Raw genomic sequence first — 57,174 nt, 5'->3', positions numbered from 1 at the left:
GGCATGACCTCGCGGAAGGTGTGCGACGAACTCGGGAAACCATGTAGCAGCAGTATCGTCGGCTGCCCGATTCGCCCGGCTTCACGGAAGAATACCTCCAGGCCGTTGATGTCGGCCTGGAGGTGGCGGACCTTCTGGATCGCCTGCATCGCGTCCTCCTTTCAGCGCGGATGGCGCAGGTGGTGGTGGGTGCAGTTGAGCGCCGTTCAATGCCGTTCAGCGCAGTTCAGGGCTGTTCGGAGCACCATGCTGCTCCCAATCCGCTCCCCCGAGCCAGGCTCGCCATGGGACACCCAGGGCACCGCGATGAGTTTTGGCACGCTACAGGGCCCCGTCGGGCAACCTCTACACCGACGAGGGCAACCATTGGGACATCCTCTACCACACCTGGGGCTGTTGACGTCTGAATCACCCGCGGCCGCCGTGCCGCCGTGGCCGGGGTCGACACGACGGGGGCCGGGCGCGGCCCTTTCCGTGGCCGGCCCGGTGGCGCAGCCGGCCGCCGGCACGAGGGCGAGCAGCAGCCCGGCAAGCAGGGCGGACAGCCTCGCCGGCCCGTTGCCGGGCTGGCGAGGAGGTACGACCGTCACGGCGTCCCGCTGACGCCGCACTTGATGATCGGGCGGATGCAGTCCCCTACCCGGCGCTCCATCTCCGCCACCGGCCAGGCGTTGAAGAAGTCGCCGTGCATCGTGTAGCCGGCACCGGACGCGAGCCGGAAGCCGGCAGGGTCACCGTTCGCCGGGTACCGGATCACCTGGCGCAGCTTCGGCACGGGCACCGGGTGGCTGGCCGGGCAGTCGTTGTTCACCGGGTACGCCATGTGGCTTTGATGGTTGGCCGAGTCCAGGTTCACCCCGTCCCAGCAGCGCCACGGCGAGCACCGCGGTGCGCAGCCGCCCGCGAGCCGGTGTCGGAGACGTCGGCAGGGACATGAGGACTTCCTCCCGGCCGGGCTACTGGTAGACGCGGACGTAGTCGACGAGCATCCGCGACGGGAACGGCGTGGTGCCGTCCACCGGTCCCGGGAAGTCGCCGCCGACGGCGAGGTTGAGGATGAGGTAGAACGGGTGGTCGAAGACCCACGGCCCACGGGTCGACTCGACCGTGGCCTTGCTGGCGACGAAGACCGTCTGCCCGTCGATCTTGAAGGTGATACCGCGACTGTCCCACTCGGCGGACCAGACGTGGAAGCCGCCGGAGAGGTCCACCCCGCCCGGCGACGGGTACTTCTGGCCGTACCCGTTGCCGCCGTTGTAGGCCGGCGCATGCAGGGTCGAGTAGGCCTCCAGCGTGTTGCGGCCGAGGACCTCCATGATGTCGATCTCCCCGTTGTACGGCCACGGCCGCCCGGTGAGGAAGTCGGCGCCCATCATCCAGAACGCCGGCCAGAGCCCGTTGCCCTTCGGCACCCGGACGCGGGCCTCGATCCGGCCGTACTGCACGTTGAACTTGTTGCCGGTGTTCATCCGGTGCGAGGTGTACGAGCGGCCGTTGATGGTTTCCCGGCGGGCCTCGATGACGAGTGAGCCGGCGCCGTCCAGGCTGGCGTTGTCGTTGTTCGTGTAGTACTGGAGTTCATTGTTCTGGCCGGTGCCCGGATCGATCGTCCACTTGGCCGGGTCGGGCTTGCCGCCGACGGCGCCGTTGAACTCGTCGGCGAACACGAGCCGGGTGGCCGGGAACGTCGGGTCGGGAGGCATCGTCGGCGGCGGGGTGGGGTTGCCGCCGGTGCCGTACACCTTGAACTCCCACAGCGAGTACCCGTACTGGCTGCTGCGGGCGGTGCCGTACATCCGCACGTACCGACCGGTGCCGGTCACGTCGATGGTCTCCTTGAAGCCCTTCCCGGTGGTGGTCGAGTAGACGGTGGTCCAGGTGGACGCGTTCGGCGAGACCTGAATCTGGTACGACCTGGCGTACGCGGGATCCCACTGCAGCACGACCTGGGTCACGGTGGCGGTGGCGCCGAGGTCGACGTAGATCCAACCCGGGTCGACCCAGCCGTTGGTCGGACTCGTCGCCCAGCGGCTCGCTGGGTCGTAGTCGAACGCCTTGTCCGGCGTGCAGCCGAAGCACGCGCCGTCGTTCTGGCTGGTCGACGCGACCGCCGGCTTGGCGTACGACAGCAGCGTCGCGCCGCCGGGCGGCGGGGTCGTGGGCGGCGGGCCGGTGCTGCCGTAGACCTCGAATTCCCACAGCGACACGCCGTACTGGGTGGCGCGCTGGGTGGTGTTGACCCGGACGAAACGGCCGGTGCCGGTCACCGCAAGGTCCTGGACACCGCCCGTGCCGGCCGTGGTGGTGTGGATCGTCGTCCAGGTGTCGGTGCCGGTGGGCGATGTCTCGATGGTGAACGCGCGGGCGTAGGCGGCCTCCCAGCGCAGCACCACCCGGCTGACGGTGGCGGAGACACCCAGGTCGACCCGTAACCACTGCGGGTCGCTGAACGCGCTGGACCAGCGGGTGCCGGCGTTGCCGTCGGCGGCCGCCGAGGCGGGGAACGCCACGGACTCGGTCGACGAGGCGGTGACCGGCCGCCCCTGGGACAGCAGCGCGTCGGCGGCGGCGGCGGGCGGCGCCAGGATCGCCAGGTACGCGCCGAGCAGCAGGAGCAGTGCGCTGCCGAGGGCCGCGAGGCGGCTGCCGCGCCCCGCTCGGGACAACGGGGTGAGGGACGGGGGGAGAGTCCGATTCATCGGTACTCCTTCGGGGTGGCGGCGGCGGGACCGACAGCTCACTGCTTCGGGCCCAACTCGCAAGAGAGAGCGCTCTCCGACGTAACTCACTCTTAATCCTGCCGACCACGGATGTCAATGACATTCAATTGATCAGCATGAATATCTTGACGGCGGCGGATGGTCGGGGCGCGGGGGCCGGCCCGCTACCGGACGCGGCCGATCGTGGCCGGGCGACTCCCGCTCGACGCCGAGCACCGGCCACGATCGACGCCACCTGACCGCTACGGCTTCTTGGGGTCCTCACCGACAAACAGCACCGACCCGCGGAGGCGCGAGCCCGCAGCGTGCCCCTACCTGCAGCGTTCACCCTGCATGGCCTGTTCGAGCTCACTGACGCGCTCGTCCGATATGCACAGACCGCCAACACGCTGTGGACTCAGCTCGAGGGCCAGTCGCCCCCACCCGAAACCGCGCTGCTACACCTGTCGCTGACAACCGCCGAAGGACTGGCCACAGTCGTGGACCTCAGCAGCTACTCGCGGCGGGGTACCGCAAGCCGTAGTCAATACTCCAAGGTCTACCGGTACCGCTCCGGGTCCCGGCGATAGGTAGAGCAGGATCTGGTTCTCTGGAGACACGATCTCCATGTCCAGCTTGGACCGGGTCAACCCGGCCGCGTCGGTTGGCACCAGGAACAGCGCCGGGTCCCCCTCGTAGCCGAGGGAGGCCGCGATGTACCGCGCGATCTCGACGTCGAACCCGACGTGCTGGCCGTTCCGAACCTGGTCAGCAAAACGACATCAACGACGGCCGAACCCTCATCCGCGTCGACGACCTCGCCGACCGGACCACCAGCCGCGCGTGGCAGCAGCAAAGCTGCGGACCAGGAATACGCCCTGGCCAACGAGGTCGACCACCCCCGCAACGTCTACCTGCGCGAGGACGCCCTCACCGACCCGCTCGACGAGTGGCTGGCATCCGCGTTCAACCCGGACCACCTCGACCAAACGATCACCGCCATGTGCGACGCCCAACCAACGGACACAACGCCACAGACGGCCGCAGCGCAGGCCACGATCGCGGCCTGTGACGCAAAGCTCGCCCAGTACCGGGCCGCCCTCGACGCCGGCGCAGACCCCGCACTAGTCACCGGTGGATCACTCAAACCCAGGCCGAACGGACACGAGCCGAAGCTGATCTTCAAACGACCCAGCAGACAGAGCCACGCCGGATGAGCCGCTCCCAGATCGCCGACCTAGTCCGAGCGCTCGGCGACATCGTCGCCGTGCTCCGCGACGCCGATCCGGCCGACAAGGCCGAGGTCAATCGGCAACTCGGTCTCCGGCTGAAATACCAGCCTGAAACGCAAACGGTGCGCGCTGCAGTCGATCTCAGCGCACACCGTGGGCAAACTGTTTGTGTCCGAGGGGGGACTTGAACCCCCACACCCTATACGGGTACTAGCACCTCAAGCTAGCGCGTCTGCCATTCCGCCACCCGGACCTACACGTTCAGCCTACCTCGCCGACCAGATGATCTTTCCATCCGGTGGTCGGCACGGCGGGCCGCACGGGGAGTTACTGTACACGCCGCTCGTGGATCATGCACATCGCCTTCCGGCGCCTCTCCCCAGGCGCTTGCGCCGCTGCTCAGACCGCCTCGAACGCGCTGCTCAGGCCGCCTCGAACGGCCCCGGCGACACACCGTCGGAGCGTGTACGGGTAGCGTCCGGCGGCCCTCTGCCGGCAGCATTGCCACGTGTCCCATCCCTCCCCCTTGGCAGCCGCCCAGCACCGAGCCCTCGCCCTGCGCGCCGCGGGCGACCTCAGCGCCGCCCGGCAACTGCTCGCGGAGGCCGTCGAATCCGCTCCCCCGCCGTACGGTGACGATCATCCGGAGATGCTGCACACCGCGCATGTGCTGGCACGGCTACACCGGGAGGGGGACGATCCACTCGCCGCCCGCCGGGTGTTGGAGGAGGCGTTCGCGGCGGGCGAGCGGCGCTGGGAGCACTCCGACCCGCTGATGCTCGCGCTCGCCTTCGAGCTCGCCGAGGTGGCGGAGGAACTCGGCAACCGGCACGAGGCCCGCCGCAACTACACCCGCGTCGCCACCGCCGGACCCGCCGCGCTCGGGGAGAACCACCCGGCGGTACGCGCAGCCCGCGACTACCTCGGCCTACCCGCGTCGACGCCGGGCGAGCAGCACCCCGTACCTACGCCCGGTCCGGCCCCCGTCGCGGTGACCGAGCCGGGTGCCCGGTCGGCGCTCTCCGGCCCGACCCTGTCGCTGGCGACCCTCGCCGCGATGCGGCCCTCCGCCAGTAGCCCGCCGCCCGCCGTCTCACCCTGGGCGCCACCGCAACCGCCGGCCACGCCCCAACAAACCCCTCCAGCGGTACGCGCACCCGCCACACCCACGTCGCCCGGCAACGCCACCGCGACGCCCGTTCCAGCCCCTCGGGCGGCGCCCGCCCAGCCGGCAAACTCCTCGATCGCGCCCGTTCAACCGGCAGCTTCCTCGATCGCGCCGGCGCAACCCACGCCGACGGCCGCACCCGGACCTGCGATGCCGCCCCGCCAGCGCGCCGACGCGCCACCGCCCGGACCGTCTCGGCCGGCGGTCGGCCCGATGCCCCGACCGAGTGCCGGAAATCCGCCGACAACGCCGGCCGGGCAGCGGCCACCGGCCGGGCCCGCCGTCGCACCCCGTCAGCGGTTGGGCGACCAGGCGTCCCCACCGGTAGTCGCCGTGCCACCCCCGCCGGCAACACCGGTGGTGCCGGCACCGCGCTGGGACGACCCCACGATCCAGGTACGGCAGATCGAGCCACTCCTCGCTGAGGAGGCCGCCCGGGCCGCCGCCCGGCCAACCGGGCCGAGCGAATCGCACAACGTGTCCGCCGCCGAGGCGACACCATCGGGCAGGTCCTCTCCGACCGTTGACCGCCCAGGGCCGGCGTACCCGGTGAGCGGACCACCGGCCCAGCCCATGAACGCACCGCCCGCGACCCCGCATCCGATCTCCGCACCACCCGACCAGCCGCACCCGGTCTCCGGACCACCGGTCCAGCCGTACCCGGTCTCCGGACCACCCAGCTACGGCCTACCCGTCTCCGGACCGCCCGGGCACAGCCAGCCCGTTTCCGCACCACCCGGTTACGGCCAACCCGTCTCCGGGCCACCCGGGCACACCTACCCGGTGTCCGCGCCGCCCGATTTCGGCCCGCCTGTCTCCGGGCCGCCCTACGGACCACCGATCTCAGCGCCGCCGGTGAGCGCGCCACCCGTGCCGCCCTGGGGGTTGACCGCGCCGCCCTGGAGCAGCAGCGCCCCACCGCAGCCCCTGCCAACTCCAGGTGCCGGCCCCGCCGAGCAGACCACGACGGCTGCGCAGGCCACGACCGCTGGGCAGGCCACGACCGCTCCGCAGACCACGACGCCTGCGCAGACCACGGTGTCTGGACAGACCATGATGGACGCGGGCGGCACCGGTGCCGGTGGTGACTCCGGGCTGGGCATTCTCGACGCCCCTGTGGCGCCGAACCGGCAGGCCCGTGGCGTGCCGTCCGACCAGACCGAGGTGTTCCCGTCCGTTCCATCGCATGGTGGTCCGGCCGGGGTCGAGACCAGTCCGGGCTGGCCCGCGGCTACCCCGCCCGCCGCGACGGCGGCGCAGCCGCATCCCACGGCCGCACGGGCGAACCCCACCGCCTCCCCGGCGAACCCGAGCTTCACTCAGGCAAGCCCCGTCGCAGCGTCGGCGGCGCCGGCCTGGTCACCGGGAGTCGGCGTCGACCCGGCGCTGGCACCTCCAGCCGCACCGCCACCGGTGCAGCAGTACCACCACCAGCAGCCCCAGACGCCGTACAGCCAGGACCAGGTCCAGGCGCCGTACCCGGGTCAGCAGTACCACCCGGTGCCGGACCCGTACCGGCCGGCGTACGCCGATGAAGGTGGTGGGTCGACGGGCCGCAACCGGGCGGCGCTGATCGGCGCGGTCGTGGCGGCTGGGGTGGCCGTCGTGGCGGTGGCGGGCCTCGGTGCGGTGGTGCTGACCCGCGACGATCCGCCGCCGACCGGGAGCGCGCCGACGGCGGTGGCGCCGGCACCGACGGCGGCCGGGCTTCCACCGGGCGACCTGGAGCTGCGGGACGATTCGACCACGATCACGTTGACCTGGACGGACCCGACCGGCGGGGCGGTGCCGTTCATGGTCGCCGCCGGCCGGGCCGGGCAGGCGTTGGGTGTGATCGCGACCGTGGACCCGGGCCGGACCAGCTACACGGTCAACGGGTTGAACTCCCGAGTGGATCACTGTTTCACCGTGTTGGCGGTCTACTCCACTGACAGCTTTGCGACTTCGGGACAGGTTTGCACCGCCCGGGAGCGCACAGCCACGTCGAGCGGGGAGCCCTCCGGCCGACCGTCGCCGCGCTGAGTCGCGCCGAAACCATCGCCGAGTCGCGCTGGAACCGGGCTGAGCTGGACGTCCACAACGCACACGCTCGGTATCCACAGGGGTGACACTGCGGGTTCCCCCGCCACCACCAGCGCCATATGATGGCACCCGGCTCAGGGGAGGGGTCGCCGCGAGGCGCGCCACCTGCCACGACTCAGGGGAGGCAGCCGGCTGTGGCCAGCATCGACGACGCCGTACAGACCGCGGCCCCCCGCTCCCGGTCCCGGCTGCGCGGCGGGCTGGTGACCGTCGGCACGGTGGCGGCACTGCTGGCCGCGATGGGGCTGACCGTCCTCGGGTTGGGCGCGGCGGACAACGCGGTGGCCAACTACGACGCGAGTTCCTGGCTGTGGAGCGCGGCGCGCAGCGAGCTGGCCCGGGTCAACGGGGTCACCGCCCGGGTCGACACCCGCACCGAGATCCCCGGTGCCCGGCAACATCCGATGCAGATCACCCAGACCGACCGGCTGCTGCTCCTGCGCGACCTGCAGACAGGCCAGGTCAGCTCCCTGGACCTGGCCACCCTCCAGCTCAGCGCGACCACCCGCACCACCCCCGGCCTGGGCGTCAGCGTCGCCCTGCACGAGGACGCGGCGTTCGTCGTCGACGCCGTGCAGGGCATCGTCCGGCAACTCGACCCGCGATCGTTGACCCCGGTCGGCGAGCCGGTGCGCTATCCGCCGGGCATCACTGGCGGCACCTTCGACGGCAAGGGTCGACTCTGGATCGCGGTGCCCAGCCAGGGCACCGTCTCGGCGATCACCGCCGCCAAGCTGCCGTCCGCGCCGGCGACGGCGAGTGCCGGGCTCAGCCCGCAGCGGGTCGAGTCGTACGACGTCGCCGACGCCAGCCACGAGCTGGTGGTCTCCACCCTGGACGACGGGGTGGCGGTGCTCGACCGGACGGCCGGGAAGCTCGTGCGGGTGCAGCACGGTGAGGTCCACCCGACGCCGCTGACGCTGTCCGGCCCGGCGGCGCTGCCCGCCCGTACCAGCGGCCCACGGGTCCCGGTCACGGTGACCGCCGACCGGCGGGTGCTGCTGGTGGGTGACGGTGGGCTGGAGAGCGGGTTCACCGTGCCGGGTGAGGGGGATCGGCTCAGCCCGGCGGTGGCCTGGGCGAACCGCTTCTACTGCGCCGACGAGGCCACCGGCACCATCTACTCCTTCGACGCCGCGGGTCAGCTGGTCGAGACCATCCGCGGGCGGGCCAACGGGCCGCTGGAGCTGGAGGTCCGGGAGAACCACCTGTTCATCAACTCCCCCGACTCGGCGACCGCCCGGGTGGTGGACGACAAGCACCAGGTGCGCGAGGTCAACAAGTACGCCAACGACGTGCTCGGTGGCGACCCGCCGCCGGTTCCCCCGCCGCCGCCTCCGCCGAAGAAGCCGCGGGTGGGCAAGCCGAGCGCGCCGCGCAGCGTCACCGCCTCCGCCGGCAACGCCCAGGCGCGGGTGAGTTGGCGGCCGGCCGCCGCCAACGGCGCCGAGATCATCAAGTACGTGGTGGAGGGCGCCGACCAGCGCCTGGAGGTGGGCGCCAACCAGCGTGCGGTCGAGGTCAAGGGTCTGACCAACGGCGAGACGTACCGGTTCGCGGTGCACGCCGTCAACGCCAAGGGCGACGGCCCGCCGCGCACCAGCAACCCCGTGACGCCGACCGCCGCGGTGCCCGACCCGCCGGCGAGCGTCACCGCGCAGGAACGGCCGGACGGCACGGTCCTCGTCAAGTGGCCGGCGGCGAACGGGCAGGGCAACACCATCGCGAGGTACGCGGTGACGGCCAGTTCGGCGGGGACGAACGCGCCGGCCGGCGAGTCGACCAAGACGGAGCTGGTGGTGCCCGCCGGTGAGCTGGAGTTCGGCACCCAGTACGCGTTCACCGTGGTGGCGGTCAACAGCAAGGGCGCCGGGTCCGCGGCATCCCCGGTCAGCAACACGGTGGTGCCCTTCGCCGCGCCCGGTCGGCCGCTCGACCTGCGCGCCGGCACGGTCGCCAACCAGCCGGGCGCGGTGACGGTGCAGTGGGCGCCGGCCGAGGCCAACGGTCGGCCGGTGACGAAGTACCTGGTGGACGTCGGTGGGCGGGTCAGCGAGGTGACCGACACCCGCACGACCGTCACCGGGCTGGGCAACGGCCAGAACGTCGCGGCAAAGGTGAAGGCCGTCAACGAGGCGGGGCCGGGCCCGGAGGCCACCGCCACCGCCCGCACGGTGGCCGAGCCACGGGTCACGGTGACCGGCTCCTCGTCGACGGCCACCGGGGCGACGGTGACGTTCACCGTGGACGCCGGTGGCGGTCAGGCCACCTGCGCGCTGACCACGGCGGGCGAGCCGGCGAAGGCTGGGGCGTGCTCCAGCATCACGATGACGGGCCTGACGCCGGGCACCAACTACACGTTCACGGTGACGGCGAGCAACGCCGCCGGCAAGGGCACCGCGACGCGGGCCCAGAAGACGCAGCCGCTGTACGGGATCGCGACCTGCCGCAACGGCGCATCGGGCCCGGAGGCGAGCTACTGCACCCGGGAGATTCCCGGCGAGCGCAACGGCAACGAGATCTTCGAGGTCACCCGGCAGGACAACGACCGGCAGGCGGGCTGGGTGCCCAACGGCGAACGCTTGCAGGCGTACTGCAAGAAGTCGGGCGAAGAGGTCTACGCCTACATCTACAACAACAACAAGCGCAGCACCTGGTGGGTGCAGGTCAGCTACAAGGGAAAGAACTACATCCCCTGGGCCTGGCTCAATCTGGAGGGCGGCGACAACATCAACGTCCTGCCCACCTGCTGAGGACACCAGGCGAGGAGCACCACCGACCGTGAACACCCACGAGCCGCTCACCCAACCGGAGGTGCAGGGTTTCGCCGCCCTGGCCGCCCGGCTGGCCGAGAACGTCAACGCGGTGGTGCTCGGCAAGCCGCAGGTGGTGCGGCTGGCGCTGACCGCGCTCTTCGCCCAGGGTCATGTGCTGCTGGAGGACGTGCCCGGGGTCGGTAAGACGACCCTGGCACGCGCCATCGCCGCCACGGTGAAGGGCGAGTGGCGGCGCATCCAGTTCACGCCCGACCTGCTCCCCTCGGACGTCTCCGGCGTGACGATCTTCAACCAGGCGACCCGGGACTTCGAGTTCCACCCGGGGCCGGTCTTCGCCAACATCGTCATCGCCGACGAGATCAACCGGGCGTCGCCGAAGACCCAGTCGGCGCTGCTGGAGGTGATGGAGGAACGAACCGTCACAGTAGACGGGGTCCGGCACCCGGTGCCGTCGCCGTTCCTGGTGGTGGCCACCCAGAACCCGGTGGAGATGGACGGCACCTACCGGCTGCCCGAGGCGCAGTTGGACCGCTTCCTGGTGAAGCTCTCCGTCGGGTACCCGGACGAGGCGGTCGAGGTCGAGGTGCTGCGCGGCGCGACCGTACGGTCCCCCGAGGCGCTCGCCCCGGTCACCGACACCGCCACCGTCGGCGAGATGGTCCGGATGGCCCGCCGGGTGCACATCGCCGAGCCGCTCTACGCGTACGCGGTCCGGCTGGCCGCGGCCACCCGCACCCACCCGCAGGTGCGCGTCGGGGTCAGCCCCCGGGGCGTGATCGCGTTGACCCGTGCGGCGTGCGCCTACGCGCTGATCGACGGGCGGGGCTGGATCATGCCGGAGGATCTGAAGGCGCTCGTCGAGGCGGTGTTCGCGCACCGGCTGCTGCTCACCCCGGACGCCCAGGTGCGCGGGATGACCCCCGCGGAGGTGCTGCGCCAGGCGGTCGCCTCGGTGCCGGTGCCGCTGCCGTCGGGGCACCCCGCTCCGGTGCAGGGCTGACCGGCAGCAGCGCGATGGGGATCACCGCCCGTGGAGTCGGGCTGCTCGTCGCCGCCGTGGTGCTGCTGGGGGCGGGTTTCCGGTTCGCGTACCCCGAGTTGACGCTGCTCGGCGCGGCGGCCGGCGCGGCCGTCGGCTACGCCGCGCTGGTCGCGGTCTGGCGGCCCCGGCTGACGGTGACCCGCCGCGCGGACCCGGACCGGGTGGCGCGCGGCGAGCCGGCGAGCATGACGTTGACCGTGCGCAACACCGGGCGGCTGCGCTCGGCGAACCTGCTGGCCGAGGACCGGTGCGGGACGCGGACCGTGCCGGTGCCGGTGCTGCGCCTGCGGCCCGGCCGGGACACCGAGGTCCGCTACGACGTGCCGACCGACCGTCGTGGGGTGGTGCCGGTCGGTCCGCTGCGGGTGACCCGGCGCGACCCGCTGGGGTTGGTGGCGCTGGCCCGCCCGTACGGTGCGGCGGTGCCGGTCTGGGTGCACCCCCGCATCCACCCGCTGACGGCGGTGCCCCGGGGCGCGGGGCGCAGCCTCGACGGCCGGGTCGACGGGGTACCGCACGGGTCGATCACGTTCGACTCGCTGCGGGAGTACGTGGTCGGCGACGAACTGCGCCGGGTGCACTGGCGCACCAGCGCCCGGGTGGGTGAGCTGATGGTGCGGGAGAACGTGGACACCAGCCTGCCGCGCCTGGTCGTCCTGCTGGACAACCGCGTCGCCGCGCACCCGCAGCGGGTCGGCGGGGTGGCGGAGTCGTTCGAGTCGGCCTGTGAGGCGGCGGCGTCGATCGTCATCGCCGCGCACCGCGCCGACCTGCCGGTGCTGTTGCTGTTGGTCGCCGCCGAGCCGGCGGAGCCGACAAAGCCGGCGGAGCCCGCGCAGGTCACGACGCCCGACGGCGGGGCCGACGGCCCGCTCGGGCCGCTGGACCGGCTCGCCGCCGCCGAACTGTCCACCGACGGTGACGCGGTGCGGGCGGCCACCACCCGGTTGCGGCAGGACCGGCTCGGCGACACGCTGATCTTCCTCACCGGGCCGGGCGGCCGGGACGAGCTGGGACACGTCGGGGCGCTACGTGGGGCGTACCCGTCGGTGGTGGTCGGGGTGTTCGGCGCGGCCGAGCCGACGCCGCCGGGCACCACTGGTCTGGTGGTCGTCGACGCCGCGGACGGCGCGCAGTTCGCCGCCGAGTGGGACAGGGTACGCCGTTGGTGACGGGCGCCGTACGGGTGCTGCGGGCGGCCGTCCTTCCGCTGGCGCTCATCGGGCTGACGGCGCTCGCCGGGGTGGTACTCGGCCGGGTGTACGCCGGTGGCCTGCTGACCTGGCTGGGCATCGGCGCGGCGGCGGGTTCGGTGCTGGTCAGCGTGGCCGCCCGACGGCTGCCGTCGTGGCTGGTGGCGCCGGTGTCGGTGGCCGTGATGGCCGGCTGGACACTGTGGTCGCTGCGGCTGGCCGCCACCCGCGCGGAGGTGCCGGGCGGCCTGTTGGAGGTCACCGCGGACGCCGCCCGCAACGGCATCCCCCGACTGCTCACCGCGATGATCCCGGTGGAGCCCACACCGGACACGGTGCTGGTGCCTGTCGTCGCCGCCTGGCTGGCCGGGCTGACCGGCGCGGAGGTGGCGCTGCGCACCGGCCGGGTGCTGCTGGGTTACCTGCCGGCGGCGGGGCTCTACGCCGCCGCGCTCTACGTGGTCGGCCCGAACGCCGAACCGGCCCTGGGAACGACCCTGGTGTTCGTCGCGGTCGCGGCCCTCGGCCTGGCCACCCCCACCCAGACGGCGCCGGGCGGCGGTGACCCGACCGCCGAGCTGACCCCCCGGGTACGCGCGGCAGTGCGGCTGCGGCTGGCCACCAGCGCGGCGCTCGGGGTGGCCCTGGTGGTCGGGCTTGTCGCGTTGCTCGGCCCGCTCGTCGCCGAGCAGGTCGACGGCCGGCCGGTGGACCCCCGCCGGTACGTCGAACCGCCGCAGGTGCAGACGCTCGACGAGAACCCGTTGATCCGGATCTCCGGCTGGGCGCTGCACCCGGAGCAGAAGCTCCTCGACGTGAGCACGGACCGACCCGACGCACCACCCGAGACCGACCCGGCGGCGGACACCGCGCGCAGTGTGCGGATCCGGTTGGCGGTGCTCAGCGACTACGACGGGGTGACCTGGCGCGTCGGGGCGACGTACCGCAACGCCGGGCGGATCCTGCCGGCTGCGACTCCCGCCCGGGACAGCACGCTGCAGACGGTCCGGCAGCAGATCAGCGTGGCCGAGTTGAGCGGTCGGCTACTGCCCGCCGTATCGACGCCCCGGGAGGTCAGCGGGGCACGGGTGGCGTACGACCCGGCGAGCGGGACGCTGATCCGGCCGGAAGGGCTGACACCCGGGCTGCGGTACACGGTGACCTCCGCCGAGGAACGCCCGGACTCCAACCTGTTGGCCACCGCGAACGTACCCGCCGGCGACGAGGTGGCCCGGGTGCTGCGGGTCGCCGACGGGGTGCCCGACCCGATGCGCCGGCTGGCCACCCAACTCGCCGAGGAGAACGGCGCCCCGTACGCCCGCGCCTTGGCGATCGAGGCGTTCCTGGCCGAGCACTACCGGGTGGTGGCGGACGCCCCGAGCGGGCACGCGTACCCGAATCTGGGTTTCTTCCTGTTCGGCCCCCGCAACGGCGGCGGGCAGGAGGGCACCTCGGAGCAGTTCGCGGCGGCCTTCGCGGTCCTCGGCCGGCTCTCCGGGCTGCCGACACGGGTGGTGGTGGGCTTCCGGACCAGCGGGCAGGGGCCGGTGCTGGCCGGTGACGCGTACGCCTGGCCGGAGGTGCTCTTCGACGGGCTGGGCTGGGTGTCGTTCGACCCGCTACCCCGCCCGAACGACGAACCGAGGCCGGTGGAGGAGGACTTCCGCCCGACGCCGGAAGACCCGCCGCCGTCGGAGGCACCCGCACCGACCGCCGAGCCGAGCGCCTCACCGGAACCGGCGACCGCCGCCGACGCCCCGTCCGCCTCGGACGGGCTCTCCACGCCGGTGCTGGTCGCCGGCGGCAGCGGCGGCCTGCTGCTGGTGGTGGGAGCACTCCTGCTCGCCCTGGTGGCGATGCGCCGCTCCCTCACCCGCAGCCGGCTCGTTCGGGGCGACCCCGGCCAGCGCATCGCCGGCGCCTGGCGGGAGGTCACCGACGCGCTCCGGCTGGCCGGCAGACCGGTCGGGGACGACCTGGCCGCCACCGAGGTCGCCAGGCACGCCCGCCGAACCCTGACCGACGCCCGCATCGGCCGCAGCGGGGGTGACGTGGTCGGTGGGGCCACCGGCGGCACGGCGCAGGCAGACGCGTCCAGCCCGGCCGTCGACGAGTTGGCGGCCCTGCTCAACCAGGTGGGCTTCGCCCCCGGCGCCGCAACGCCCGACCAGGCCACCCGGGCCGCCGAGGTGGCCACCACCTACGTGGCCACCCTGCGCTCCGCGCGCCCCTGGTGGCGCCGCCTGCTCTGGTCCGTGCACCCCGCTCCCCTGCGCCGCGCCCGCCGCTCCCCCCGCTGATCAAGAGCTTTGCGTCGACTGCGGGCCCACTTCTGACCCAAACTTCTTGATCACCGGGGGCAGGATCACCGGGGACGAAACACGCTGGCGGTGTGTGTGGGCGGCGACGAGCATCAGAGCGTGGACCAGCATTCGAGTGACATCGTCGACTACTACACGCAGCGCTACCGCGAGGACCAGCGGCTCACCGGCAGGCCGCAGGCGCGACTGGAGTGGATACGCACGACGCAGCTCCTGCGGGACCTCCTGCCCGTTCCCGGTGCCCGGGTGCTGGACATCGGTGGGGGCACCGGCGAGTACGCGCGGGCCCTCGTCGTCGCCGGCTACGACGTCCGCCTCGTCGACCTGGTGCCGAGTCACGTCGCGCAGGCCGCCAGCGGGCGCCCCCCGGTCGAGGCACAGGTGGCCGACGCGCGTGCGCTTCCCGACGCCGACGGCGGGTATGACGCCGCGCTGCTGCTGGGTCCGCTGTACCACCTGGTCCGCCGCGACGACCGGCTCCAGGCCCTCCGCGAGGCGGTCCGGGTCACCCGCCCCGGCGGTCTCGTCGTGGCCGCCGTCATCTCCCGCTTCGCCGGCCCGTTGGACTTCGCAGCCACCGGACGACTCGACGAGAGGCTGCTCGACGAGGCCAGGGCGCTGCTGAGCGACGGCGTCAACGACCCGCGGATCGGTTTCACCCACGCCTACTTCCACCGGGTCGAGGAGATCACCGACGAGTGCGCAGCCGCGGGGCTGACCGACGTCGTCGTACACGGAGTGGAGGGCCCGGCCTGGACGGCGGCGGAGGCCGCGGCGAACGGGCCGGCGCAGGACGCCGTCTTCGCCGCCGCGTTGGACCTGGCCCGGCTGTACAGCAGCGAGCCGGCGCTGATCAGTTCCAGCGCCCACCTCCTGGCCGTCGGACGCGTTCCGGTGCGCTAGCGGGGTCAGGCGGTCAGCCGGCGGATGAGTTTGCGCATGCCGGCCTGCCAGCCGTCCGGGTCCTCGGCGCGGCGGCGCGCGTAGTCGGCGACCTCGGGGTGCGGCAGGATCAGGAAGCGTTCCTCGGCCAGCCCGGCGATGGCCGCGTCGGCGACCTGGTCCGGGGTGAGCACCGCACCGGAGGCGGCGACCACCCGGGCGCCCAGGTGACCGTCGGCGAGCCCGTCGGCGAGCATCGGGGTGTCCACCCCCTGCGGGCAGAGCGCGCTGACCCGGATGCCCCGGTCCCGGTAGGTGATCGCCAACCACTCGGCGAACCCCACCGAGGCGTGCTTCGTCGCGGTGTACGCGGCGTCTCCCACCGCGGTCAGCACACCCGCCGCGGAGCAGGTGTGCAGCAGGTGCCCGCCGCCCCGGGCCAGCATTCCGGGCAGCACCGCGCGGGCCGAGTAGACGTGGGCGAGCACGTTGACCCGCCACGCGCGGTCCCAGCCGGCGTCGTCGACCTCCACTCCCCCGCCGGTGGTCACCCCCGCGTTGGCGCAGAACAGGTCGATCCGGCCGTACCGCTGCTCGGTGTCGGCGACCAGCGCGCGGACCTGCTCCTCGTCGGTGACGTCGAGGGCGCGGGGGTGCGCGACCGGGCCGATGCCCTCGGCCACCGCGCGGGCCGCGTCGGCGTCCAGGTCGGCGACCACCACGGCGGCGGCCCCCTCGGCGGCGAACCGGCGCGACAGCGCCGCGCCGATGCCACCGGCCCCGCCGGTGACCACCACGACCCGGTCGGTGAGGTTCACGCGGACGCCTCCACGAGGTTGGTGCCCAACCGGGCGATGAGGTTGAGCAGCGCGGTCGCGCCGCCGGCGGTGACCTCGGGGGTAGGAAGCAGCGCGAAGACCGGCACGTCCACCCCGTTGTCGGCGTAGCGGCGCACCTCGGCGCGGCACCGCTCCGGTGAGCCGTGCAGCACCAGCGCGTCGACCACCTCGTCGGGCACCGCCGCGCTGGCGCCACGCCGGTCACCGGCGGCCCAGGCCGCCCACATGGGCGCGAGCGTCTCGTCACGGCCGAGCCAGCGGTGGAACTCCGCGTACGCCGGGACGGTGAGGTAGCTGGTGATGAGCCGACGGCCCAGCGCCCGGGCGTACGCGGCGTCCTCGGTGGGGCAGACGAAGATCCGGGCGGCGACCTCGAAACCGGCGCGGCGCTCGCCCAGCTCGGCGAGGGCACGCGGCACGTCGTCGGCGCTGAGCCAGTTGAGGATGACCCCGTCGGCCTCCGCGCCGGCCAGCCGGAGCATCCCCGGGCGCAGCGCGGCGAGCAGGATCGGTGGCGGCACCGCCGGCGGTCGTTCCAGCGTGAACCGGCGGACGGCGAACGTGTCGTAGACCTCGTCGACGGTCTCCCCGGCCAGCGCGGCGCGCAGGAAGCGCAGCACGTCGCGGGTGCGGCGGAACGGCTCGTCGAACGGCACCGCGTTCCAGTCCCGGACCAGCACAGGTGAGGACGCGCCGATGCCGAGCGAGAACCGGCCCGGCGCCGCCTCGGCCAGCGCCGCCGCGCTCATCGCCAACAGCCCGGGCCCCCGGGTGAAGACCGGCGTGATCGCGGTGCCGAGCCGCAGCCCGGGCTGCCAGGCCGCGGCGAGCGCCAGCGGGGTGAACGCGTCGGTCCCGGCGACCTCGGACGACCACACGTCGGTGAACCCGGCCCGGTCGAGGGCCGCGTAGGCCGCGTCGTGCTGCGCCAGCGCGATCCCGCCCAGCGGCACGGTCATGCCCCATCGATTCGTCACCGATCGATCGTGCCCGTTGACGCCGGCCCGAGCAAGATCCCCGGGTTGGGCAGAATCGCCGGTTTCCGGCCGTGCGCGCCGGTGGGAAGTGCTACCACTTCGAGGTGGACCGGACCGACGGCGCAGGCCGCTGACCATGGGTTCCAGGGCGGCGGGACACCTGGAGCCGATCCCTGCGGCGGTCACGCCCGGCCGGGCGACGTTCCTGGAACTCTTCTTCGACCTGGTGTTCGTCTTCGCGCTCACCCGGATCTCGGCGCGCGCGTTCGAGGACCTGACCCAGGACCCGGGCCGGGAGCACGGCTGGGGGACGGTCACCGGCGGCGGCAAGACACTGCTGTTGCTGCTCGCGCTCTGGGCGGTCTGGCAGGGCACCGCGTGGACGACCAGCCGGTACGACCCGTACCGGGTGCCGCTGCAGACCGTGGTGATCACCGCGTTGGTGTGCAGCATGGTGATGGGGGTGGCGGTCCCCCGCGCGTTCAGCGCGACCGGACTGATGTTCGCGGTGGCGTACGTCATCGCGCAGGTGACCCGGCCGGTGATCCTGTCGATCGCGCTCGGACCGCACCCGTACCGCCGGTTGAAGGTGCGCATGGCGGTGGTCTTCGCCGTCACCGGGGTGCTCTGGATCAGCGGCGCGATGCTGAGCACCAACGCGCAGGTGGTGCTCTGGTCGGCGGCGCTGGTCATCGAGTACCTGGCCGGCCGTTACGGCTGGCCGGTGCCCGGCCTGGGTCGTTCGACGGTCTCCAAGTGGGAGATCGCCGGGGAGCACCTGGCCGAGCGGTACCAGCAGTTCTTCCTCGTCGCGCTGGGCGAGACGATCCTGGTGGCGGGTTTCGCCTACAGCGCGGGGCCGTACGAGGCGGGGCACGTGTGGGCGTTCGCGCTGGCGCTGGCCACCTCGATCATGCTGTGGCGCATCTACGTGCAGCGGGCCGGCCGGATCCTGGGCGAGGCGGTGATGAAGGCCCGCCACCCCGCCACCATCGGCCGGTCGGCCGCCGACACCCACCTGCTGATGGTGATCGGTCTCGCTGCCACCGCCATCGGGTACGAGCTGATCATCAATCATCCGCTGGAGCGGATCCCGGGGCCGTGGCTGGCCATGGTGCTCGGCGGGCCGGCCCTGTTCCTGGCCGGGCGGGCCCGCCTGGAGTACGAGGTGTTCGCCCGGGTCTCCCCGTCCCGGTGGATCGCCCTCACGGTGCTGGTGGCGTCGTCGGTGCCGCTGCTGTACCTGCCCGGTGTGGTCGCGACCGCTGTCGGGGCGGTGGTGCTGGCCGCGGTCGCGGTGGCCGACGCCCGACGGGCCCACGGCGCCCCACCGGAGCCCGCCGCACCACCGTTCTGAGCCTCGCGGGCGAATGCCGCAGCGGCGCGGCCGGTTACCCTCGGCCGGTGACCTTCTCGCTCGTCGCCCGCTCCGCCGACGGCCGCCTGCACGGCGTGGCCGTCGCCAGCAAGTTCCTCGCCGCCGGGGCGCTGGTGCCGGCCGCCGCCGCCGAGGTGGGCGCGCTGGCCACCCAGGCGCACGTCAACCTCGCCTACCGCCCGCAGGGCCTCACCCTGCTGCGCACCGGGGTGGCCGCCGCCGACGTGGTGGCCGGGCTGATCGCCGCCGACCCGGAGCGGGAGCACCGCCAACTCGGCGTCGTGGGGGCCAGCGGTGCGGGCGCCACCTGGACGGGGCCGGCCTGCCATCCGTGGGCCGGCGGACGGACCGGCGACGGCTGGGCCGCCCAGGGCAACGTGCTCACCGGCCCGGAGGTCGTCGACGCCCTCGGCGAAGCCTGGCAGGCGGGAACGGCGCTGCCGTTCGCCGAGCGGCTGCTCGCCGCGCTGCGCGCCGGCGACGAGGCCGGCGGAGACCGGCGTGGCCGGCAGAGCGCCGGCCTGCTGGTGGTCGAGCGCGGCGGCGGGTACGGCGGCACCAGCGACGTGGTGGTGGACCTGCGCGTGGACGACCACCCGGACCCGGTAGCCGAGCTGGGTCGCCTGCTCGCCGTGCACACCATGCTGTTCGGCAAGCCCGACCCGGCCACCCTGCTCGACCTGAGCGGCGCGGTCGCCGCCGAGGTGGCGGCGCTGCTCGGCGCGCTGGGCCACCCGGTGCACCAGGCCGGCACGGAGGCGGCGTTGATCTCCTGGGCCGGGTTGGAGAACCTGGAGGAGCGGCTGGTGCCGGGGCGGATCGACCCGGTGGTGCTGACACACCTGCGCGGCGTCGCCCCGCACGTCCCGGCCCCACGCTCCGCGAGCTGACCCCGACCGGCGGCCCCCGGCTGCGCCGGCTGGCTCAGCCCTTGACCCGGGGCACCAGCCGGTGGACGACGCTGAGCACCAACGCCATCACCACCGCCATCGTGCCGGCGATCCCGGCGGCGCTGCCCGCGTACCCGACGAACAGGGGGCGGCGGCTCAACTCGGTTGGCCCGGTGCCGCGCAGGTCGACCAACCAGGCCAGGGCCAGCCCACAGGCGAGCAGGGCGAGCACACCGCCCACCCCGAGCACGAGCGCGGCGACCCGGTGCGCGTCACCGGGCGCGACCTCGGCCTGCTCCCGCTGGAAGACGAGCAGGACCAACCCGGCCAGCGCCGCCCAGACACCCACCACCAGATACGCGGCGACCGCGTCGCTGGGCCGGTGCCAGCCGGCGGAGAGGGTGGCCACTCCGGCTGCGGCGGCGTAGCCGGCACCGATGAAGGCACCGACGGCCCGCACCTTGCGCGGCAGCACGAGCATCAGCGCGACCGCCACCGACGCGGCCACCGTGGCGTGCCCGCTGGGCAGGCTGTTGCCCACCGCGGCGCGTTCCGGGTCGAGACCGTAGTCGGGCCGGTTCAGCCCGTACTTGAGCAGTTGGGTGGTGACGTTCGCTCCGGCGATCAGCAGGGTCGCGGTGATCGCCAGGGCGATCCGCCCCCGGATCAACGCGATGAACCCGATCATCGCGGTGGCGGCCAGCAGCGAGACCACCGACATCGCGTTGAGGATTTTATCGACCGGACCGTCGATGGTGTCCTGCCCGATCCGGTTGCCGGTGAGGGCGACCGTGTCCACCCACTGACCGATCTCGAGGTGCACGGCCACCCGCCACACGGCGAGGAAGGCAGCCGCCTGGACGAGGGCCAGTACGACCAACCAGACCGCGGTCCAACCCCGTGCCGTCGCGCGCATCCGCACACCGTAGCGGCAGGTGTCGGCGGTCCGAGCGGTGGCCCGCCGTCCGTCGCCGGTTAGGTTGTGCCAGAGGCGAGGAGGCGGTGGTGAGCGGAACACCGGAGCGCGACAGCGGCCCGGCCGAACCCGGTCCGGAGCAGCGCAAAGGCGACGACCCGGGGTCGGCAGGGCCGGCGCCAGCCGGCGCCGACACCGGTCCGGCTGGGCCGGCGCGGGCCGAGTCGCTGACGGATCTGCTGGGCGGGCGACGCGGCGCCATCGACGCCACCCTGCCGCCGCTGGCGTTCGCGGCGGGCTGGCTGCTGGGCGGCGAGTCGCTGTGGGGCGGGGTGGGCGCGGCGCTGGCCGTGGGCGCGGTGGTGGCGGGCGTACGGCTGCGTCGGGGTGACCGGCCGCGTTCGGTGCTGATCGGGCTGCTGGCCGTCTGCGTCGCGGCGTTGATCGCGGTGCGCACCGGCCGGGCCGAGAACTTCTTTCTGATCCAGGTGCTCTCCAACGCCGCGAGCGCTCTGGCGTGGACAGTCAGCATCGTGGTGCGCTGGCCGCTGCTCGGCGTGCTGGTCGGCGCGGTGCTGGGCCAACGGGCCGGGTGGCGGCGTGACCCGGCGCTGCTGCGCGGGTACGGGCGGGCCAGTTGGGTGTGGACGGCTACGTACCTGCTGCGGCTTGCCGTGTTCGTGCCGCTCTACCTGGGCGGGCAGGTGCTCGCGCTGGTGGTGGCCCGGGTGGCGCTGACCTGGCCGCTGGTCGCCGCGGCGCTGGCACTGAGCTGGGTGGTGCTGCGGCGCTCGCTGCCGGCCGGGCACCCGGGGCTGCGTCACCCGGTCACCCCGCCTCGCTGACCCGGTCGGGCGCGGCCGGGCTCCGGGCAAAAAGGCGGCCGGGCTCGGGGCAAAAAAGTGGAGAGGCCGCCACGGGGGGAGCGGCCTCTCCGGTGACGTACGTTACTCCGTCACGGACCTCGGTGTGATCCCGCGACGGCCCGAATTTCTGGGCTTTTTCGCGGTTGGCTTCAGTCCGGGCGGTGGGGTGGGCCGACCGATCCGCTGCGTCGGCCAGATGGCCGGCCCACCCCGGCCTGACCGTGGGTGTCAGGCCGTCCGCCAGCCCTGGTCCGTCGTTCCCCGGACCCGGGCCGGACCCCGGGGTGGGCGGTCCACGCCACCCACCCCGGGTCGTCTCAGCCGTTCGGGAACAGGCTGCCGTAGTCGGCGTACGCCATGGCGACGTCAGCCTGCGCCCAGAACCGGTGGTAGTTGAAGCTCGGCTCCGGGCCACCGTCCAGGTACGCCTGCACCTTGGGCCAGTCCGGGTCGTTCTTGTAGAAGGACCGGATGTCGAGGAAGCTCTTGCCGGCGGCGATGGCGTCGCCGTTCGGCATCTTCCCGGTCCAGCCCGGCGGGACGTAGAGGCCCTGCCCGGTGGACGCGTTGTAGACGTCGTCGAAGCGCCGGTAGTCGCCACGCTTCTCGGTGGTGGAGACGCCCTTGGCGTCGCTGGCGGCCGACAGCGCGTCGAGCAGACCCTTGGCGGTGTTCTTCGCCGCCACGTTGCCCGACTTGGCCGCGTACGCGATCAGGGTCCGGGCGTAGGCGGCGGCGACGCCGACGTCCTGGCCCTTGCTGATCACCTCGACGTGCAGGTTGGTGTTGGGCTGCGGGCTGGACGGGTTCCAGGTGGTCGGCTGACCGGTCCACGCCATGTCCGACGGGATCGACCAGTTGGTGCCGACGGTGGTGTTGGCGATCGCCCACGGCACCCACTTGTCCAGCAGCGCCTTGGCCTTCGCGTTGCCGGTCTGCAGGTACAGCTCGGCGATGCGCTGCATGGACCAGGCCTGCATGCCGAACCACTGGTTCGACGGCGGGTCGTTGTAGACCGGGTCGACGTCGTAGAACATCCCGTAGAAGGTGCTGGTGCCGGCCGGCGGCTGGGCGTAGCTGCCGTCCCAGCTGTTGGTCGCGCCGCCGGCGATGCCGCCCTCGGCGGACTGCAGCCAGGTGTAGAACTCCAGCTGCCGCTCGAAGCTCTTGGTCCAGTCGGCGACCGCTGTCGACGACTGCGGCTTGAGCTCCGGGGTGTTGGTCAGCGCCCAGGCCGCGAACGGGTTCTGGTAGCCGAAGTGGTTGTGGCTGGAGCCGATCCGCCAGGACCAGTTCTGGCTGGCGTCGTACGCGCCACCCCAGGCGTAGTACCAGGACAGCAGGTAGTGCGCCGAGTCCTTGCCGCTGCCGGCGGGGCAGGTGCTGGCCCCGACGCAGTTGCCGATCTTCTTGAAGTACTTGTCGAACATCGCGTACCGCAGGTAGTCGCCCATCTTGGCGGCCTTGGTGATGGTGGCCGCGACATCGGCCTGCTTGTTCTGCGCCTTGGCCCAGGTCAGCGCCCAGTACGCGGCCTGCACGGCGCGGGCGTCGGCGTCCGGGGCGTTGGTGTACTTCCACTGCTTGGCGGGGGCGCCGGTGTCCTTGACGAACAGGTCGAGGTAGCCGTACTGACCGCCGTGCTTGAAGGTGTCGCAGGACGGCTGCGGGATGGTCTCCCACACCGACTCCTGGGTGCCCCGCTGGAAGGTGTTGATGTAGGCCGGCTTGGTGGTGCCGTCACCGCAGCGGCCGAAGCCGTAGGTGTTGTCGACGTCCATCAGCCAGTGCATGCCGTAGATGTCGCCGGTGCCGTAGGTGGACTGCAACTCCGAGCGGAGCGGGTCCTGACCGACCGGGACGTTCGGGTTCAGCGCCGACGGGTACTGGCTGGGCAGGTTGTACTCCGCGGCGTACTGCGGCGTCCCCGCTGAGCCGGCGGTCGGCTGGTCGGCGTGCGTGGGGATGATGTACTTCTCCATGACCGTCCAGGCGTTGTTGAACGGGGCCCAGTTCTGGGTGACCCGCCCGTAGTTCGCCTCCAGCCAGAGCCAGAAGCTGAACGCCTCCGAGGTGGTCTCGTGACCGTGGTCGGGTGCCTCGACGATCAGCGTTTCCACCGAGTGGTACGGCACGCCCTCGGGGCTGAAGTAGCCCGAGTTCTTGATCTTGCCGTACTGGTCGAGGAACTTCGCGATGTAGGTGTTGTCGCCGCCCGGGGTGTCGTTGTCGATCTCGGTGGCGGTGACCGCCAGCGAGGCGAGACCCGTGGCGGAGGCGGTGATGGTGGCGGCGCCGCCGGCGGTGTCGGTGTCCTCCGCCGCGGCGACCGTGACGGTGACCCCGGTGTTCCAGTTGCTCGTGGTCAGCGTGGCGGTGGCCGGCGAGACCGTGACGTCGGTGTCTCCGGTGCGGGTGAGGGTGACCGGCACACTGGCCGTCGGCGCGGCGCTGAGCTTCAGGTTGAAGGTGCTGGTGCCACCCTCGGTGACGCTCACCGCGGACGGAGTGGCGATCAACGTCGGGCCGCTGGCGGTGCCGACGGTGAACGCCTTCTCGTCGACCCCGATGCCGTTGGCGTTGTCGTACGCCTTGGCCTGGACGGTGTAGCTGCCGGCCGGCAGGTCCTCCTGCGTGTAGGCGTACGGAGCGCTGGTGTCGGTGTTGATCAGCAGGCCGTTGCGGTAGAACTCGACCTTGCTGATCGTCCCGTCCGGGTCGCTGGCGGTGGCGGTCAACGGCACGTCGGCCGGCGCGGTGAACGGCCCGGCCGGCAGGCCGAGGGAGACCGTCGGCGGCTGGTTGGCCGGGGTGCCGTTGCAGGGGGTGCCGTTCAGGGTGAACGCGGTGGGCTTCGGGTTGCTCCCCGAGTGGGTGCCGTTGAAGCCGATGGTGGTGGAGGCCCCGGTGCCGAGGTTGCCGTTGTACGACTCGTTGGTCGCGGTGACCTCGCTGCCGGACTGGCTGAACTTGGCCGACCAGCCCTGGGTGACCCGCTGACCGCTGGTCGGGAAGGTCCACTTGAGCGTCCAGTTGCTGACCGGGTCGCCCAGGTTCTTGATGGTGACGTTGGCGGTGAAGCCGGTGTTCCAGTCGTTGGTCGCGTAGACCACGTCGCAGGCGGGTGCGGCCTGTGCGGCGCCGGCAGGCAGGGTCACCCCGCCGATGGCGAGCAGCGCGGCGGCGGCGAGCGCCACGCGGCGGCGTATTGCCAGTTGTCTCATGTGCGCGGTGTCTCCTCGGACCAGGCCGGGATGGTTCTCCGGCGAGGCGCCTGCCCGCGAGGGTGGTGGTCCGCGGGGATGTCGAGGCGCCGGGAAGGTGGTCTTCCCCGGGCCCGGCCGGGGGTAGGGCGGTGCGGCCCGCACGGGAGGGGGTCCCGCCGGCCGCGCTCGGGTGACCGTGACCGGAGCTGGTGCTGCCGGTTGCCCTCGGTGGACCCGCACTCACGCGATGTGGCTCGTGTCGCGTCGAATCGACAGTGTGCCATGGAAGCGCTCCCACAACAAGCGCACGGAGCGCCGGATCAGCTCCTTGTTTCGATCTCGTTTTGGGGCTTTCACAATGGCGTGACGGGCGTTACAGTCGCAACATCGGTCGATGGGAGCGCTTCCATCGACAAGGTTCCAACAAGAAGATCGCTGGGGTCGTCTCTGACGAGCCCGGGGAACCAGACCGAGGGCCGACGACGGGCCAGCCCGGACGCCGTCGTCAGCCATCGTCCCGCCACAGGGAGGGAGGTGGAACCAGAGCCACTCGCGTGGCCCGGCTCCCGCGCGACACGCACGGCAGGACCCAAATTCCGCCCGTGTGTGTGCAGTTACGGTGGGGACGGGGGTTGCCCTCCCCCGTCCCCACACTAAACCCCCGTACACGATAGGAAAAGAGGCCGACGGGACAGGCGCGCCGCGCCGCCCGGACGGCCTCGTTCGCTGCTCGGGGCCACACCCGCATCCCATCCGCCAGCGCCGGCCGTTCTGACGGCCGGCTGACCGGCCGGCAGCGCCTGCCCTATCATGGGAGCGCTCCCGAAACTTTCGGCGGTGGCCCCGTATCCATGAGGAGAATCCATGTCGATACCTATTGGGCCCGCCGGCCCGCTGCGCTTCCCGGAGAACTTCGGCTGGGGCGCGGCCACCTCCGCGTACCAGATCGAGGGCGCCGCCAAGGAGGACGGGCGCGGCGAGTCGGTCTGGGACACCTTCAGCCGCGTCCCGGGGCGCACCCGCAACGGCGACACCGGCGATGTGGCCATCGACCACTACCACCGCTACGCCGAGGACCTCGACCTCATGCGCGACCTCGGGTTGCGCAGCTACCGCTTCTCCATCTCCTGGCCCCGGATCCAGCCCGACGGCACCGGCACGCCCAACCAGCGCGGCCTCGACTTCTACCGGCGCCTCCTCGACGGCCTGCACGAGCGCGAAATCACCCCGATGGCCACCCTGTTCCACTGGGACCTCCCGCAGGCGCTCCAGGACGCCGGCGGCTGGGAGTCACGCGACACCGCCCACCGCTTCGCCGACTACGCCGATGTGGTCTTCCGCGCCCTCGGCGACCGGGTGCCGGCCTGGCTCACCATCAACGAGCCCAAGACCGTCGTGCAGAACGGCTACCTCACCGGCCACCACGCCCCCGGCCGGCAGGACCCGGACGCCGCCTACCTGGTCGCCCACCACCTGCAACTCGCCCACGGGTTCGCCGTCGGCGCGCTGCGGGCCAGCGGCAGCGACAGCCGGATCGGCCCCGCACTCAACCTGCACCCCTGCTACCCCGCCGACGACTCCCCGCAGGCTGCCGCGGCCGCCCACCTCTACGACGCCTACGAGAACCGCCTCTACCTCGACTCCCTGTTCAAGGGCAGCTACCCGGAGGACCTGCTGGCCGACCTGGGCCCGCAGAGCCGCATGGTCCAGGGCATCCGCGACGGCGACCTGAAAATCATCTCCTCGCCGGTCGACCTGCTGGCCGTGCAGTACTACACCCCGATCTACGTCACCGCCGACGGCGGCACCGCGCACCGCTGGGCGACCTCCGAGGCCGAGTGGCAGCAGATCTATCCCGAGGGGATGTACGACCTGCTGACCCGGATCACCCGCGAGTACGGCCCGATCCCGCTCACCATCACCGAGAACGGGCTGCCCACACCGGACACTCTGGACGCGGATGACACCGTCCAGGACACGGGTCGGATCAGCTTCCTGCGCGACCACCTCACCGCCGCGCACCGCGCCATCGCCGACGGGGTGCCGCTGGAGAGCTTCCACGTCTGGTCACTGCTGGATAACTTCGAGTGGGACCAGGGCTACGACCAACGATGGGGCTTGGTCTACGTGGACTACCCCACCCAGCGGCGGGTGCTCAAGAGCAGCGCCACCTGGTACCGCTCCGTCATCGCCGCCGGCGGCTTCTGAAGGCGCCGCCACCCGGACGGCCGGGCCCGGACGGCTCGGCTCGGGTGAGCCGGTGACCGTCCGGGCCTCGGCCGGCGCACTCAGCGGGGCAGCGCCTGCTGCAACTCCGCCCGCAGGGCCGGGGTGAGCATCTCCCCCGCCTGCTTGGCCAGCCGGGCCATCTCGTAGCCCACCACACCGATGTCCGCGTCACCGGCGGCCAGCGTGGCCAGAATCGAACCGTCGCGGATCTGCATCACCAGGAAGTAGCCACGGCCCATCTCGACCACCGTCTGCTTGACGACGTCGCCGTCGAACATCTGGGCCGCACCCGCGGTGATGCTCATCAGCCCGGAGGTCACCGCGGCGAGCTTGTCCGCGTTGTCACGGGGCAGGTGATCGGAGATCGCCACCAGCAGCCCGTCGGAGGAGACCACCACCGCGTGCGCCACACCCGGCACCCGCTCCGCGAACGCGCTCACCAGCCAGCTCAGGTCACGTGCCTCCTGGCTCAACGTCGTCACTGTCGTCGTCCCCCTTCGTCGTGCCCCCCGGACGGTGGCACGGGTATCTCGGTGGTGTCCTCAGCCTCGGCGCGCCGTACTCCGCTGTAGAGCCGCGAGAGCATGCCGCCGACCGCCTCCGGGTCCGGGTCGGTGCGGGTCGGTGCCGACATCGGTTGTGCCGAACGGGTGACCGCGCTCAACTGCGCCATGGGCACCCGCATTGGCAATCCCCGCTCATTGGTGCCGGCGGTCACCGGGACGGTCGGCGGCGCCGCCGGTGCGGGCACCGCCGGCCCGCTCGGGCCCTGCCGCGAATACCAGCCCCCGCCGCCACCGCGAGCAGCGTTCGGGGTCAACACGTCCTCGGCGCGCACCGGCACCGGGCGGCCCTGACGTGGCACGCCGACACCCGGCGGGCGGCCGGCCACCGGCAGATCCCGCGCCGCGGCGCCCGGCACCGGGGCGGCGGCCGGCCCGGCGGCCCCGGACTGCCCAGCCAACCCTCGCGCCGCGCTCGCCGCCAACATCCGCGCCGACGGGGGCGCGTCCAGCTCGACGTTGCCCGCCGGAGCCAGCAACACCGCGGGCAGGGCGAGTCGCGCGACCAGGCCGTCCTCGCCGCCGGTCAACCGCACGCGTACGCCCAACCGGGCCGCCAGGTGGCTGACCACGAAGAGCCCCATCCGCTCCACCGCCGCGACGTCAGCGGCCGGAGGGCTGGCCAGCACCTCGTTCGCCTGCACCAGCGCGGCCGGGCTCATGCCCAGACCACGGTCGACGATCTCGATCAGCGGAGCGCCCGCCTCGACCCGGGCGGTCACCACCACGACGGTGTCCGGGCGGGAGAAGGCGGTGGCGTTCTCCAGCAGCTCGGCCAGCAGGTGCACCAACTCGCCGACGGCGTGCCCGACCACGTGCACGTCGGCCACCGACTCGATCCGGACCCGCTGGTACTGCTCGATCTCGGCGGCGGCGGCCAGCAGCACCGCACCGAGGCCGACCGGCCGGTTCCACCGGCGGGTGGAGTCGGTGCCGGCGAGCACCAGCAGGCTCTCGTCGTTACGGCGCATCCGGGCGGCCAGGTGATCGAGCTTGAACAAATTCTCCAGCTGGTCCGGGTCGCTCTCCTCGCGCTCCAGGTCGTCCAGCAGCTCCAGCTGCCGCTCCACCAGCACCTGGCTGCGGCGGGCCAGGTTGACGAACATCGCGTTGACGTTGCGCCGCATGAGCGCCTGCTCGACGGCGACCGTGACCGCGCTGCGGTGCACCGCCACGAACGCCTCGGCCAACTCGCCGATCTCGTCGAGCGAGCGGACCACCGCCGGCGCGACGTCGATACGGGGCACCCCGCCGGTGACGGTCTTCAGCCGGTCCAGGGTGTCCGGCAACTCGACCTGGGCGATCCGCAGCGCCTGGCTGCGCAGCAACCGCATCGACCGGGCCACCGACCGCCCGATGAGCAACGAGATCAGCAGGGCGGCCAGCAGGACCGTGACGACCCCACCGACGACCAGCAGGGTCGTCCGCAGCTGATCGTCGCTGGCCTCCTCGGCCTGGCGCACGGCGTCGTCGAGCACACCCGCCTCAAGCTGGCGCAGCAGCTCCTGGCGCTGCTGGCTGGCCGACCACCACTGCTCCGACGGCAGCACCTGCGGCGACGCGCCGCCGGAGGACAGGCTTTGCTCCTCCAACCCGGTGGCGACCAGGAACATCGGTGACACCGAGGTCTCGTCGTAGCGGCGGATCTGATCGGTGGTCGCGGCCACCCGGAACGCGCCGAGCGCGGTGAGCTGCTGGCCGCGCAGGTCGGCGAGGACCACCCGGTCCTCGGTGCCGTACGCACCGGCGCGGGCGGCGGCGTAGAGCTGCGCCCGCACCCGGGAGGAGAGTTCCTTGACCCGGGCCAGCTGGACGTAGCGCAGCACCGCGTCGTTCAACGCCGGCTGGTTCTGACCCGGCGTCGGTTCGGCGAGCAGGTCCAGCAACGCCCCCACGGCCCGGTGGTAGTTGCCCAGGATGGTCTCGCTGCTCAGCACCGCCGGCGGAATCGCCGCGCGGATGTCGACCACCTGGTCGTACGCCTCAAGCGCCTCGGAGAAGGCGACCCGCCAGGACGCGTCCGCGTCGGCCAGCGGCTCGGCCGCCCGGCTCAGGTCCACGATGGCCTTGTCGGTGGACGCCTGCAACGGCTTCAGGTCGTTCGCGGCGGCCTGCCGGTCACCACCCTTACGCAACTCACCCAGCTCCCCCGCCGAGCGGTCGCGCTCCTGCTGGAGCTGATGCACCGCCGCAGTGATCTGCCGGCCGATGCCGACCTGACCGGAGAAGTCGTTCAACGCCGTCGTCCGCCCCACCAGCGTGCTGGTCTGCACCCCGGCGAGCAGGAGGAACGCCATCGACGGCACCAGCAGCACGGTGGCGAGCTTCGTGCTCATCCGCCAGTCGCGCAGCCGGAACGGAGAGCGCCGTCGATGCGGAACGACTCGGACGTCGAAGCGGCGTCGGCGATGGTTCGACACCGCGCCGTTCGCCGGGTCGGGACCTGCCGCCACCCTGCCTCCTCCGTCCTACCGCGTCCACCGCGGTCGGGGGAGCGCAGTCCATCCAACCAGGCTCGGTACCGCTGTCAACGGCCCGGGCGAGGCCGAGGTTCAGGAAGGATACTGCGGGTGGGAACGTCCTGCCGGGGTCGGTAAAACCAGCTCGTCCGTCCGGCCGATGTCGGCGAGCTCGATCGCGTCACCGAAGCGCCCCAACGCCACCAACGCGGCACCGGTGGCGCCGATCTCCGGGTTGCGTTGATGCGACACCGGTCGCGGTGCGAGCGCGGTGGCGAAGGCCTGCCGCCACCACACCGAGGCGGCCACCGCGCCGCCGCCCAGCACCACGCCTACCGGTTTGTCGATGGTGGACTCCAGCACCCCGAGATCCTCGGCGACCAGCTCACACAACCCCTGCATCAGCCCGGCCAGGATGTCCACCGAGGTGGTGCTGAAGCTCAGACCGCGCAGCTCACCGCTGCCCGCCGGCGCCAGCCCCGGCGCCCGGTCACCACCGAAGCGGGGGTCCGCCGGTCGGCCGCCGCCCGCCGGCACCAGCGCCAGCGCCGCGTCCAACTCGGCGCCCCGGGGCAACCGCAGCTCCCGGTCCGCCCAGGCGAAGAGGTTGCCTCCGTTGGCGTACGCGGCCCCGGTCACCACGTGGTCGTGGTCGACCCGGTACCGCCACAGCCGTTCGGGCAGGCGGGGCATCGGTTCGCCGGCCGGGATCCGCTGCATCAACCGTACGGCCGCGGAGGTGCCCACGGTGACGGCGGCCCGGCTCGGGTCGACGCAGCCCGAGCCGACGTTCGACGCCCCACCGTCGCCCACCGGCGGTGACCACCGGGCCTGCGCCAACTGCGGCCACCGACGGGCCAGGTCGACCCGGAGCCGGCCGTGCCAGTCCAGCTCGCTCAGCGGCGGCAGCTCCTCCGGCCGCGCCTCGGCGAGGGTCAGCGCCTCCTCGTCCCAGCGCAGGGTGCGCAGGTCCAGCAGACCGGTCCCGGAGGCCTGGGAGATCGACATGGGTGCCGTGTCGAGCAGCTCGCCCAGCACGTACTCGGGCAGACCGACGAACCGGGCGATCGGGGTGCCGGACTGCTCGCGCAACCAGGGCAACCGCATCGACCAGTACGAACGGTGCCACCAGCAGCCGGTGCGCTGGTGGAAGCCGTCCGGGTCGGCCGGCCCGGCGGTACGCCCGACCGGGGCGGGCCGGGTGTCCAGCCAGGTGACCACCGGGCCCAGGGGTGCGCCGTCACGGTCCAGCGGGAGCACCGAGTGCCACTGGGCGGAGACCGCCACCAGACCGACGTCGTGCAGGTGCCCCGAGTCGGCCAGCTCGTCCAGGCACTCGACCAGGTTCGCCAGATAGTCCCGACCGGACAGCGTGCCGGTGCCGTCGTCACCGATGGCGAGGTCGACCTTGCGGCGGGCCAGGGCGCCGGGCAGCGGCTGGGTGTCCGCGTCCAGCACCAGCCCGCGTACCGAGGAGGTGCCCAGGTCGAGCGCGAGAATGTTCATCGCCGGTCAAGTTACCCCGTGCCAGCCGGCCGACGGGCGCGTAGGGTGGATCACATGCTCGCGCAACTGACCAGTTGGTGGCCCGCCGACCCGGCGGCCATCTCCCGCGCGTAGCTCCATCCACGCGGCCGCCATCGAGGCGGTCGCCGGATCTCCCGGCCAGCGGGCCGCCCGACGGCGGCGCCCCGGCCCGACGGAGACACCCGATGACCCACCTGACCGACCTGCTCACCGCCGTCGCCCACGGCGTCGACCCCGGCCCCTTCGCGCTGCTACGCCGCGACAACGCGGCCGAACTGGACCTGTTCACCGGCCCGGTCGACACCGTCGAAGGGCTCACCGACCTTCCGCTGCCGCCCGGCCCGCCCGGGGCGCGGACGCTGGCCCTGGTGCCGTACCGGCAGATCACCGAGCGCGGCTTCGCCTGCGTCGACGACGGCGCCCCGCTGGAGTTCCTCCAGGTCCGCGAGCACCAGCGGATCACGCTGGCCGACGCCCTCGCCGCGCTGCCCGACGAACCGGTCCAGACCGGCGACGCCGGCTTCGACGTCAGCGACGAGGAGTACGCGCGGACCGTGCAGCGGGTGCTGTCCGAGGAGATCGGCCGCGGCGAGGGCGCGAACTTCGTCATCCACCGCGCCCTGCACGCCACCGTGCAGGGCCCACCGCTGGGGGCCGCGCTGGCCGCCCTGCGCCGGCTGCTGATCGCCGAACGCGGCGCGTACTGGACGTTCGTGGTGCACACCGGCACCCGGACGCTTGTCGGCGCCAGCCCGGAGCGGCACGTCAGCGTCGACGACGGCCTGGTGATGATGAACCCGATCAGCGGCACCTTCCGCTGCCCCGGTGGCGTCGCGGACCGGGCGGCCCTGCTGCGCTTCCTCGCCGATGAGAAGGAGATCGAAGAGCTGTACATGGTGCTCGACGAGGAGCTGAAGATGATGGCCACCGTCGCCGAGCACGGTGGGCAGGTGATCGGGCCGTACCTGAAGGAGATGTCGCACCTGGCGCACACCGAGTACCTGCTCGCCGGGCGGGGCACCCGCGACGTGCGGGAGGTGCTGCGCGAGACGATGTTCGCCCCCACCGTGACGGGCAGCCCGATCGAGAACGCCTGCCGGGTGATCGCCCGGCACGAGCGCCGGGGCCGGGGCTACTACGGGGGCGTGCTGGCGCTGCTCGGCCACGACGAGGCCGGCCGGCAGACCCTCGATGCGCCGATCCTGATCCGGACCGCCGAGATCTCCCCCACCGGCCGGCTGCGGGTGCCGGTCGGCGCCACTCTGGTCCGGCACTCGACGGCGGCCGGCGAGGTCGCCGAGACGCACGCCAAGGCCGCCGGGGTGCTGGCCGCGCTCGGCCTCGGCCCGGCGGCGACCGTCGGCGACCGCGGGCCGGTCACGCGGCTGGCCGACGACCCGGCGGTACGCGACGCGCTGGCCGCGCGCAACGCACCGCTGGCGCGCTTCTGGCTGGACCAGCGGTCACCGGACGCGCCCGGCCTGCCCGGGCTGGTCGGCCGCCGGGTGCTGATCGTGGACGCCGAGGACACCTTCACCGGCATGCTGGCCCACCAACTGGGCGCGTTGGGCCTGACGGTGACCACCCGGCCGTGGCACGCGAGCGGCCCGGTCGACGACTACGACCTGGTGGTGGCCGGCCCCGGACCCGGCGACCCGGGCAGCGTGGACGAGCCGAAGGTGGTGGCGCTGCGGGAGCTGCTGACCGGGCTGCTGGCCACCGGCCGTCCCACCCTCGCGGTCTGCCTCAGCCATCAGGTGCTGGCCGGGCTGCTGGGGCTGGCGTTGCACCGCCGGGAGGCGCCCTATCAGGGGTTGCAGCGGGAGGTACCGGTGTTCGGCCGGACCCGCCGGGTCGGGTTCTACTCGACGTTCACCGCCCGCGCCGAGGCCGACCTGCTGGCCACCGCGTACGGGCCGGTGGAGCTTGCCCGGGACCCGGGTGACGGCGCCGTGCACGCCCTACGGGGGCGCGGCTTCGCCGGGGTGCAGTTCCACGCCGAGTCGGTGCTCAGCCCGGACGGGCTCGCCGTGCTGAGCGAGCTGGTGACCGATCTGCTGCCCGCGTCGCGCACCGACGAGCTGTCCGCGACGCTCGGCGGCGCATAGTCGGCCCGGCCCGGGGGTAGGGCTGGGTGGACCGGTGGCGCGGACGGGCCGAGAGCCCCCGCCCGCGTCACCGGTCGCCCTCGTCCGTCAGCCGGCCAGGCCCGCCTTCAGCGCGGCACCCAGCTGCACCGCGCGCCGGGCGGTGAGCGCGCAGGCCCCGAGCGCCACGGCGTCCGGGGCGATCTCCCCGTTGTTGCTGGTGTGCGAGGCACCGTACGGGTTACCGGCGATGAACTGGCTGGTGTCGGTGTAACCGGGGGTGACCACCACACCGCCCCAGTGGTAGAAGACGTTGAAGAGCGAGGTAAGCGTGGTCTCCTGACCCCCGTGCGAGGTCGCCGTCGAGGTGAAGGCGGAGTAGACCTTGTTGGCCAGCGCGCCCTGGCTCCAGAGCGGGCCGGTGGTGTCGATGAACTGCTTCAGCTGCGCGGCGACCATGCCGTACCGGGTCGGCGCACCGAAGATCGCCACGTCGGCCCAGGCCAGGTCGTCGACCATCGCCTCGGGCACGTCCTGGGTCTCCAGGCGGTGCGCCTGCCAGCCGGAGTTGGAGCGGATCGCCTCGTCCGGCGCCAACTCGCGCACTTTGCGCAGGCGCACGTCGGCGCCGGCATCCCCGGCGGCCTCACACACGGCCTGCGCCATCTGGTAGGTGGTGCCGGTGGCGCTGTAGTAAATCACCGCTACCTTGGTCTGGGCAGCCATCAGAGTGTCCCCTTCTCGTCTCGGATCAGCTCCCGCGACTACCCGCTGCGGACGCGCTCTAACGACAGCCCGAGGCGCCCCCGCACGCCGGTCCGCCAACTCAAGTTTTCCGCAACTTCCCGGTCGTTTCGGCCCGACGCCGCACGCGGACGACGATCCTGATGCCATCGGTGCCGGCGGGATCGAGCCGCCGCCCCGCACCGGGCACCTGAACGGGGGATCGCGCTCCGCTGGCAACGGCGCTGGCGTAGCGCGATCAGGGGACGATCACGCTTCCGCGCCCCGCCTCGGTTCAGCGGACCAGGGTCGCCATCAGCCGGTCCAGCTCGGCCGCCGGGTCGACGGTGAGACCGGTGTGCACCGGCCCGGTCTGGATCATCGTGCTCCGTGGCGCGGCCAGCCAGTGGAACCGCTCACCGAGCCGCATCCGGGTAGCCGGCCCGTCACCGGAGCAGGTCCGGTCCCAGGAGTCGAGCACCGCGGCCACCGCCGGCAGGTCGACGTCCGGCGCCAGCGCGCGAACCCGGTCGGCGTCCAGGTGCGTCCGCGCGGCCAGGAAGTCGCGCTGCTGGCAGTAGAGCAACACCCCGACGTTGATCTGCTCACCGCGCTCGATACGGGGCACGAGGCGGATCAGCGCGTACTCGAAGGGTTGCCTCATGCCCCGCTCCCCGTTGGCAGCCAGTCGGCCGTGCGAGCGACGCGGCGGGACAGGTGGTCCAGGTACGCCTCGCGCGCCGCGTCGGCCGTCTCGAAGTCGGCGGCGGTCAACCACTCCCCCGGCACCTGGGCCAACACCTCGGTGAGCAGCGCCGGGGTGACCTGGGGGGCCAACTCGGCGTCGGCCTCGGCCAGCCGCGACGCGTACGGGGCCAGCACGTGATCCTCCGCGCGGTAGGCCCGGTGCACGGAGGCCTCGGCGCGCGGCCAGTTGTGGTGGAAGTACAGCGAGGCGCCGTGGTCGATCAGCCACAGCTCCCGGTGCCAGACCAGCAGGTTCGGATTGCGCCAACTCCGGTCGACGTTCTCCACGTACGCGTCGAACCAGAGCACCCGGGACGCCAGCACCGGGTCGACGGGGTGCGCCACCGGGTCGAAGCCCAGCGCCCCGGGCAGGAAGTCCATCCCGAGGTTGGCACCACCGCTGCTGCGCAGCAGCTCCTGCACCTCCTGGTCGGGCTCGGCGCGCCCGATGACCGGGTCGACGTCGAGGACCACCAGCGGCGGCACCCGCAACCCCAGCCGGCGGGCCAGCTCACCGCAGATCACCTCGGCGATGAGCGCCTTGGGCCCCTGCCCGGCACCACGGAACTTCGCCACGTAGGTGCCGAGGTCGTCGGCCTCCACCACGCCCGGCAGCGACCCACCCTCGCGCAGCGGGGTGACGTAGCGGATCGCGGTGACCTGGCGGAGCACGCCGCCCACCCTACTGGGGCCGGCCAGAACGGGTGGCGGGCCGGCCCAGACCGGTACGCGCCGGTCAGTCGAGCTTGTCGCGCAGCTTGTCGACCTGGGTCTGCAGGCGGTCCACCGCGTTCTCGTTGTTGACGAACGTGGTGATTCCGGCGGCCAGACCCAGGCCGATCAGCACGGCCAGGATGCTGAGCACCAGGCCGCCGATCGACACGCCACGACCGGTGACCCCGGGTCGGCGGGCCATCTTGAGGCCGACGATGCCGAGGATGATCCCGATGATGCCGAGCACCAGCCCCAACCAGGCGAGGATCGCCGTCAACACGCTGAACAGGCCGGCCACTCCGAACACCAGGGCGAAGGTCGCGGCGGCGCTCGTCTTCGCGCGGGTGTCCCCCCGATGGCTGCGGGACCCGGCCGGTACGCCGGCACCCCGGGCCGGCTCGCTTGCGGCAGTCATGAGATTCCCTTCCGTACACGCGGCGCGCGTACTTCCGGCGGGGCGCATTCCCCCGACGACCGTCGTTACGCCTCCCATCTGCGGAAGTGTCGGTGGTCGGCCCTAGGCTGGCCGCCCGGCCACGAAAAGGAGGGCCCGATGCCTGTCGACCTCAGCGCGGCCGACGCGTTGGCGCTGCGGATGACCAGCCTGCTGCTGCGCCCGCATCCGGGCACCCGACCCGACAGCGTCGCCGAGGTGGTCGAGTGGTTCGGCGCGATGCAGGCACAGGACCTGGCCAGCGGGTTGTGGTCGCTGGGGGCCCGGCTACCCGGCCGTAGCGTCACCGACGTGCAGGCGGCGTTGGAGCGGCGCGAGGCGCTGCGCACCTGGCCGATGCGGGGCACCGTGCACCTCGTCCCGCCCGCCGACGCCCGCTGGATGCTGGAGCTGACCGGCGTACGATCGCTGGCCGGCCTGGCGACCCGGCGGGCACAGCTCGGGCTCACCGAGGCCGACGCGGACCGGGCGGCGGACGTCCTCGGCGCCGCGTTGGCCGGCGGCGGTCGGCTCACCCGCGCGCAGTGCCTGGCCACCCTGCGGGCGGCCGGCCTGGGCACCGACGGGCAACGTGGCTACCACCTGCTGTGGTATGCGAGCGTCCGTGGCGTGACCTGCGTGGCGCCGAACATCGGCACCGACCAGACCTTCGCCCTGCTCGACGAGTGGGCGCCCGAGCCCCACCGGCTGGAACGGGACGAGGCGTTGGCCCTGCTCGCCCACCGCTACGTACGCGGGCACGGCCCGGTCACCGACCGCGAGTTCGCCGGGTGGAGCGGCCTCACCCTCACCGACGCCCGGCGCGGTCTGGCCGCCGCCGCAGCCGCGCTGAGCACGGTGCGGGTCGACGGCACACCGATGTACGTCGACGCGGCCCTGGCCGACGCGCCGCGCACCGCGCCGGAGGACGTGCTGGCGCTGCCCGGGTTCGACGAGTACCTGCTCGGCTTCCGGGACCGGACGTTGATGCTCGACCCCGCCCACCAGGCGGCCGTGGTGCCGGGCAACAACGGCATCTTCCAGGCCACCGTGGTCCGCGCCGGTCGGGTGGTGGGCGTGTGGAAGCGCAAGATCGGCCGCACCGCGGTCACCGTGACGGTCCAGCCGCTCACGGCCCTCGACGTCGCCGCCCGGGCCCGGGTGGAGCAGGCGCTCGGGCGCTACGCCGACTTCCTCGGGCTGCCGGCCCGCTTCGACTGGCTGACCTGACCGGGCCGGGTCACTCCTCGGCGGCCGGCGTCGGGTCGGCCGGTCGGGGGCGGGCGGCGCTGAGCAGGTCGACGATCCGGGTCACCCGGGGGTCCGCCTGGATCTGCGCCACGCTGGCCGGCAGCGGCAGCCGCCAGTTCGGATACTCGTCCACCGTGCCCGGCATGTTGGGTTGGCGCACCTCGCCCAGCACGTCGTAGAGGGAGACGCCGAGCAGCCGGGTCGGGCTGGCCGCGAGCGCGGCGTGCATCGCCACCACCACCTCGCCGTCGTCGGGCGTCGTCGCCGGTTCAGCCGACCCGGACCCCGCAGCCGGCTCGGGCAGCAGGTGCTCGGCGCGCAACATCGTGAGCAGCCGGTCCCGATCGGCGGCGGCACGGGCCCGCTCCACCGCCACGTCCGTGCCGAGCAGTTTCAACTCGTCGCGCACCCGCACGTGCTCACCGGTCAGGAAGCCCGGCGCGGTGGGCAGGTCGTGGGTGGAGATGGTGGCGAGGGCGTTGCGGGGCCACCGGGCCGGCGACACGAAGTCACCGGCGTCGTCACGCGCGAACCACAGCACGGTCGAGCCCAGCATGTTGCGCCCCCGCAACCCTCGGGTCACCGCCGGTTGGACCGTGCCGAGATCCTCACCGACCACCACCGCGCCGGCCCGGTGCGCCTCCAACGCGAGGATCCCGAGCATCGCCTCGGCGTCGTAGCGCACGTAGGTGCCCTCGGCCGCGCCGCCGCCCGGCGGCACCCACCACAGTCGCCACAGGCCGGCGACGTGGTCGACCCGCAGACCACCCGCGTGCCGCAGCGTGCGGCGCAGCATGTCCCGGTACGCGGCGTAGCCGGTGGCGGCGAGCCGGTCCGGGCGCCACGCGGCGAGCCCCCAGTCCTGGCCGAGCTGGTTGAAGTCGTCCGGCGGTGCGCCGACCCGCACGCCCTGGGCCAGCACGTCGGCGAGCTGCCACCCGTCCGCGCCGCCCGGGTCGATGCCGACGGCCAGGTCGTGCACGACGCCGACCGGCATCCCCGCCGAGCGGGCCGCCGCCGTGACGGCGTCGAGCTGCTCGTCGCAGAGGTGTTGCAGCCAGGCGTGGAAGCCAACCCGGTCGGCGAGCTGCCGGCGCTGCTCGGCGACCGCCGGGGAGTCAGGGTGGTGCAGCTCCGCCGGCCAGGCACGCCAGTCGTTGCCGTGCCGCTCGGCGAGCGCGCACCAGGTGGCGAAGCTGGTCAACGCCGGGTCCGCGGCGAGGTCCACCGGCTGGGCGTACGGGTGCAGCAACTCCAGCGCGCGCCGCTTGGCGGACCACACCTCGTCGTAGTCGATCAGGGAACCCCGGTCGGGCCGCAACGCGTCGACCACCGCACGCGTCGCCGGGTCCGCCGCACGGTACGCGGCGGTGTCGCTGACCCGTAGGTAGAGCGGGTTGACGAAGCGCCGGCTGGCCGGCGAATACGGTGAGGTGGCCACCGGGTGCGCCGGCCCGACCGCGTGCAGCGGGTTGAGTAGCACCAACCCCGCCCCGGTGGCACCGGCCCACCCGGTGAAGTCGGCGAGGTCACCGAGGTCGCCCATGCCCCAGGAACGCTCCGAGGTGAGCGCGTAGAGCTGGAGCATCCACCCCCACGTCCGGGGCGGCACCGGCAGCCGACGCGGCACCACCACCAGCGTCACCTCCCGGTCGGCACAGGCCAGCCGGTGCCAACCCAGCGGCAGGTCCGCTGGCAGCTCACCGTCGACCGCGCGGCGGCCACCGTCCTCCAGGGTCACCACCCCGGGGCCGGGCAGCGCCCGGGCGCGGCCGTGGGTGAGCACGACCGTCTCCGGCAGGGCGCTCCGGTCGACCGCACGGGCGGCGGCCAGCGCGTCGGCGATCGCCGCCGGGCTGGTGGCGTCCACCCCGAGCAGCCCCAGCACCCCCACCACGGTCTCCGGTGCGACCTCGACGCGGCGGTGCCGCCAATCCTCGTACCAGGTGGAAACACCGTGCGCGTTGGCCAGCGCGGCCAATCGTCGGTTCATCCCGTCCCCCGCTTCACGACGCGACCTGCGACCACCTTGCCACGCCCGCCCGAACGCCGCAGGGCGGCGGGGCGCCCCCGCCCCCTGCCGCGCCGATCTTGCACTTCCGTCCCGACACAAGGGGCATTCCACCCGTGTCGACAACCGAAACTGCAAGATCGGCGCGATCTGGCCGTCAGTCGGCGAGCGCGCCGGCGGCCCGACCCTCGTGCAGGGTCAGGTTTCGGCCGTTGGCCGGGTCGAACAGGTGGATCTTCTCCAGGTTGAACCAGACTCGGCGCGTCTGGCCCTCGGCGACCGGGGACTCGGCGGACAAGCGGGTCACCAGGTTGCCGCCGGCACCGGCGAAGTCGGCGGCGCCCGCGTCGGCGGCCAACTCCTCCAACTCGGCGGCGCTGGCCTTCTCACCCTCGACGGTGAAGTAGACGTACTTGTCCGAGCCCATCGACTCGACGATGTCCACCGGCGCCTCGAACTCCATGCCCCGCCGACGGGTGTCGTCGTCGACCAGTTCGGCGTCCTCGAAGTGCTCGGGCCGGATGCCGAGGATCAACTCGCGGGACGCGTCGGCCGACTCCAGCTCCCGGCGGACCCGGTCACCGAGCGGCACCGCGCCCAGGGCGGTGTGCAGCTCGCCGTCCTGCACCGCGGCGTGCAGGAAGTTCATCGACGGCGAGCCGATGAAACCGGCCACGAAGAGGTTGCGCGGGTGGTCGTACAGCTCCTGTGGTGGCCCGACCTGCTGCACCGCGCCCCCGCGCATGATCACCACGCGGTCGCCGAGGGTCATCGCCTCGGTCTGGTCGTGGGTGACGTAGACGGTGGTGGTGCCGAGCTGCTTCTGCAGGCGGGACACCACCGTGCGCATCTGCACCCGCAGCTTGGCGTCGAGGTTGGACAACGGCTCGTCCATCAGGAACGCCTTCGGCTGGCGGACGATCGCCCGGCCCATCGCCACCCGCTGACGCTGGCCACCGGAGAGGTTCGCCGGCTTGCGGTCCAGCAGCGAGGTCAGCTCCAGCACCTTCGCCGCCTCGTCGACCTTGCGGTCGATGGTCTCCTTGTCGAGCTTCGCCAGCCGCAACGGGAACGCCATGTTCTCCCGCACGGTCATGTTCGGGTACAGCGCGTACGACTGGAACACCATGGCGATGTCCCGGTCCCGGGGAGCCTTGTCGTTGACCCGCTGCCCGGCGATGCGTAGCTCACCGGAGCTGATGTCCTCCAGCCCGGCGATCATGTTGAGGGTGGTGGACTTCCCGCAGCCCGAGGGCCCGACCAGGATCACGAACTCGCCGTCGGCGATCTCCAGGTCGACGTCCTGCACGGCGACGGTCCCGTCCGGGAAGCTCTTGCTCACCTTGTCCAGCACGATGTCAGCCATGACTACCCACCTATCCCTTGACTGCGCCGGAGGTCAGACCGGACACGATGCGACGCTGGAAGAAGAGGACGAACAGAATGATCGGCACGGTGATCACCACGGCGGCGGCGCAGATCGCCCCGGTGGGGTCCTCGAACTGCGACGCGCCGGTGAAGAACGACAACGCGGCCGGCACCGTACGGGACCGCTCGGTCGAGGTCAGCGAGATGGCGAACAGGAAGTCGTTCCAGCAGAAGATGAAGACCAGGATCGCCGTGGTGAACAGCCCGGGCGCGGCCAGTGGCGCGATCACCCGCCGGAACGCCTGCCCCTGGGTGGCGCCGTCCATCTTCGCGGCCTTCTCCAGGTCCCACGGGATCTGCTTGAAGAACGCCGACAGCGTGTAGATCGCCAGCGGCAGCGCGAAGGTGATGTACGGCAGGATCAGCCCGAGCCAGGTGTCGAAGATCTTGAGCTGACGCTCGATCTCGAACAGCGGCGACACCAGTGACACCTGCGGGAACATCGCGATCAGCAGCGAGACGCCGACCAGCAGCTTCTTACCGGGAAAGTCCAGCCGACTGATCGCGTACGCGGCCATCGCTCCCAGCACCACCGCGATCAGCGTGGCGATCAGCGCGACGCCGATCGAGTTGACCAGCGCCCGGACGAACTGGTCGGTGTCGAAGATGGTCCGGTAGTTGTCCAGCGTCCACTCCCGGGGGATGAAGTTCCCGTCGGTGAGGGTGGCCGGCGTCTTGAACGACAGCGACGCGATCCACAGCACCGGGACCAGCGCGAAGACGACCACGAGGACGTCGAGCAGACCCCAGCGCAGCTTTGCCCTGGTAGTGGTTTCGACAGCCATGTCAGCGCCTCTCTCCGTCGTCGCTGCCCGGAGCAGCGGTGCCGAACAGCTTCACGAAGACGAAGGCGATGATCGCCACGGTGATGAAGATCAGCACCGACATCGTCGAACCGATGCCGAGGTTGAGACCCCGGATCAGGTTGTTGTAGGCGAGCATCGACACCGACGACGTCTCGTTGCCGCCAGCGGTCAACACGAAGATGTTGTCGAAGACCCGGAACGCGTCCAGGGTGCGGAACAGCAACGCGACCAGGATCGCCGGCTTCATCACCGGCAGCATCACCTTGGTGAACTTCTGCCAGGCGGTCGCGCCGTCGGTGGACGCCGCCTTGAGCAGGTCCTCCGGCACCAGCGCCAGCCCGGCCATCAGCAGCAGCGCCATGAACGGGGTCGTCTTCCAGATCTCCGCCAGCATGATGATCGCCAGGGAGCTGGCCCGTTCGGTGAGCGGTGCGCCGTCGCTGAACAGGTCGGCCAGGTAGCCGGTGCCGGGCGTCCAGGCGTACCGCCAGGAGAACGCCGCGACCACGGTGACGATCCCGTACGGGATCAGCGCCGAGGTCCGCACCAGGCCGCGGCCGACCAGGGTGCGGTGCATGATGATCGCCAGGCCCATGCCGAGCACCAGCTCGACGGCCACGGTGACCACCGTGATCAGCATGGTCACCCCGAACGCGGTCCACCAGAACTCGTTGGTGAGCACGGTGACGTAGTTCTCCAACCCGATGAACTCGCGCTGGTCGGGGAAACGCAGGTCGAAGCGCTGCAACGACAGCCAGACCGAGTAGATGATCGGGTACGCGGTCACCGCGATCATGACCAGCGCGGCCGGCGCGCAGAGCAGCAGACCGAGCTTGCGTTCGGCCTTCTTGTTCTCACTCAGTGGAGGCTTGCGACGGCCGCCACGTTGCTTCGGTACGGCGGCGGGCCGGCGGGTCTCCTCGGCGGCGACGTCGGCGCCGGTCGGCGTGGCGTTGATACTCACGGCAGGACCCCCTTGGACTGGAGGGCGTCGGCGATGGCGCCGCGCAGCTCGTCGGCGGTCTGCTGCGGACGGATCCCGGACGGCGGCGACAGGATCGCCGACATCACGGTGGAGATGCTCTGGTAGGCGGGGGTCAGCGGACGCGTCGCCGGGTCCTTCAACTCCTCCAGGATGGTGTCCTTCATCGGGTACGCCTCGGTCATCTCCGGGTCGTCGAAGACCGCCTCGATGGTCGGTGGCACGCCGTCGTTGATGGCGGAGAACTTCTGGTGCTCGGCGCTGCGGATGCACCGGGCCGCCTCGAAGGACTGCTCCGGGTGCTTCGAGTAGGAGCTGACCGCCAGGTTGACCCCGCCGATGGTGACCTTGCTGGGGGTGCCCCCGTCGATGCCGGGGATCCGAGCCCAGCCGACCTGCTTGGCCAGCTCCGGGTTCGCCTCCTGAAGGGCCGGGTAGACGAACGGCCAGTTCACCTGGAACGCGCCGGAACCGGACTGGAACTCCAGCCGAACCGGGTCCTCGGTGGCGTTGCTGAACGACGGCGAGGTCACGCCCGACGTGGCGAACTTCTTCAGCTGCTCCAACGCCCGGACCGTGCCCTCGTCCATGACGGACTTCGTACCCTCGTCGTTGAGGATCTTCCCCCCGGCGCTCTCGGCCAGGGTGTTGTAGAGGACGACCAGACCCTCGTACTGGGCGCCCATGGTGAGCACCTGGTACGGCTTGCCCTGGTCCTTGAGCTGCTGGGCCGCGCTGATCATCTGGTCCCAGGTGGTCGGCGGCTGCGGCACCAGGTCCTTGCGGTACCAGAGCAACTGGACGTTTGTGTTCTTCGGCGCCGCGTACAGCTTGTCCTCGTAGCGGGCGGTGTCCAACGGTCCGGCGAGGGTGCCCTGCTCGACCTCGGCCTTGTCCTGGCCGGTCCACTCACGGATCCAGTCGGCGCTGGCGAACTCCTGGGTCCAGGTGACGTCCAGGCCGAGCACGTCCATCCCGCTGTCCTCGGCGGCCAACCGGCGCACCATCTGCACCCGCTGGTCGTCGGCCTGCCGGGGCAGCACCCGGTAGGCGATCTCGTACCGTCCCTGGGCCTGCGCGTTGCAGTCGTCGACGACCTTCTGCAGGTTCTGTTCAGGCGGGTAGTACAGGTTGATCGTCGGTGGGCCGCCGGCGTCGTCCGCGCCGCACGCGGCCAGCGGCGCGACGAGTGCCAGCGCGGCAGCCGCCGCCCCCAGCCGAACAACCGGCCGGCGTCGGTGTCGAGCCGTTTCGGGGTCCGTCATCGCCCTCCCCCTCTCCTCGGCGAAAGACCGGGGAGGGCATCCGTGCCCCGGCGCACGGCGAGACGATTCCGAGCCGGCGAGCTGCGGAAACTCCGGCCCGGATGCTCTGTAGCGGCTACTCTGCCCCACCCGCGAAGCCACGAAACCTGGCTGTCACAACGGGAGCCGCGAGCACCGACCGGCCGCCTGCGCCCTGCACCGACGCCGCGCGCATGATCGACCCGGCTTCCTGAACCGGCCGCCCCAACAGCGCCCATGATCGACACGGTTTCCTGGAAGTCGCGCCATCACCGCGCCGGGAAGCCCTCGCCTTTCCGGAAGCGGAGTCGATCAGGAACTGGGACCGCGGTCCTCACCGGCGAGGGCCCCGGCTGGTCCGACGGGGTGCCGCTGATCCACTTCCCGAAATGAACCACGCGTCAGCTACACCAAGCAGCACTGAACATAAACTCGGAGAAGATGCCCTACCCCGGGTGTTCTCCGGCAGCGATATGCCCTGACCGGCCAGACCTCGAACCTCGCCCACGATCGGCCCTTCGATGAAGAGTAGTGACCAAAGACGATCAATCCCGAAACTGGAGATCTTGGACAGTTTCCGTTCGGGCAGAACGGAAACTGTCCAAGATCTAGCCTGACAGGTCCCGAAGCCGCCGGCAGTCAACCGAGCTGATCAAGGAAGTGGCGAAGTCATGGGCATGCTGACCCCACAGTGGCGGAAGTCGAGCCGGTCCGGCGGCAACGGCGGCTCCTGCGTCGAGGTCGCCGACAACCTGCCGAGCGTGGTGCTGGTGCGCGACACCAAGGACCGCGACGGCGGCACCCTGCACGTCGACCCGACGGCCTGGAAGTCCTTCATCGAGTACGCCAAGCAGCACTGAACGCGAACCCGGAGCAGCCCAACGATCGCGGCCGGGTCGGGTCGATCATGGGGTTATGGTGCCTGGTTTGGGATGATCGCGGACTTTGTCACCCACCACAACTCCATGATCGACGAGGCGTCGAGCGGCACTGACTCCGCCACGCGGCGCTTGTTCCACGGGCGTCCAGCTCGGACCGGGCATGCTGGAAGCATGATCGCGCGCTTCAAGGACCTCTGTCTGGACGCCACCGACCCGCTCGCGCTGGGTGCCTTCTGGGCCCGGATGCTCGACGGTGACGTGGCCGATGCCGGTGACGACGACACTCGGGTGGACCCGCGCTCGGCGCGCTCGAACGCCGAGTCGATCTGGGTGAACAAGGTGCCGGAGCCTCGGGTCGGCAAGACCCGCGTACACCTGGATCTGCGGATGGCCGGCGCGGACCCGGCGGGGTTGCTCGCGGACGGCGCCCGACTGGTCCGCGAGCCGGCCGGCGACGCCACCTGGTGGGTGCTCGACGACCCGGAGGGCAACGAGTTCTGCGCGTTCCCGGCCCGCGACGGCACCCGGCCCGGCCCGTTCGAGCTGGTCGTCGACTCGGCCGACCCGGCGGCGCAGGCGACCTGGTGGGCCGGGGTGGTCGGCGGCACCGTCGAGCACGAGCCGGCCCACGCGTCGGTGGTCGGCGCGTCCGGGTTCCCCTGGGACTACTGGGTGTTCGCCGCGGTGCCCGAACCCAAGACGGTCAAGAACCGGCTGCACTGGGACGTCGACCTGGTCGACCCGGAGCCGATGGCGCTGATCGCGGCGGGCGCGACGCTGCTGCGGGAGCCGCTCGACGAGGCGCACTGGTGGTGGGTGCTGGCCGACCCCGAGGGCAACGAGTTCTGCGCCTTCGCACCACGCCCCACCGGGTGAACGACCGACTACCCAGCGCGGGCGTCGTCGGCTAGCGTTTTCCTAGCGCCGTAGCCGGCGCGTTCGCCGCCGCCGTCGACACGCCTCCGGCCGACCCACACCTGCCCGACCGGTTGGTAATCGCGGGAACGACCCACCGCCGCTCCCCCGGTTCGGCAGGATCGTCCCAACGAGGAGGTGCCGTCGTGCAGGACACCCGCGCTCTCGCCCTGACGTTCGAGGTGAGCGGCCTGCCACCGGTCAAGACCGAAGCGTTGTCCATCTTCGCCGCCGGGCATCGGCAGGCGACGAGGGTCCGCACCCTGCTCCAGGCCGCCCTCGCCGCGGCTCAGCGCACCGGCTGGACGCCGTTGCCCGGGCCGATCGAGGTGGACCTGGTGTTGCGCTGCCCGCCCGGGCACCGGACGTCCGACGCCAGTACCCTGCTCGGCGGCATCTGCGCGGTGTTGCAGGACAAGAAGCGGGTGTCGAGCATCGGGCTCGCCCACCTCGGCGTCCTTGTGGACGTCGCTTTGTACGACGACGACCGGCAGATCCGCCGGTTGTCGTACCACGAGGAGCCGGCGGAGGACTTCTCGTACCAGGTGCGGGTCGCCGCCGTACCGACCGGGGTTTGACCGACGTCCGCGGTGGGGTATCGCGGACGCCGACGAAGGGAGCACCGATGTCGGAGCCACATGTCACGCTCGACCCCCGCGGGCTCGATCCTGTGCAGCAGAAGCTGCGCGGCCCGCTGGAGGAGCAGCTGACCTCGGCGCTTCAGGCGGCCACCGACCGGGTCCGCGGCGACTACGCGGGCGAACCGGTCGAGCAGGTCTGCCAGCGACTGTTGGAGGAGACCCGCTCCGGGTTGCACCCCGACATCGCGGCCGGGTTCAACCCGGACATGGACGAGTTCTGCCGGGTGGCGGTGGCGATCGTCCGGCGTGAGGCCGACTGAGCCGCGGCGCTTCTCAGTATCGGCTGAGCTGGGCGTACGGGCTGAGCACGATGCGTGGTGACAGTGCCGGGTCCAGCCAGTTGAGCACGTCGACCAGGTGGTCGTGTGCGAGGGAGACGCAGCCAGCGGTGGCGTTGCCGGCGCTGGTGCTGAACTGGTGCAGGAAGATCCCGCTGCCCGCGTTCGGCACCGGCTTCGACACGTTCGGCGGCATGTTGTAGGTGATCACCGCGAAATGCGTGTACGCGGGAACCTCCTGCCACAGTGCCTCGCTGGCCCCGCCCGGGTTGGTCGCACTGTGCTGGAAGGTGTTGTACAGCGCGGACGACGGATTCTCGTTCCACCAGTCACCGCTGACCAGCCGGTGGTAGGGGAACCGAACGCCCGGGTTGGCGGCGATGCCGTACATGGTGGGGCCGATCGAGTAGACCCCCGTCGGCGTGGTCGGCACACCCTCCACGTGGTTGTCGCTGAAGCCCTTCGAGCCGATCCGGGCGGGCAACTTCGCCGCGGCCGGCTGCCAGCCGTTGCGCACCCGCACGTACGCCTCCAGCGTCGCGTAGGTGGTGGTGTAGCTGGTGGCGCCCACGATGATCACTTGCTTGGTCTCCGCCGGCAGCGTCCGCAGCTCACTGGCGCGGTTGTGGAGCGGCAGCGACGACCGGGCGCCGGGCACCGGGGCGGTGCCCCAGGCCGGCCGCAGCGGCCCGCTCGCGCCGAGTGCCGGCGCGGCCGGGCTGAGCACGGCCGGGGCGGCCAGGCCTGCCGCCGTACCGAGCAGGAGAGATCTGCGCTTCATGCCGCCATCCTGACAGTCGATCGGCCGCGCGGTCTGCCCCGCTCGGCCCGGTTGAGCGATTCGCCGGCCGGGTCAGGGCCGGGTCCGCAACTACCCGGCCCTGACCCTCGGCCGTCCGACAGGGGAGCGGACAGCTTCGGCACCCCGCCGCGCGGGCGTGGCACGACGCCACGCGCGAGAACGGGGTGGGCCAGCCACTCCGTCAGCACTCAGCTCCACGGTGCTCGCCCGCCGAACGCCGACGCGCCCCGACACACCCCGAAAGGCCGTGAGCGCCGGACCAGGCTAGGCGGGCTCCGGTCGGCCGGACAAGCCGCGTCGGGCTGCCGGAGGCAGGACTGATGCCACTGTGAAAAACAGGCATCTCGGCGTAACGCCACCATGATCGCCGACGCTGTTTGCCTTCGAGACGGTCAGAAGTGCCGCAGCAGGTCCCGGAACGCGGCGAGCCGCAGCACCCCGTCGTCGGTCGGGTCCAGCTCGTCCTCCTCCAGCACCCAGGTGTTCGCGTTCGGAATGAACACCGCGTTCAACCCGGCCGCCCGCGCCGGCAGGATGTCGGACTTCGGGGAGTTGCCGATCATCCACGCGCCGGCCGGCGCGAAGCCGTGCTCCCGAGTGAGCCACCGGTACGTGTCGACGTTCTTCTCGGCGACGATGTGCGCGGCCCCGAAGTGGTGCAGCAGGCCGCAGGCGTCCAGCTTGCGCTGCTGCTCCTCCTGGTCACCCTTGGTCAGCAGCAGCAGCTCGTGCCGGCCGGCCAGCTCGTCGAGCGCGTCGGCCACCCCGGGCATCAGCTCCACCTGGTGCTCGACGAGGGCCACCGCCAGCCGGTCGATCTCCTGACGTTCGGAGTCGGTGGCCGGCCGCTCGCGCAGCCGCTCCAGGCACTCCGCCAGGCTGCGCAGGAAGACCTTGCTGCCGTACCCGTGCGCCACCGCGTTGGCCCGCTCGATGTCGTCGAGGACGGCCCGCAGCTCGGCCCGGTCCAGGGTGGGGTGGTCCAGCCAGCCCAGGAAGTCGTCGATCACCCGCTCGAAGACGACGTTGTTCTCCCACAACGTGTCGTCCGCATCGAAGATCAACACCTGTGCCTGCCGCCGCGCCGCCACGCCGACCGTCATGCCATCGCCTCCCCGCGCCCAGAGCCCGCTAAGCCGAGGGCCAGGATAGGCGCGGACAGATTTCAGATCTTCCCGATTTTCCGTGAACCGCTCGGGACGGCTCTTGAGGAGTACGGCATGGTCACCATGAAGTGGGTCACCGGCGCGGCGATGCTGGCCTGCGCCAGCGCGCTGGTGGGGTGCCAGGGCGGTGCCGACAGGGCGCCGGGCACCGCGGCGGGCACGCCGACGCCGTCAGGCACGGTGACAGGCGCGCCGACGCCCACCGCGGGGGCACCGGCCACGTCGTCGGCGGCTGCGGCCGACCCGCTGCTCTCCGGCAAGCGCGAGGTCACGATCACCCGGGTGCAGGGTTCGGGAAAGGCGCTGGAGCTCGGCGGACGGCTCGAGGAGGGCGGTGACACCGGCGGTCGCGTCCTGTTCGTACCGACGCCGATCGGCGGCGACCGGTACGTGATCAGGGCATTCGGCGTGAAGGACGGCCACCCCGCCAACGACGACCCCTCCTGCTGGCAGGTCAACGGCCTGGACATCGAGCCCGAACTGACCATCGAGTCCGTCGTCTGCGACCAGGACGACCCGATCCAGCGGTTCACCATCATCGCCAAGGGCAACGGCACGTACGCGATCGGCAGCGAGACCCGTTTCCTCCAGCACCTTCCCGGCAACGGCCTGGTCCTCAAGGAGTTGGGCAACGCCCCGCTGAACACCACGTTCCGGTTCACCGACAAGGGCCCGGCCGACCGCGAGCCCCTCAACTGACCACGATCGGGGGCGTCGGCGGCGGCGTGGTCACGGGCCACCGCAACAACCGTTGCGCGATCAGAGCCTCGCGTTCCTCCTGCCCCTCGGGTCGGAGCCGGCCACCACGGGTGAGCATCACCACGCCGTGCAACAGGCTCCAGCCCACCTCGGCGAGGGTGTCCGGGTCCCGGCCCTCGGCCAGTGGGGTCAGGGCCGCCCGCAGCTCGGCGAAGACCGCCCGCGGCGCGGCCGGCACACCATCCACGCCGAGGGCCAGGTCGGGGGTCAGCGCGAGCATCGCGTCATAGACCTCGGGATTCGTGTACGCGAAGTCGAGGTACGCGGTCGCGACCGCCGGCCAGACCCCCTCGGGGCTGCCGGCGGTCTCCGCGTGCGCCTCGGCGAGATCGGCGGCCAGGTCGGCGAAGGCGCACACCGCGACGGCGGCGATCAGCGCCTCCAGGTCGGCGAAGTGCCGGTAGATGTCACCCATGTCGATCTCGGTGCGTTCGGCGAGCCGCCGGGTGGTCACACCCGCCCAGCCCTCCGTCTCGGCCAACTCTCGCGCGACCGTGACGAGGAGGTCACGCCGGTCCTGTTCAGTGGCCTTCTCGGCAGGTCCGGGCACGCCCACGAGCGTAAGGGCGTACACCGGCCGTAGCGGCCGGGTGACGGATTGGTGACTGTTGTGGTGGGCCTGACCCCTCCCCCACGTGCCACAGCCGGCCCCTGGCTCGTTAGGCGAGGAGATCACCGCGACGGGAGGGCACGTGCTCGTTCGGCGACACCGGCGCGTGGCGAGCCGATGAGCGAGAACCACGCCGGACGACTGGTGCGCAGCGAGGCCAGCTTCCAGCGGGCGACGTTCCTGGAGCTCTTCCTCGATCTGGTCTTCGTCTTCGCCCTCACCCGGATCTCGGCGCGGGTGATCGTCGACTTCACCGACGGTCAACGCGGCGTGTACGCGGGGCTCGGTCAGGCCCTGCTGCTGTTCCTGGCCCTGTGGGCGGTCTGGTCGTTGACCGTCTGGTCCACCAGCTGGCTGGACCCGGAAGCGCCGATCGTCCAGACCGTCATCGTGATAACGATGATCGGCGCCATGACGATGGCCGTCGCGGTGCCCGACGGCTTCGGGGCCCGGGCCGGTCTCTTCGCCGTCACCTACGTCAGCCTCCAGATCGGCCGGGTGGTCTACTTCCACATCGCCGGGCACGGCCGACCCGACCCTCGACAAACCACCCGGGTCCTGGTCTGGTTCGGTCTGAGCGCGCCGCTCTGGATCATCGGCGGCCTGGCCAGCACGGGCACGGTCCGCGGGACGCTCTGGACCCTCGCAGCGCTGATCGACTACGCCGGATTTTTCCTCGGCTGGCCGACTCCGCGCATCGGCGCGCAGCGGATCGGTGGCCAAATGATCGCGGCCGAGCACCTCGCCGAGCGGTACCAACAGTTCTTCCTCATCGCGATCGGTGAGGCGGTCTTCGTCATCGGGGTGGCGTACAGCGGTAGCGGGTTTCATGCCGACCAGACGGGCGGCTTCCTTCTTGCCCTGACGACCACCGTCCTGCTCTGGCGGATCTACTTCCACATCGCGGGGAGGGTGCTGGATGCGGCCATCGGCCGCGCCCGGGACGCCGCCCGACTCGCGACCGACATGGCGTTCGCCCACACGGCCATGGTCGCGGGGGTGGTGCTGACCGGCGTCGGCTTCGAACTGTTCATCACCGAACCGCTCGGGCACCTCCCGGCGGCCTGGCTCATCGCCATCTTCGGCGGCCCCGGGCTCTTCCTCGCCGGGCGATCCACCCTCGAATACCAGGTCTTCGGCCGGGTCTCCAGGAGTCGGATTGCTGGCCTGCTCGCCCTCGGCCTGCTCACGCCGGTTGCACTACACCTCCAGCCGCTCACCGCCGGCGCGGTTGCCGCCGTGGTGCTGCTCGGCGTCGCCGGAGCGGACACGCGACGCTCCCGCCACCGGTCGACGGAGACGCCCACGCCCCCCTTCTAGATCCGCAGGACTGCTCCCTGCGGCAGGGTTGTCCCGCCACCAGGCCAGCCCCAGCCGGGCGAGGAAGCGCAGAAGCAGGCGGTCGATCAGCGGCGCAGGGCCGTTTCGCTCCGCATGTGTGACAACTTCTCGGGGTTGCGCACGGCGTAGACCCCGCTGATGAGACCGTCGTCGATACGCAGCGCGAGGACCGTGTCGACCGCGCCGTCGAGCCGCAGAACCAGCGCCGGGTGACCGTTGACCTGGGCGGGGTGCAGCGACATGGTCGCGGTCCTGCCGTGTGTGCTGCACAGCAGGCGGGCCACCTTGTCGGCCCCGGCGACAGGCCGCAGCACGGCCTGCTTGATCCCGCCGCCATCGCCGAGGAGCACGACATCCGGCGCGAGGACGTCGAGCAGGCCCTGCACGTCGCCGGTCTCGACCGCCAGCCGAAACGCGGTGAGCGCACGTCGGGTTTCGGCCGGCGAGACCATCCCGCGGGGCCGCCGCGCGGCGACATGCGCCCGCGCCCGGTGGGCGATCTGACGGACCGCGGCGGAACTCTTGTCGACCGCCTCGGCGATCTCGTCGTATCCAAGGTCGAACACCTCACGGAGTACGAACACCGCCCGCTCGGTCGGCGCCAGCGTCTCCAGCACCAGCAGCATCGCCATCGAGACGCTCTCGGCGAGTTCGACGTCGTCGGCGACGTCGGGTGCGGTCAACAACGGCTCGGGTAACCAGGAGCCGACGTAGGACTCCCTGCGCCGACCGACCGCACGCAGCCGGTTGAGCGACTGGCGGGTGGTGATCCGGACCAGGTACGCGCGCTGGTCCCGCACCGTCGAGAGATCAGCGTCCGCCCACCGCAGCCAGGTCTCCTGGAGTACGTCCTCGGCGTCGGCGGCCGAGCCCAGCATCTCGTAGGCGACGGTGAAGAGCAGGTTCCGGTGGGTGACGAACGCGTCGACAGCGGCGTCCGCTCCAGCATCCATGCGTTCTCCAGTCTCGTCGGTCACGTCCGCGTCGCCCACAGGACACCACTCCCCCGCCTTTTGTGACGCCGAGCCCCCGTGCGCCACGTCACGTGTGCCGAGCCGTCACGGCGAGCGGGCCGGCGGTGTCTGGTGGGCGACCCCGACACGAAATGGAAGACTCATGAACCTGGCACTGTGGATCGCGGCCGGACTGCTGGCCGCAGTCGCCCTGACCGGCGGCATCACCAAGACGTTCGTACCCAAGGAGAAGTTGGCCACCGCCAACGGCGGCGGGTGGACCGGCGACGCCAGCGTGGGCTTCGTCAAGACCCTCGGCGTCCTTGAGCTCCTGGCCGCGGTTGGCCTGATCCTGCCCGCCGTGCTCGACATCGCACCGGTGCTGGTGCCGGTCACCGCCGTCTGCTGGATCCTGCTGATGGTCGGCGCGATGATCACCCACCTGCGCCACGGCGAGGCGAGGTTCATCGTGCTGAATCTGGTCTACCTCGCGATGGCCGCGTTCGTGGCCTGGGGCCGCCTCGGACCCGAGCCCTTCACCGGCTGACCTGTGCCCACTCCTGCGGCTGATCGACCGCACCCCGCTATCCAGGTGGATCCGCCATGGGGCGGTCAGAAGGGTGCGGCGGCGGGGAAACCGGCGGTGAGCGCGCCGATCACCCGCTGGATCCGGTGCTCCGCTGTCGAATCGGTGTGGCCGGTCAGCGCGACGTGATGCAGCACGCCGACCACCGCCAGGGCCAGTGCCTCGGTGTCGACGCCGGCCGGCACGCGCCCACGGCTCTGCTCGGCGGCCAGGTAGCCGGCGACCGCACGTTCGACACCCCGCAGCCCCGACATCCCGGTGCCCAGGACCGCCTCGACGTTCGCCGTCAACTCTGGCCGGAACGCGGTCAGCCGGGTCAATGCCGTCAGCGTGCCCAGCGGTGTCGCCAGGACGGCCTGGCGCAGGTTGTCGGCGACCGTGCCGGACCCGGCCCGCTCCGGCAGCCCGGCCACCTCGCCGGAGATGTGGAAGACACGGTCGACCGCGAACCCGGTCAGGAAGTCGTCGAAGTTCGCGAAGTGCGCGTAGAGCAGGCCGGTCGCGACGCCGGCCTCGCGCGTGACGGCCCGGCCGGTGAGCCGGCTCGGCCCCTCCTCCACGATCAACCGCTCGACGGCAGCGAAGAGCTGCTGTCTGAGCGCTGGGATGGCGACTCCGCGCGGCATTCCTGAAGTCTAGGCGGTTCCGCCGCCGCCGTTTGCGCCGGTATGAACAGTCGCTCATACTAGTTTGAGCAGATGCTCATTCTAGGTGGCGAGGTGCGGGATGAAACGTGCGGTGATCGTGGGAGCGGGGATAGCCGGGCTGGCCACAGCCCTACGCCTCCACCAGGACGGGTGGCAGGTCATCGTGGCCGAACGCGCCCCGGCCCGGCGCAGCAGCGGCTACCTGGTGAACCTGATCGGTCCGGGCTACGACGCCGCCGAGCGCCTCGGCCTGCTCCCCGCGCTGTCCGCCGCCGACCTGGGGCTGTTCACCACAGTGCTGGTCCACGCCGACGGACGACCCAAGTTCACCGTGCCATCCGCCATCGCCGAGGCCGCACTCGGCACGCGCGCCCTCTCGGTGTTCCGCGGCGACTTGGAAGCCAGCCTCTTCGAAGCGGTGCGAGACCGGGTCGACATCCGCTTCGGCACCACCGTCACCTCCGTCGACCAGGACACCGATCACGTACGCGTGGAGTTGAGCGACGGCACCATCGAGCAGGCCGACCTGCTGGTCGGTGCCGACGGGGTGCACTCGGCCACCCGCACCGCCGTGTTCGGCCCCGACTTCCGGGTGGAGCTCCCGTACCTCGTGGCTGCCTTCCCCCTGACCCACCCGGTGCCTGGCGTGCCCGAGTCTTCGGCCACCACGTACATCGGCCCGGGCCGCACCGCGGCGATCGTCAACCTGGGCCCGGAGCGGTCGTCGGCGTTCTTCACCTGGCGCAGCGGGGATCCCGCCGCCGACCTGAGGCGCGGGCCGGTCGACGCGCTCCGGGCCGTGTTCGGAGATCTGTCGGGTGGCGTGCCCGACGCGATCGACCACCTGGAGAATGACCCGGCCAGCGCCTACTTCGACGCCATCAGCCAGGTGGTCATGCCGCGTTGGAGCACCGGCCGCGTCGTGCTGCTCGGAGACGCGGCGTGGTGCGTGACGCTCTTCGCCGGACACGGCGCGGCCCTCGCACTGGCCGGCGCCGACCACCTCGGCGCCGCCCTGCGGCGCCACGCCGACGACCTCCCGGCCGCACTTGCCGAGTGGGAGACCGGACTACGCCCGGAGGTCAGCAAACGACAGGCACTCGCCCGCCGGGGAATGGCCCAGTACGCGCCGCCCAGCCGATTCCACGTCTGGATGAGTGATCTGACCATCCGGGCGATCACCCTCCCCGGCATCAGCGGCCTCGTCCGGCGAGGTATCGAACGGGCAAACCGCTGAGCGCTGCCCGCTGCCCGCATGATCGTGCTCGATCCTGGATCGAGTGGCCTCCCGACGCGTGCGACACCACTACAACATGGATCGAGCGCGATCATGCCGGGGCGGGCAGGCTGCGGGCGCAGGGGCTGGCAGGCGCCGCACATCAGCCGTCAGTGATCGGTGCGCCTGGTCAACGGCTCACTGATCGAACAATCCCTTGATGCCATGGGTCTCGAGCAGCTCGGGCAGGGGATCCACGCCGCGTCGACGGCCGGGACGCCAGATGCGCCCCACATTGGTGGACACGTTGGGCCCCGGCACGTCATAGGGACCGCCGCGAGGGTTGACCGCCAGGGAACTCCCCCACATCCCCATATCCACCCAGCCCATGCGCTCGATCTCCTCCCAGGCGTACGAACGCCGTAAGCCTGACCGATCGCGGACCAGCAGCCCCACGTCATCAGCGAACACCGCATTTCGCAGGCGCATGAAGGCGACGATGATCGAGGCGGCGCCAAACATCAGGACGGTCCAGTTGACCAGGTCGAAGAGCACCCCAACAACGATCATCACCACCAGGACCACGGCCGGTATCGCGATGGCGGGCCAGACCCGCGACTGACCGAGAACGTGCACCTCGCCCACCGGCTCCGCCGACTCCCCCATGGCGGCCCACGATAGTGAGTGGCCGGCATGTTCGCCCTCCGCGAGTACGGCCTCGGGCCGGTCACCGCTACGGCTGGGTCACCGGCCAGCTGGTCAGCGACGTGGACGGCCCACAGTCCTGCTGATCGGCCTGGCCTCGGCAGACCTTGAGCTGGCCGGTCACCGTCGGAAGGTAGCCGTAGAAGCGGGTGGTCACCGGGGTGGTCCCGGCACCGCACCGGCTGGCGACCTGGGTCCAGGGGAACGGGAAGAAGTCACGCCGCCACTGCACCCAGACCGCGTGGCAACCGGCACCGGTCGTCTCCAGCTGTCCCTCGACCACCACGTCGGGAATGAACTGACCGCTGCGCGTCTCCAGCCAGCGTCGACCGCTCGCGGTGGCGTCGCCGTGCGATGCCGACCACGGCACCACGGTCGGCGCCGCGGCGGCCTGGGCCGGATCCGCCGCGGCCGGGGCGGCGACGCCCATCAGGGAGAGCGTGGCGATGGCCGTCACCAGGCCGGTAGGAAACTTCTGCATGGTTCCTCCTGTCGCAAGGTCTGCCTCCGAGACCGCGCCGATGCGCCCCGGTCAACCACCGGGCGCACTGATCACCGACAGCTACCCTCGGGGTGTCGTGAAGGGATCTGGGGTGGGCGGCCGCCCTGGAATCTCGGGCCAGTATCTGCACCGCTCGATCACCTGTGGCGCGACACCGGTCGTGTCTTGAGGGCTTCTTGAGGAATCGATGATGGACGGATGACCGAGCTGGATCTCCTCGTCCGACGGACCGCCGAGCGGCTGACGAGGCGCGGGGTGGGTGCGGTCGCCGCCGCGGTCACGGCCGACCGCGTGGTGGTCCACGGCGCGGGCAGCACTGGCGGCCCGGCCCCGACGGTTCCCGACGCGAGCACCGTGTTCGAGATCGGGTCGATCACCAAGATCTTCACCGCGCTCGCCCTCGCGCGCCTGTCGCTCGCCGGCACGGTCAGCCTGGACGAGCCGCTGCGGGACCTGCTTCCGCCAGGTGCGTCGGTGCCGACCTGGGCCGGCGCGGAGATCACTCTGGGCCACCTCGCCACCCACACCGCGGGGCTGCCGCGACTGCCGGCCGGCTTGCTGCGCCGCGCCCTGACGCATCCCGGCCACCCGGACCCGTACCGGGATTGCACGACGGATCGGCTACTGGCCGGCCTCGCGAGAACCCGGCTGCGGAGCCGGCCGGGCCGCCGCTTCCGGTACTCGAACCTCGGCATGGGTCTGCTGGGGCTGGCTCTCGCCCGTCGGGTGGGCACGACCTACGAGACCCTCGTGACGGATGCCGTCTGCCGCCCCCTGGCGCTCGACGACACCGGCGTGACCGTCGACGCCGACCGGCTCGCGCAGGGCCACAGCGCCCGGCGGCGACCCACCCCCCGGTGGAACCTCGCCGCCCTGGTCGGCGCGGGTGGGCTCTGCTCGACCGCCGGTGATCTGGCGCTGCTGCTCCGCGCCCATTTGCGTGACGGGGGCGAGCTGGCCGAGGCAACCGCGCTCTGCCAACGGATCGAGCACCGTGTCGACGGGTCGCGGGCGGTCCACCTGGGCTGGCTGAGCCACCGGCAGGACCTGACCACCGACGGTCCGCGGGAGTTCTGGCACAGCGGCACCACGGGCGGGTACTCCGCGTACCTCGCGTTCGACCCACAGAACCGCACCGGCGTCCTCGCACTGACCAATACCGCCCGGTCGGTCCACCGCCCGGCCGTCCATCTCCATCGTGATCTGCGGCCTGCCCCCGGGGCTGGGTGACGAGTGCACCCGGCGACGGAAAAGCCTGCGGAAGCGGTCAGCGGAAGCAATTCTTGACCGCGCCGGGAAATGCGGGAGCGCGACTCCGCACATCGAGCCGACACCTCAGCCTAGAAGGGCCGGCAGAGCCATCCGGCGACAAGGCTGCTTCTTGAGGTTTTCTTGAGCTGCCCCCATTCGGGCAGCCGGAAGCCGGATAACGTTTAGGTAACACAGCACCCTCACCGACCC

Annotated in this window: 48 protein-coding genes, 1 tRNA gene and 1 pseudogene (1 of these 50 cut by a window edge); 22 read left to right on the top strand and 28 right to left on the bottom strand. The window is 72.0% G+C overall.

The annotated features are described in order from the left end of the window. From ACIBD9_RS23950 to ACIBD9_RS23940, 3 genes and pseudogenes are all read right to left on the bottom strand, one after another. Positions 1–149: the 5' end (the start) of an alpha/beta fold hydrolase gene (locus ACIBD9_RS23950; RefSeq protein ID WP_396720988.1), read on the bottom strand. The gene continues 727 nt to the left of window position 1, outside the view; 149 of the gene's 876 nt are visible here — the first part of the coding sequence; it begins with the start codon at positions 147–149; its stop codon lies beyond the left edge, outside the window. Positions 150–586: 437 nt separating this feature from the next. After that, positions 587–892: pseudogene (locus ACIBD9_RS23945) on the bottom strand (DUF1996 domain-containing protein); the annotation flags it as partial. A gap of 64 nt (positions 893–956) precedes the next feature. Beyond that, positions 957–2,699: a discoidin domain-containing protein gene (locus ACIBD9_RS23940; RefSeq protein ID WP_396720987.1), complete on the bottom strand. Its 1,743-nt coding sequence runs from the start codon at positions 2,697–2,699 to the stop codon at positions 957–959. Positions 2,700–3,445: 746 nt separating this feature from the next. Here ACIBD9_RS23940 and ACIBD9_RS23935 point away from each other — a divergent pair. Continuing rightward, entirely contained in the window at positions 3,446–3,916 is a 471-nt protein-coding gene (locus ACIBD9_RS23935) for a hypothetical protein (protein WP_396720985.1), read from the top strand. 20 nt (positions 3,917–3,936) lie between these two features. Here ACIBD9_RS23935 and ACIBD9_RS23930 read toward each other — a convergent pair whose 3' ends face one another. Then, on the bottom strand, positions 3,937–4,083 hold the full coding sequence (locus ACIBD9_RS23930) for a hypothetical protein (RefSeq protein ID WP_396720983.1): 147 nt from the start codon (positions 4,081–4,083) through the stop codon (positions 3,937–3,939). A gap of 17 nt (positions 4,084–4,100) precedes the next feature. Then, positions 4,101–4,184, bottom strand: a tRNA-Leu gene (locus tag ACIBD9_RS23925). A gap of 255 nt (positions 4,185–4,439) precedes the next feature. Here ACIBD9_RS23925 and ACIBD9_RS23920 point away from each other — a divergent pair. The 6 genes from ACIBD9_RS23920 to ACIBD9_RS23895 all read left to right on the top strand — a co-directional run bounded on the left by ACIBD9_RS23920 (position 4,440) and on the right by ACIBD9_RS23895 (position 15,417). After that, positions 4,440–7,121: a tetratricopeptide repeat protein gene (locus ACIBD9_RS23920; RefSeq protein ID WP_396720982.1), complete on the top strand. Its 2,682-nt coding sequence runs from the start codon at positions 4,440–4,442 to the stop codon at positions 7,119–7,121. 194 nt (positions 7,122–7,315) lie between these two features. Then, on the top strand, positions 7,316–9,934 hold the full coding sequence (locus tag ACIBD9_RS23915) for a fibronectin type III domain-containing protein (RefSeq protein ID WP_396720980.1): 2,619 nt from the start codon (positions 7,316–7,318) through the stop codon (positions 9,932–9,934). Between the two features lie 28 nt (positions 9,935–9,962). After that, the gene (locus ACIBD9_RS23910; RefSeq protein ID WP_396720978.1) at positions 9,963–10,958 is read left to right on the top strand and encodes an AAA family ATPase; all 996 of its coding nucleotides are present in this window, start codon (positions 9,963–9,965) and stop codon (positions 10,956–10,958) included. A gap of 14 nt (positions 10,959–10,972) precedes the next feature. After that, positions 10,973–12,172 carry a DUF58 domain-containing protein gene (locus ACIBD9_RS23905; RefSeq protein WP_396720976.1) on the top strand — a complete coding sequence of 400 codons (1,200 nt, stop codon included), beginning with the start codon at positions 10,973–10,975 and terminating at the stop codon, positions 12,170–12,172. Next, positions 12,169–14,493 carry a DUF3488 and transglutaminase-like domain-containing protein gene (locus ACIBD9_RS23900; RefSeq protein ID WP_396720974.1) on the top strand — a complete coding sequence of 775 codons (2,325 nt, stop codon included), beginning with the start codon at positions 12,169–12,171 and terminating at the stop codon, positions 14,491–14,493. The genes ACIBD9_RS23905 and ACIBD9_RS23900 overlap by 4 nt, the downstream gene beginning before the upstream one ends. Before the next feature lie 120 nt (positions 14,494–14,613). After that, positions 14,614–15,417, top strand: a complete 804-nt coding sequence (locus ACIBD9_RS23895; RefSeq protein WP_396720973.1) for a class I SAM-dependent methyltransferase — start codon at positions 14,614–14,616, stop codon at positions 15,415–15,417. A gap of 5 nt (positions 15,418–15,422) precedes the next feature. On the opposite strand, the gene ACIBD9_RS23890 is transcribed toward ACIBD9_RS23895, so the two are convergent. Continuing rightward, positions 15,423–16,214: an SDR family oxidoreductase gene (locus ACIBD9_RS23890; RefSeq protein WP_396720971.1), complete on the bottom strand. Its 792-nt coding sequence runs from the start codon at positions 16,212–16,214 to the stop codon at positions 15,423–15,425. Further along, entirely contained in the window at positions 16,211–17,194 is a 984-nt protein-coding gene (locus tag ACIBD9_RS23885; protein WP_396721014.1) for an LLM class F420-dependent oxidoreductase, read from the bottom strand. Before ACIBD9_RS23885 ends, ACIBD9_RS23890 begins: the two co-directional genes overlap by 4 nt. Positions 17,195–17,348: 154 nt before the next feature. Between ACIBD9_RS23885 and ACIBD9_RS23880 the strand changes: the two genes are divergently transcribed. Both ACIBD9_RS23880 and ACIBD9_RS23875 read left to right on the top strand, forming a co-directional pair. Then, complete coding sequence (locus ACIBD9_RS23880; protein WP_396720969.1) at positions 17,349–18,569, top strand: low temperature requirement protein A; 1,221 nt, start codon at positions 17,349–17,351, stop codon at positions 18,567–18,569. 47 nt (positions 18,570–18,616) lie between these two features. Next, positions 18,617–19,480, top strand: coding sequence for a DUF1028 domain-containing protein (locus tag ACIBD9_RS23875; protein ID WP_396720967.1), 864 nt, complete (start codon positions 18,617–18,619; stop codon positions 19,478–19,480). Positions 19,481–19,514: 34 nt separating this feature from the next. On the opposite strand, the gene ACIBD9_RS23870 is transcribed toward ACIBD9_RS23875, so the two are convergent. Next, positions 19,515–20,402, bottom strand: a complete 888-nt coding sequence (locus tag ACIBD9_RS23870; protein WP_396720965.1) for a phosphatase PAP2 family protein — start codon at positions 20,400–20,402, stop codon at positions 19,515–19,517. A gap of 230 nt (positions 20,403–20,632) precedes the next feature. Here ACIBD9_RS23870 and ACIBD9_RS23865 point away from each other — a divergent pair, with 230 nt between their 5' ends. Beyond that, positions 20,633–21,241: a DUF3159 domain-containing protein gene (locus ACIBD9_RS23865; RefSeq protein ID WP_396721012.1), complete on the top strand. Its 609-nt coding sequence runs from the start codon at positions 20,633–20,635 to the stop codon at positions 21,239–21,241. A 338-nt stretch (positions 21,242–21,579) separates the two neighbouring features. Here the strand turns inward: ACIBD9_RS23865 and ACIBD9_RS23860 are convergent, their stop codons facing one another. Beyond that, positions 21,580–24,486 (bottom strand): glycoside hydrolase family 48 protein, encoded by a 2,907-nt coding sequence (locus tag ACIBD9_RS23860; RefSeq protein WP_396720963.1) that lies wholly within the window; start codon positions 24,484–24,486, stop codon positions 21,580–21,582. 846 nt (positions 24,487–25,332) lie between these two features. Between ACIBD9_RS23860 and ACIBD9_RS23855 the strand changes: the two genes are divergently transcribed. After that, positions 25,333–26,676, top strand: coding sequence for a GH1 family beta-glucosidase (locus ACIBD9_RS23855; RefSeq protein WP_396720962.1), 1,344 nt, complete (start codon positions 25,333–25,335; stop codon positions 26,674–26,676). 80 nt (positions 26,677–26,756) lie between these two features. On the opposite strand, the gene ACIBD9_RS23850 is transcribed toward ACIBD9_RS23855, so the two are convergent. From ACIBD9_RS23850 to ACIBD9_RS23840, 3 genes are all read right to left on the bottom strand, one after another. Continuing rightward, entirely contained in the window at positions 26,757–27,170 is a 414-nt protein-coding gene (locus ACIBD9_RS23850) for a roadblock/LC7 domain-containing protein (protein WP_203148617.1), read from the bottom strand. A 5-nt stretch (positions 27,171–27,175) separates the two neighbouring features. Then, positions 27,176–29,713, bottom strand: coding sequence for a nitrate- and nitrite sensing domain-containing protein (locus ACIBD9_RS23845; RefSeq protein ID WP_396720961.1), 2,538 nt, complete (start codon positions 29,711–29,713; stop codon positions 27,176–27,178). A 99-nt stretch (positions 29,714–29,812) separates the two neighbouring features. Beyond that, positions 29,813–31,225 carry an FGGY family carbohydrate kinase gene (locus ACIBD9_RS23840; protein WP_396720959.1) on the bottom strand — a complete coding sequence of 471 codons (1,413 nt, stop codon included), beginning with the start codon at positions 31,223–31,225 and terminating at the stop codon, positions 29,813–29,815. Between the two features lie 206 nt (positions 31,226–31,431). On the opposite strand from ACIBD9_RS23840, the gene ACIBD9_RS23835 reads away from it, so the two are divergent. Continuing rightward, positions 31,432–33,354 carry an anthranilate synthase family protein gene (locus tag ACIBD9_RS23835; RefSeq protein WP_396720958.1) on the top strand — a complete coding sequence of 641 codons (1,923 nt, stop codon included), beginning with the start codon at positions 31,432–31,434 and terminating at the stop codon, positions 33,352–33,354. Positions 33,355–33,441: 87 nt separating this feature from the next. Here the strand turns inward: ACIBD9_RS23835 and wrbA are convergent, their stop codons facing one another. The 4 genes from wrbA to ACIBD9_RS23815 form a co-directional block, all read right to left on the bottom strand. Continuing rightward, on the bottom strand, positions 33,442–34,059 hold the full coding sequence (wrbA, locus tag ACIBD9_RS23830; RefSeq protein WP_396720956.1) for an NAD(P)H:quinone oxidoreductase: 618 nt from the start codon (positions 34,057–34,059) through the stop codon (positions 33,442–33,444). 292 nt (positions 34,060–34,351) lie between these two features. Then, positions 34,352–34,720, bottom strand: coding sequence for a DUF3037 domain-containing protein (locus ACIBD9_RS23825; RefSeq protein ID WP_091404117.1), 369 nt, complete (start codon positions 34,718–34,720; stop codon positions 34,352–34,354). Continuing rightward, positions 34,717–35,475 carry a HipA family kinase gene (locus ACIBD9_RS23820; RefSeq protein ID WP_396720954.1) on the bottom strand — a complete coding sequence of 253 codons (759 nt, stop codon included), beginning with the start codon at positions 35,473–35,475 and terminating at the stop codon, positions 34,717–34,719. Before ACIBD9_RS23820 ends, ACIBD9_RS23825 begins: the two co-directional genes overlap by 4 nt. A 64-nt stretch (positions 35,476–35,539) precedes the next feature. Continuing rightward, the gene (locus ACIBD9_RS23815; RefSeq protein ID WP_396720953.1) at positions 35,540–35,932 is read right to left on the bottom strand and encodes a hypothetical protein; all 393 of its coding nucleotides are present in this window, start codon (positions 35,930–35,932) and stop codon (positions 35,540–35,542) included. 138 nt (positions 35,933–36,070) lie between these two features. Here ACIBD9_RS23815 and ACIBD9_RS23810 point away from each other — a divergent pair, with 138 nt between their 5' ends. After that, the gene (locus ACIBD9_RS23810) at positions 36,071–37,180 is read left to right on the top strand and encodes a winged helix DNA-binding domain-containing protein (RefSeq protein WP_396720952.1); all 1,110 of its coding nucleotides are present in this window, start codon (positions 36,071–36,073) and stop codon (positions 37,178–37,180) included. 10 nt (positions 37,181–37,190) lie between these two features. Here ACIBD9_RS23810 and malQ read toward each other — a convergent pair whose 3' ends face one another. The 5 genes from malQ to ACIBD9_RS23785 form a co-directional block, all read right to left on the bottom strand. Further along, the gene (malQ, locus tag ACIBD9_RS23805) at positions 37,191–39,194 is read right to left on the bottom strand and encodes a 4-alpha-glucanotransferase (RefSeq protein ID WP_396720951.1); all 2,004 of its coding nucleotides are present in this window, start codon (positions 39,192–39,194) and stop codon (positions 37,191–37,193) included. A gap of 175 nt (positions 39,195–39,369) precedes the next feature. Further along, positions 39,370–40,578, bottom strand: coding sequence for an ABC transporter ATP-binding protein (locus ACIBD9_RS23800; RefSeq protein ID WP_396720949.1), 1,209 nt, complete (start codon positions 40,576–40,578; stop codon positions 39,370–39,372). A 10-nt stretch (positions 40,579–40,588) separates the two neighbouring features. Next, positions 40,589–41,425: a carbohydrate ABC transporter permease gene (locus ACIBD9_RS23795; protein WP_350853661.1), complete on the bottom strand. Its 837-nt coding sequence runs from the start codon at positions 41,423–41,425 to the stop codon at positions 40,589–40,591. 1 nt (position 41,426) lies between these two features. Next, complete coding sequence (locus ACIBD9_RS23790; RefSeq protein ID WP_308193598.1) at positions 41,427–42,410, bottom strand: sugar ABC transporter permease; 984 nt, start codon at positions 42,408–42,410, stop codon at positions 41,427–41,429. Continuing rightward, positions 42,407–43,693: an ABC transporter substrate-binding protein gene (locus ACIBD9_RS23785; protein ID WP_396720947.1), complete on the bottom strand. Its 1,287-nt coding sequence runs from the start codon at positions 43,691–43,693 to the stop codon at positions 42,407–42,409. Before ACIBD9_RS23785 ends, ACIBD9_RS23790 begins: the two co-directional genes overlap by 4 nt. A gap of 695 nt (positions 43,694–44,388) precedes the next feature. Between ACIBD9_RS23785 and ACIBD9_RS23780 the strand changes: the two genes are divergently transcribed. From ACIBD9_RS23780 to ACIBD9_RS23765, 4 genes are all read left to right on the top strand, one after another. After that, a complete protein-coding gene (locus ACIBD9_RS23780; protein ID WP_396721010.1) occupies positions 44,389–44,571 on the top strand; it encodes a DUF397 domain-containing protein in 183 nt (60 codons plus the stop codon). Positions 44,572–44,763: 192 nt separating this feature from the next. After that, entirely contained in the window at positions 44,764–45,468 is a 705-nt protein-coding gene (locus tag ACIBD9_RS23775; RefSeq protein WP_396720945.1) for a VOC family protein, read from the top strand. A 185-nt stretch (positions 45,469–45,653) separates the two neighbouring features. Then, positions 45,654–46,085, top strand: a complete 432-nt coding sequence (locus tag ACIBD9_RS23770; RefSeq protein WP_396720943.1) for a hypothetical protein — start codon at positions 45,654–45,656, stop codon at positions 46,083–46,085. Between the two features lie 47 nt (positions 46,086–46,132). After that, positions 46,133–46,408 carry a hypothetical protein gene (locus ACIBD9_RS23765; protein WP_238657004.1) on the top strand — a complete coding sequence of 92 codons (276 nt, stop codon included), beginning with the start codon at positions 46,133–46,135 and terminating at the stop codon, positions 46,406–46,408. 13 nt (positions 46,409–46,421) lie between these two features. Here ACIBD9_RS23765 and ACIBD9_RS23760 read toward each other — a convergent pair whose 3' ends face one another. Continuing rightward, on the bottom strand, positions 46,422–47,207 hold the full coding sequence (locus ACIBD9_RS23760) for a L,D-transpeptidase family protein (RefSeq protein WP_396720942.1): 786 nt from the start codon (positions 47,205–47,207) through the stop codon (positions 46,422–46,424). 413 nt (positions 47,208–47,620) lie between these two features. Beyond that, positions 47,621–48,331: an HAD family hydrolase gene (locus tag ACIBD9_RS23755; protein WP_396720941.1), complete on the bottom strand. Its 711-nt coding sequence runs from the start codon at positions 48,329–48,331 to the stop codon at positions 47,621–47,623. 117 nt (positions 48,332–48,448) lie between these two features. On the opposite strand from ACIBD9_RS23755, the gene ACIBD9_RS23750 reads away from it, so the two are divergent. Next, on the top strand, positions 48,449–49,093 hold the full coding sequence (locus ACIBD9_RS23750; RefSeq protein ID WP_396720940.1) for a hypothetical protein: 645 nt from the start codon (positions 48,449–48,451) through the stop codon (positions 49,091–49,093). On the opposite strand, the gene ACIBD9_RS23745 is transcribed toward ACIBD9_RS23750, so the two are convergent. After that, positions 49,086–49,703, bottom strand: coding sequence for a TetR/AcrR family transcriptional regulator (locus tag ACIBD9_RS23745; protein WP_396720938.1), 618 nt, complete (start codon positions 49,701–49,703; stop codon positions 49,086–49,088). The two genes, ACIBD9_RS23750 and ACIBD9_RS23745, sit on opposite strands and share 8 nt — an antisense overlap. A 177-nt stretch (positions 49,704–49,880) precedes the next feature. Between ACIBD9_RS23745 and ACIBD9_RS23740 the strand changes: the two genes are divergently transcribed. Further along, positions 49,881–51,083: a low temperature requirement protein A gene (locus ACIBD9_RS23740; protein WP_396720937.1), complete on the top strand. Its 1,203-nt coding sequence runs from the start codon at positions 49,881–49,883 to the stop codon at positions 51,081–51,083. Between the two features lie 86 nt (positions 51,084–51,169). Here ACIBD9_RS23740 and ACIBD9_RS23735 read toward each other — a convergent pair whose 3' ends face one another. Beyond that, positions 51,170–52,057 (bottom strand): RNA polymerase sigma-70 factor, encoded by an 888-nt coding sequence (locus ACIBD9_RS23735; RefSeq protein ID WP_396720935.1) that lies wholly within the window; start codon positions 52,055–52,057, stop codon positions 51,170–51,172. A 163-nt stretch (positions 52,058–52,220) separates the two neighbouring features. Here ACIBD9_RS23735 and ACIBD9_RS23730 point away from each other — a divergent pair, with 163 nt between their 5' ends. After that, positions 52,221–52,604, top strand: coding sequence for a DoxX family protein (locus ACIBD9_RS23730; protein ID WP_396720934.1), 384 nt, complete (start codon positions 52,221–52,223; stop codon positions 52,602–52,604). Between the two features lie 65 nt (positions 52,605–52,669). Here the strand turns inward: ACIBD9_RS23730 and ACIBD9_RS23725 are convergent, their stop codons facing one another. Beyond that, positions 52,670–53,269 carry a TetR/AcrR family transcriptional regulator gene (locus ACIBD9_RS23725; RefSeq protein WP_396720932.1) on the bottom strand — a complete coding sequence of 200 codons (600 nt, stop codon included), beginning with the start codon at positions 53,267–53,269 and terminating at the stop codon, positions 52,670–52,672. 100 nt (positions 53,270–53,369) lie between these two features. Between ACIBD9_RS23725 and ACIBD9_RS23720 the strand changes: the two genes are divergently transcribed. Next, positions 53,370–54,527 (top strand): FAD-dependent oxidoreductase, encoded by a 1,158-nt coding sequence (locus ACIBD9_RS23720; protein WP_396720930.1) that lies wholly within the window; start codon positions 53,370–53,372, stop codon positions 54,525–54,527. Between the two features lie 177 nt (positions 54,528–54,704). Here the strand turns inward: ACIBD9_RS23720 and ACIBD9_RS23715 are convergent, their stop codons facing one another. Both ACIBD9_RS23715 and ACIBD9_RS23710 read right to left on the bottom strand, forming a co-directional pair. Continuing rightward, positions 54,705–55,172: a hypothetical protein gene (locus ACIBD9_RS23715; RefSeq protein ID WP_396720928.1), complete on the bottom strand. Its 468-nt coding sequence runs from the start codon at positions 55,170–55,172 to the stop codon at positions 54,705–54,707. A 67-nt stretch (positions 55,173–55,239) separates the two neighbouring features. Then, positions 55,240–55,692, bottom strand: a complete 453-nt coding sequence (locus tag ACIBD9_RS23710; RefSeq protein ID WP_396720926.1) for a hypothetical protein — start codon at positions 55,690–55,692, stop codon at positions 55,240–55,242. Between the two features lie 219 nt (positions 55,693–55,911). Between ACIBD9_RS23710 and ACIBD9_RS23705 the strand changes: the two genes are divergently transcribed. Further along, positions 55,912–56,943, top strand: a complete 1,032-nt coding sequence (locus ACIBD9_RS23705) for a serine hydrolase domain-containing protein (RefSeq protein WP_396720925.1) — start codon at positions 55,912–55,914, stop codon at positions 56,941–56,943. The last annotated feature ends 231 nt before the right edge of the window (positions 56,944–57,174 follow it).

Origin of the sequence: Micromonospora sp. NPDC050784 (genome assembly GCF_044456765.1) — a bacterium.
In the GTDB taxonomy this organism is placed as follows: domain Bacteria; phylum Actinomycetota; class Actinomycetes; order Mycobacteriales; family Micromonosporaceae; genus Micromonospora; species Micromonospora foliorum.
Note: the sequence above shows the minus strand (reverse complement) of the source record. Positions and strands in the feature narration are given on the sequence as shown.

What these genes read in the sequence shown, in the direction of transcription:
- ACIBD9_RS23720 (WP_396720930.1), top strand. Translation starts at nt 53,370, where the DNA reads ATGAAACGTGCGGTGATCGTGGGAGCGGGGATAGCCGGGCTGGCCACA.
- ACIBD9_RS23755 (WP_396720941.1), bottom strand. Translation starts at nt 48,331, where the DNA reads ATGACGGTCGGCGTGGCGGCGCGGCGGCAGGCACAGGTGTTGATCTTC.
- ACIBD9_RS23940 (WP_396720987.1), bottom strand. Translation starts at nt 2,699, where the DNA reads ATGAATCGGACTCTCCCCCCGTCCCTCACCCCGTTGTCCCGAGCGGGG.
- ACIBD9_RS23815 (WP_396720953.1), bottom strand. Translation starts at nt 35,932, where the DNA reads ATGACTGCCGCAAGCGAGCCGGCCCGGGGTGCCGGCGTACCGGCCGGG.
- ACIBD9_RS23710 (WP_396720926.1), bottom strand. Translation starts at nt 55,692, where the DNA reads ATGCAGAAGTTTCCTACCGGCCTGGTGACGGCCATCGCCACGCTCTCC.
- ACIBD9_RS23760 (WP_396720942.1), bottom strand. Translation starts at nt 47,207, where the DNA reads ATGAAGCGCAGATCTCTCCTGCTCGGTACGGCGGCAGGCCTGGCCGCC.
- ACIBD9_RS23735 (WP_396720935.1), bottom strand. Translation starts at nt 52,057, where the DNA reads ATGGATGCTGGAGCGGACGCCGCTGTCGACGCGTTCGTCACCCACCGG.
- ACIBD9_RS23780 (WP_396721010.1), top strand. Translation starts at nt 44,389, where the DNA reads ATGCTGACCCCACAGTGGCGGAAGTCGAGCCGGTCCGGCGGCAACGGC.
- ACIBD9_RS23885 (WP_396721014.1), bottom strand. Translation starts at nt 17,194, where the DNA reads ATGACCGTGCCGCTGGGCGGGATCGCGCTGGCGCAGCACGACGCGGCC.
- ACIBD9_RS23880 (WP_396720969.1), top strand. Translation starts at nt 17,349, where the DNA reads ATGGGTTCCAGGGCGGCGGGACACCTGGAGCCGATCCCTGCGGCGGTC.
- ACIBD9_RS23835 (WP_396720958.1), top strand. Translation starts at nt 31,432, where the DNA reads ATGACCCACCTGACCGACCTGCTCACCGCCGTCGCCCACGGCGTCGAC.
- ACIBD9_RS23765 (WP_238657004.1), top strand. Translation starts at nt 46,133, where the DNA reads ATGTCGGAGCCACATGTCACGCTCGACCCCCGCGGGCTCGATCCTGTG.
- ACIBD9_RS23810 (WP_396720952.1), top strand. Translation starts at nt 36,071, where the DNA reads ATGCCTGTCGACCTCAGCGCGGCCGACGCGTTGGCGCTGCGGATGACC.
- ACIBD9_RS23825 (WP_091404117.1), bottom strand. Translation starts at nt 34,720, where the DNA reads ATGAGGCAACCCTTCGAGTACGCGCTGATCCGCCTCGTGCCCCGTATC.
- ACIBD9_RS23775 (WP_396720945.1), top strand. Translation starts at nt 44,764, where the DNA reads ATGATCGCGCGCTTCAAGGACCTCTGTCTGGACGCCACCGACCCGCTC.
- ACIBD9_RS23715 (WP_396720928.1), bottom strand. Translation starts at nt 55,172, where the DNA reads ATGGGGGAGTCGGCGGAGCCGGTGGGCGAGGTGCACGTTCTCGGTCAG.
- ACIBD9_RS23800 (WP_396720949.1), bottom strand. Translation starts at nt 40,578, where the DNA reads ATGGCTGACATCGTGCTGGACAAGGTGAGCAAGAGCTTCCCGGACGGG.
- ACIBD9_RS23725 (WP_396720932.1), bottom strand. Translation starts at nt 53,269, where the DNA reads ATGCCGCGCGGAGTCGCCATCCCAGCGCTCAGACAGCAGCTCTTCGCT.
- ACIBD9_RS23840 (WP_396720959.1), bottom strand. Translation starts at nt 31,225, where the DNA reads ATGAACATTCTCGCGCTCGACCTGGGCACCTCCTCGGTACGCGGGCTG.
- ACIBD9_RS23795 (WP_350853661.1), bottom strand. Translation starts at nt 41,425, where the DNA reads ATGGCTGTCGAAACCACTACCAGGGCAAAGCTGCGCTGGGGTCTGCTC.
- ACIBD9_RS23705 (WP_396720925.1), top strand. Translation starts at nt 55,912, where the DNA reads ATGACCGAGCTGGATCTCCTCGTCCGACGGACCGCCGAGCGGCTGACG.
- ACIBD9_RS23750 (WP_396720940.1), top strand. Translation starts at nt 48,449, where the DNA reads ATGGTCACCATGAAGTGGGTCACCGGCGCGGCGATGCTGGCCTGCGCC.
- ACIBD9_RS23740 (WP_396720937.1), top strand. Translation starts at nt 49,881, where the DNA reads ATGAGCGAGAACCACGCCGGACGACTGGTGCGCAGCGAGGCCAGCTTC.
- ACIBD9_RS23730 (WP_396720934.1), top strand. Translation starts at nt 52,221, where the DNA reads ATGAACCTGGCACTGTGGATCGCGGCCGGACTGCTGGCCGCAGTCGCC.
- ACIBD9_RS23855 (WP_396720962.1), top strand. Translation starts at nt 25,333, where the DNA reads ATGTCGATACCTATTGGGCCCGCCGGCCCGCTGCGCTTCCCGGAGAAC.
- ACIBD9_RS23905 (WP_396720976.1), top strand. Translation starts at nt 10,973, where the DNA reads ATGGGGATCACCGCCCGTGGAGTCGGGCTGCTCGTCGCCGCCGTGGTG.
- ACIBD9_RS23785 (WP_396720947.1), bottom strand. Translation starts at nt 43,693, where the DNA reads ATGACGGACCCCGAAACGGCTCGACACCGACGCCGGCCGGTTGTTCGG.
- malQ (WP_396720951.1), bottom strand. Translation starts at nt 39,194, where the DNA reads ATGAACCGACGATTGGCCGCGCTGGCCAACGCGCACGGTGTTTCCACC.
- wrbA (WP_396720956.1), bottom strand. Translation starts at nt 34,059, where the DNA reads ATGGCTGCCCAGACCAAGGTAGCGGTGATTTACTACAGCGCCACCGGC.
- ACIBD9_RS23860 (WP_396720963.1), bottom strand. Translation starts at nt 24,486, where the DNA reads ATGAGACAACTGGCAATACGCCGCCGCGTGGCGCTCGCCGCCGCCGCG.